39 protein-coding genes (1 of these 39 running past the window's edge) are annotated in these 57671 nt (G+C 64.9%); 10 read left to right on the top strand and 29 right to left on the bottom strand.

What is annotated here, in order from left to right; all coding sequences use genetic code 11:
* Both CCOS865_RS17250 and CCOS865_RS17245 read left to right on the top strand, forming a co-directional pair.
* Positions 1-632: the 3' portion of a magnesium chelatase ATPase subunit I gene (locus CCOS865_RS17250; RefSeq protein ID WP_119142997.1), read on the top strand. The gene continues 382 nt to the left of window position 1, outside the view; the window shows 632 of its 1014 coding nt (coding positions 383-1014); its start codon lies beyond the left edge, outside the window; its stop codon occupies positions 630-632.
* A 110-nt stretch (positions 633-742) separates the two neighbouring features.
* Positions 743-1300, top strand: coding sequence for a vWA domain-containing protein (locus CCOS865_RS17245; RefSeq protein ID WP_244216137.1), 558 nt, complete (start codon positions 743-745; stop codon positions 1298-1300).
* A gap of 126 nt (positions 1301-1426) precedes the next feature.
* Here CCOS865_RS17245 and CCOS865_RS17240 read toward each other — a convergent pair whose 3' ends face one another.
* Positions 1427-1693, bottom strand: coding sequence for a hypothetical protein (locus CCOS865_RS17240; protein ID WP_013972506.1), 267 nt, complete (start codon positions 1691-1693; stop codon positions 1427-1429).
* A 331-nt stretch (positions 1694-2024) separates the two neighbouring features.
* On the opposite strand from CCOS865_RS17240, the gene CCOS865_RS17235 reads away from it, so the two are divergent.
* A complete protein-coding gene (locus CCOS865_RS17235) occupies positions 2025-3350 on the top strand; it encodes a sigma-54 dependent transcriptional regulator (RefSeq protein WP_119142993.1) in 1326 nt (441 codons plus the stop codon).
* Positions 3351-4347: 997 nt separating this feature from the next.
* Here CCOS865_RS17235 and brnQ read toward each other — a convergent pair.
* From brnQ to sdhC, 10 genes are all read right to left on the bottom strand, one after another.
* Entirely contained in the window at positions 4348-5661 is a 1314-nt protein-coding gene (gene brnQ / locus CCOS865_RS17230; RefSeq protein WP_119142991.1) for a branched-chain amino acid transport system II carrier protein, read from the bottom strand.
* Positions 5662-6034: 373 nt separating this feature from the next.
* On the bottom strand, positions 6035-6919 hold the full coding sequence (gene sucD / locus CCOS865_RS17225) for a succinate--CoA ligase subunit alpha (RefSeq protein WP_119142989.1): 885 nt from the start codon (positions 6917-6919) through the stop codon (positions 6035-6037).
* On the bottom strand, positions 6919-8085 hold the full coding sequence (sucC, locus tag CCOS865_RS17220) for an ADP-forming succinate--CoA ligase subunit beta (RefSeq protein ID WP_119142987.1): 1167 nt from the start codon (positions 8083-8085) through the stop codon (positions 6919-6921). The genes sucD and sucC overlap by 1 nt, the downstream gene beginning before the upstream one ends.
* A gap of 172 nt (positions 8086-8257) precedes the next feature.
* On the bottom strand, positions 8258-9694 hold the full coding sequence (gene lpdA, locus CCOS865_RS17215; protein ID WP_119142985.1) for a dihydrolipoyl dehydrogenase: 1437 nt from the start codon (positions 9692-9694) through the stop codon (positions 8258-8260).
* Between the two features lie 92 nt (positions 9695-9786).
* Positions 9787-11010 (bottom strand): 2-oxoglutarate dehydrogenase complex dihydrolipoyllysine-residue succinyltransferase, encoded by a 1224-nt coding sequence (gene odhB, locus CCOS865_RS17210; protein WP_119142983.1) that lies wholly within the window; start codon positions 11008-11010, stop codon positions 9787-9789.
* A 42-nt stretch (positions 11011-11052) separates the two neighbouring features.
* Complete coding sequence (locus CCOS865_RS17205; RefSeq protein WP_119142981.1) at positions 11053-13884, bottom strand: 2-oxoglutarate dehydrogenase E1 component; 2832 nt, start codon at positions 13882-13884, stop codon at positions 11053-11055.
* A gap of 246 nt (positions 13885-14130) precedes the next feature.
* On the bottom strand, positions 14131-14835 hold the full coding sequence (locus CCOS865_RS17200; RefSeq protein WP_119142979.1) for a succinate dehydrogenase iron-sulfur subunit: 705 nt from the start codon (positions 14833-14835) through the stop codon (positions 14131-14133).
* Positions 14836-14846: 11 nt separating this feature from the next.
* Positions 14847-16619 carry a succinate dehydrogenase flavoprotein subunit gene (gene sdhA, locus CCOS865_RS17195; RefSeq protein WP_119142977.1) on the bottom strand — a complete coding sequence of 591 codons (1773 nt, stop codon included), beginning with the start codon at positions 16617-16619 and terminating at the stop codon, positions 14847-14849.
* 3 nt (positions 16620-16622) lie between these two features.
* Complete coding sequence (gene sdhD / locus CCOS865_RS17190) at positions 16623-16991, bottom strand: succinate dehydrogenase, hydrophobic membrane anchor protein (protein WP_119142975.1); 369 nt, start codon at positions 16989-16991, stop codon at positions 16623-16625.
* On the bottom strand, positions 16985-17371 hold the full coding sequence (gene sdhC, locus CCOS865_RS17185) for a succinate dehydrogenase, cytochrome b556 subunit (RefSeq protein WP_119142973.1): 387 nt from the start codon (positions 17369-17371) through the stop codon (positions 16985-16987). Before sdhC ends, sdhD begins: the two co-directional genes overlap by 7 nt.
* A gap of 351 nt (positions 17372-17722) precedes the next feature.
* On the opposite strand from sdhC, the gene gltA reads away from it, so the two are divergent.
* Entirely contained in the window at positions 17723-19012 is a 1290-nt protein-coding gene (gltA, locus tag CCOS865_RS17180) for a citrate synthase (protein WP_119142971.1), read from the top strand.
* An 82-nt stretch (positions 19013-19094) separates the two neighbouring features.
* Here the strand turns inward: gltA and CCOS865_RS17175 are convergent, their stop codons facing one another.
* The 9 genes from CCOS865_RS17175 to CCOS865_RS17135 all read right to left on the bottom strand — a co-directional run bounded on the left by CCOS865_RS17175 (position 19095) and on the right by CCOS865_RS17135 (position 26034).
* Entirely contained in the window at positions 19095-19700 is a 606-nt protein-coding gene (locus tag CCOS865_RS17175; RefSeq protein ID WP_119142969.1) for an START domain-containing protein, read from the bottom strand.
* A 33-nt stretch (positions 19701-19733) separates the two neighbouring features.
* On the bottom strand, positions 19734-19988 hold the full coding sequence (locus CCOS865_RS17170; RefSeq protein WP_119142967.1) for a YkgJ family cysteine cluster protein: 255 nt from the start codon (positions 19986-19988) through the stop codon (positions 19734-19736).
* Between the two features lie 126 nt (positions 19989-20114).
* Positions 20115-20606: a hypothetical protein gene (locus CCOS865_RS17165; protein ID WP_119142965.1), complete on the bottom strand. Its 492-nt coding sequence runs from the start codon at positions 20604-20606 to the stop codon at positions 20115-20117.
* A 61-nt stretch (positions 20607-20667) separates the two neighbouring features.
* Positions 20668-22110, bottom strand: a complete 1443-nt coding sequence (locus CCOS865_RS17160) for an aminotransferase-like domain-containing protein (RefSeq protein ID WP_119142963.1) — start codon at positions 22108-22110, stop codon at positions 20668-20670.
* A gap of 174 nt (positions 22111-22284) precedes the next feature.
* Positions 22285-23094, bottom strand: a complete 810-nt coding sequence (locus tag CCOS865_RS17155; protein ID WP_119142961.1) for an OmpA family protein — start codon at positions 23092-23094, stop codon at positions 22285-22287.
* Positions 23091-23444 carry a DUF4398 domain-containing protein gene (locus tag CCOS865_RS17150; RefSeq protein ID WP_119142959.1) on the bottom strand — a complete coding sequence of 118 codons (354 nt, stop codon included), beginning with the start codon at positions 23442-23444 and terminating at the stop codon, positions 23091-23093. Before CCOS865_RS17150 ends, CCOS865_RS17155 begins: the two co-directional genes overlap by 4 nt.
* Before the next feature lie 10 nt (positions 23445-23454).
* The gene (locus tag CCOS865_RS17145; protein WP_119142957.1) at positions 23455-24276 is read right to left on the bottom strand and encodes a substrate-binding periplasmic protein; all 822 of its coding nucleotides are present in this window, start codon (positions 24274-24276) and stop codon (positions 23455-23457) included.
* 78 nt (positions 24277-24354) lie between these two features.
* Positions 24355-25284, bottom strand: coding sequence for an electron transfer flavoprotein subunit alpha/FixB family protein (locus tag CCOS865_RS17140; protein ID WP_119142955.1), 930 nt, complete (start codon positions 25282-25284; stop codon positions 24355-24357).
* The gene (locus tag CCOS865_RS17135) at positions 25285-26034 is read right to left on the bottom strand and encodes an electron transfer flavoprotein subunit beta/FixA family protein (RefSeq protein WP_119142953.1); all 750 of its coding nucleotides are present in this window, start codon (positions 26032-26034) and stop codon (positions 25285-25287) included.
* Positions 26035-26578: 544 nt separating this feature from the next.
* Here CCOS865_RS17135 and CCOS865_RS17130 point away from each other — a divergent pair.
* Positions 26579-28243 carry an electron transfer flavoprotein-ubiquinone oxidoreductase gene (locus CCOS865_RS17130; RefSeq protein ID WP_119142951.1) on the top strand — a complete coding sequence of 555 codons (1665 nt, stop codon included), beginning with the start codon at positions 26579-26581 and terminating at the stop codon, positions 28241-28243.
* A gap of 69 nt (positions 28244-28312) precedes the next feature.
* Here CCOS865_RS17130 and CCOS865_RS17125 read toward each other — a convergent pair whose 3' ends face one another.
* The 4 genes from CCOS865_RS17125 to CCOS865_RS17110 all read right to left on the bottom strand — a co-directional run bounded on the left by CCOS865_RS17125 (position 28313) and on the right by CCOS865_RS17110 (position 31378).
* Positions 28313-28714 carry a type II toxin-antitoxin system MqsA family antitoxin gene (locus tag CCOS865_RS17125; protein WP_119142949.1) on the bottom strand — a complete coding sequence of 134 codons (402 nt, stop codon included), beginning with the start codon at positions 28712-28714 and terminating at the stop codon, positions 28313-28315.
* Between the two features lie 162 nt (positions 28715-28876).
* Entirely contained in the window at positions 28877-30202 is a 1326-nt protein-coding gene (locus tag CCOS865_RS17120; RefSeq protein WP_119142947.1) for an MFS transporter, read from the bottom strand.
* 51 nt (positions 30203-30253) lie between these two features.
* Positions 30254-30733 carry a histidine kinase gene (locus CCOS865_RS17115; RefSeq protein WP_119142945.1) on the bottom strand — a complete coding sequence of 160 codons (480 nt, stop codon included), beginning with the start codon at positions 30731-30733 and terminating at the stop codon, positions 30254-30256.
* A 168-nt stretch (positions 30734-30901) separates the two neighbouring features.
* Entirely contained in the window at positions 30902-31378 is a 477-nt protein-coding gene (locus tag CCOS865_RS17110; protein ID WP_119142943.1) for a sigma-70 family RNA polymerase sigma factor, read from the bottom strand.
* A 218-nt stretch (positions 31379-31596) separates the two neighbouring features.
* On the opposite strand from CCOS865_RS17110, the gene CCOS865_RS17105 reads away from it, so the two are divergent.
* From CCOS865_RS17105 to CCOS865_RS17095, 3 genes are read left to right on the top strand one after another with little or no spacing between them, the layout of a single operon-like run.
* A complete protein-coding gene (locus CCOS865_RS17105) occupies positions 31597-32769 on the top strand; it encodes an efflux RND transporter periplasmic adaptor subunit (RefSeq protein ID WP_119142941.1) in 1173 nt (390 codons plus the stop codon).
* Positions 32770-34734, top strand: a complete 1965-nt coding sequence (locus CCOS865_RS17100) for a MacB family efflux pump subunit (RefSeq protein ID WP_119142939.1) — start codon at positions 32770-32772, stop codon at positions 34732-34734.
* Between the two features lie 3 nt (positions 34735-34737).
* Positions 34738-36147 (top strand): efflux transporter outer membrane subunit, encoded by a 1410-nt coding sequence (locus CCOS865_RS17095; RefSeq protein ID WP_119142937.1) that lies wholly within the window; start codon positions 34738-34740, stop codon positions 36145-36147.
* A 150-nt stretch (positions 36148-36297) separates the two neighbouring features.
* Here the strand turns inward: CCOS865_RS17095 and pvdP are convergent, their stop codons facing one another.
* Positions 36298-37926, bottom strand: coding sequence for a pyoverdine maturation tyrosinase PvdP (gene pvdP / locus CCOS865_RS17090; RefSeq protein WP_119142936.1), 1629 nt, complete (start codon positions 37924-37926; stop codon positions 36298-36300).
* A 196-nt stretch (positions 37927-38122) separates the two neighbouring features.
* Between pvdP and pvdM the strand changes: the two genes are divergently transcribed.
* Positions 38123-39466, top strand: a complete 1344-nt coding sequence (pvdM, locus tag CCOS865_RS17085) for a pyoverdine-tailoring dipeptidase-like protein PvdM (RefSeq protein ID WP_119142934.1) — start codon at positions 38123-38125, stop codon at positions 39464-39466.
* Between the two features lie 65 nt (positions 39467-39531).
* Here pvdM and CCOS865_RS17080 read toward each other — a convergent pair whose 3' ends face one another.
* From CCOS865_RS17080 to CCOS865_RS17065, 4 genes are all read right to left on the bottom strand, one after another.
* A complete protein-coding gene (locus tag CCOS865_RS17080; RefSeq protein ID WP_119142932.1) occupies positions 39532-40491 on the bottom strand; it encodes an alpha/beta hydrolase in 960 nt (319 codons plus the stop codon).
* A 74-nt stretch (positions 40492-40565) separates the two neighbouring features.
* On the bottom strand, positions 40566-41549 hold the full coding sequence (locus tag CCOS865_RS17075) for a TauD/TfdA family dioxygenase (RefSeq protein WP_119142930.1): 984 nt from the start codon (positions 41547-41549) through the stop codon (positions 40566-40568).
* Positions 41542-42951 (bottom strand): aspartate aminotransferase family protein, encoded by a 1410-nt coding sequence (locus CCOS865_RS17070; protein ID WP_119142928.1) that lies wholly within the window; start codon positions 42949-42951, stop codon positions 41542-41544. Before CCOS865_RS17070 ends, CCOS865_RS17075 begins: the two co-directional genes overlap by 8 nt.
* Positions 42952-43207: 256 nt before the next feature.
* Positions 43208-56161: a non-ribosomal peptide synthetase gene (locus CCOS865_RS17065; RefSeq protein WP_119142926.1), complete on the bottom strand. Its 12954-nt coding sequence runs from the start codon at positions 56159-56161 to the stop codon at positions 43208-43210.
* Between the two features lie 318 nt (positions 56162-56479).
* Between CCOS865_RS17065 and CCOS865_RS17060 the strand changes: the two genes are divergently transcribed.
* Positions 56480-57010, top strand: coding sequence for an RNA polymerase factor sigma-70 (locus CCOS865_RS17060; protein ID WP_119142924.1), 531 nt, complete (start codon positions 56480-56482; stop codon positions 57008-57010).
* Positions 57011-57671 lie beyond the last annotated feature (661 nt).

The following is a 57671-nucleotide window of genomic DNA, read 5'->3' as shown; positions in this document are numbered from 1 at the left end:
GCGGCACCAACCGCATCGAGCGCGATGGCATCTCCCACCGGCATGACGCGCGGTTCGTCCTGATCGGCACGATGAACCCGGAAGAAGGCGAGCTGCGCCCGCAGTTGCTCGACCGCTTCGGCCTCAACGTCTCGCTCGACGGCCTGCCAGAACCTGCTGCGCGGCAACAGATCATTCGCCGGCGCCTGGCCTTTGACAGCGACCCGCAGGCGTTCTGTGTGCAGTGGGCTGGCGCCCAGCAGGTGCTGGCTGAACGTTGCCAGGCCGCGCGTCAGCGCCTGGAGCGGATCGCCCTGGATGACCAGGCCTTGGCCTGGATCACCGAGCGCTGCTTCGCGGCCGGGGTAGACGGCCTGCGTGCCGACCTGGTGTGGCTGCGCGCCGCCCGCGCGCATGCCGCCTGGCGCGGCAGCGAGCAGATCGAGGAAGAGGACGTGCAGGCGGTTGCCGAGTTCGCCCTGCGCCACCGGCGCCGCGAGGCCCCGCCCAGCCAACAGCCCAGCGCCGCGCCAAGCGCAACCGGCGCCAGTGCCGAGCCGCAAGGCGGGCAGGGCGACTGGGGCGCATTGCCGCCACAGGCGGTGGCGGGCGGCCCGCGGCGTGAGGTACCGAACTGGGCAAAAAAGCCCTGAGCATCCGCCAGCGGGGCAGTCTCGCGGCGGATGCCAAGCCCCGCGTCGGCAAGCTCAGGGGCGCTGCGCGTGGCCGCAGCCGGGCTGCAGCGCAGGGGCGCGTCGCCTGGTTGGCGACCTTGCTCAATGGCCGGCCCCGCCAGTTGGACGACCTGCGTTGGCAGCAGCGTCAGGCACAACCCGCCGAGCTGTGGCTGGTCATCGTCGATGCCTCGGCGTCGACCCGTCGCCACCAGGCACTGGCCCAGACCAAGGGGTTACTCGCCGAGCTGTTCGATCAGGCCTATCGCCAGCGCGCGCGTCTGGCGCTGCTGACTGCCAGCGGGCGCGGCCCGCAATGGCAGCGCCACGGCCTGAAGGCCTCGGCCGCCCTGCAGCCCTGGCTGCAGGCGCTGGGGGCCGGTGGCGGTACACCGCTGATTGCGGCCCTGGAGCAGGCCCGCGACTGGTTGCAGGCGCGGCGCAAGCGTCACCCGCAAGAGGCTCAGCGCTGCCTGGTGTTTACCGACGGTCGCCTGCAGCGTTGGTCGGCGCTGGCGCCGATGCCGTGCGACAGTTGGGTAATAGACATGGAATTGGCGCCAGTGCGCGTAGGGCGGGCGCACTTGCTGGCAGAGCAACTGCAGGCCGAGTATCAGCATATCGAGCAGTTCAAGCGGCTGCGCTGATATATATAAAGGCGGTGGCCGTGCTATCTGCGACCGAATGTCGCAATAAACAAAAGGTACCGTGACGGGCACCGGGGAAGTTAGGGAAGTGCGCGGCGGGTGCGCACTTCCCAATGCCGCTACTGATTACTTGGGCATCGACCAGGGTTGCAGGTCATAGCCTTTTTCACACAGTTCGGCACGCACTTCCTCGATCAGGCTGGCCCATTGGGCAGGGTCGGAATAGATGCGCGAAGAGACTTGCTTGCTGCCGATACGCGTGCTGGTCCGGTCGATCACTGCCAGGCTCAGCTCACCAGTACCGTTGGGTGCATCCCAGGCGACGCACTGGAACGGTTCGAAGGCGTGGTCGGCGATCAGCAGTGCTTCGTTGACACGGAGCGGGGCATTCATGGTTCGGTCTCTCTATGGTCCCAAACAGCGAAAGTAAGTCCGCGCTGCGTAAAGATTCAAAAGTGTGCAGTGCGGGGTTATTTGTACTGATGCTCCAAGGTTGGGGTGGAGTCACACATCGCGTGATTTTTTTTGCCGGGTAGATGTTTCCAACTATTACCCCGGCCCGCGTGCGACGGCAACTTTGTACAGTTTCAGGGCAATCGCGCCGCGTCAGGATTTGACAGACCAACGGTAGTGGGGAGCCGCAGGTTCGTTGCTACTGTTAATTCGGGCGCTGCAACGTGCTGTTTCTATTTGAAAAACCAACAATTGGCGCCAAGGAACGGTCATGCTCGATCCTGCACCGCAACGCCGCTTGTTGATCGTCGACCCGTGCGACGACTGCCACCGCCTCTTGCCGGGCTTGCAAAGCGCCGGTTGGGATGTGCGCAGCTGTCACCTGGGCATGGCCCTGGAGCATCCCTGCGATGTCGGCGTCCTGCGCCTGCAGGCCTCGCACCTGCAATACCCGGACGCGGTCAAGGACATGATCAAACGCAGCAATACCGAATGGATTGCCGTGCTCAGTGCCGAAGAACTGCGCACGCAAAACGTCGGCGACTTCGTGTGCGAATGGTTTTTCGATTTCCACACCTTGCCGTTCGACGTCTCGCGGGTGCAGGTCACCCTGGGCCGCGCCTTCGGCATGGCGCGCCTGCGCGGCAAGGGCACGGTACGGGTGGATGAACCCGAGCACGAGCTGCTCGGCGAGAGCCGGCCGATCCGCGAACTGCGCAAGCTGCTGAGCAAGTTGGCGCCTACCGAGTCGCCGGTGCTGATCCGCGGCGAGAGCGGCACGGGCAAGGAACTGGTGGCGCGTACCCTGCACCGCCAGTCGCAACGGCGCGAACGGCCGTTCGTGGCGATCAATTGCGGCGCCATCCCCGAACACCTGATCCAGTCCGAGCTGTTTGGCCACGAGAAGGGCGCCTTCACCGGCGCCCACCAGCGCAAGGTCGGGCGCATCGAGGCGGCGAACGGCGGCACCTTGTTCCTCGATGAAATTGGCGACCTGCCGCTCGAGTTGCAGGCCAACCTGTTGCGTTTCTTGCAGGAGAAACACATCGAGCGGGTCGGCGGCGAGCAGCCCATCCCGGTCGATGTACGGGTGCTTGCCGCGACCCACGTGGACCTGGAGCAGGCCATCGAGCGCGGCAAGTTCCGCGAAGACCTGTATTACCGCCTGAACGTGCTGCAGGTGGTCACGGCGCCCTTGCGCGACCGGCATGGCGACCTGTCGATGCTGGCCAGCCACTTTTCCCAGTTCTACAGCCTGGAAACCGGGCGTCGGCCGCGTTCGTTCAGTGACAATGCGCTGTCGGCGATGGGCCGCCATGAGTGGCCGGGCAATGTTCGCGAGCTGGCCAACCGGGTGCGGCGCGGGCTGGTCCTGGCCGAAGGCCGGCAGATCGAGGCCCAGGACCTGGGGTTGCAGGTGATCGAGTTGGGCGACCAGCCGCTGGGCACACTGGAGGACTACAAGACCCGCGCCGAGCGCCAGGCCTTGTGTGATGTGCTCAACCGCCATTCGGACAACATGAGCATTGCGGCGAAGGTGTTGGGCGTGTCGCGGCCGACGTTCTATCGGTTGTTGCACAAGCATCAGATTCGCTGACAGCGTCGGCTCGATGGGGGGCTAGCCACAGGGCTCTTCACGGATTATTGGGATAGTTGCTGGTGGTGCCGGGGTTCGATTGGTGAGCTTATCCGGTGGGGGTGGTGCTGCTGCTGGCCCCTTCCGCCCTTACGGCGGGTCACTTTTTTTCTTGGATGGAAAAAAGTAACCAAAAACCGCTTGCTCCTGCATCCGGCCCTCCGCTGCGCTGCGGGTCCCCTCACTCCGGTCTTGCTCCCGTGAGGACCGCGCCGGACGGGCCTTCCTGGCCCGCGGCGCTTGCCGGCCATCCATGGCCGTCACCTCACTCCGCAAGACCTCCGTTCGGCCTCCTGAAGTCGCAGTAGATCAAGATCACAAGCCAGATCAAGATCAAGGGCCAGATCAAGGGCCAGGGCGACGGCTGGCGAATCGCTGCGCTCTCGCGGGTTTATAAGGGCGGTACAGCGCGGCAGCGCCAGAATGTGCATTGACCTTCCGGCCATCGCGGGCCCGCTCCTACAGGTCGGCGCGGTCCTTGTAGGAGCGGGCTTGCCCGCGATGATCAGATATCCACCAAAAATGTCACTATCGAAGATAACGCCAGCCCAGGCGCCACCCCTAACTTGGCGACCTCAGGAGGCCGAACGGAGGTCTTGCGGAGCGAGGTGACGGCCATGGATGGCCGGCAAGGGCTGCGGGCCAGGAAGGCCCGTACAGCCCGGTCCTCGCGGGAGCAAGGCCGGAGTGAGGGAACCCGCAGCGCAGCGGAGGGCCGTATGTGGGAGCCAGCGGTTTTTGGTTACTTTTTTCCAAGAAAAAAAGTGACCCGCCGTAAGGGCGGAAGGGGTCATAAGCGCCACCACATCAAATGGATAAGCCCCAAAAAGCCCAACGCATCTACACCGAACACACGCAATAAAAAACCCCGCCTCCTCACGGAAACGGGGTTTCGCTCTCCACCAATGGCAGGCGCCCTTCGGCTTGTGGCCGGCGCCCTCCTCTCGGTTTCAAGCCATCAAGCCAACGCCTCGCGCGGCTTGCCCAGCATGCGGTCACAGACCACCGCCACACCCAGGGTAATCACCGAAGGCACCAGCCAGGCCAGGCCCTGCTCGCTAAGCGGCAAGTGCGCCACCGCGTCCGGCAGGAAGTGCCCGATGCTCGAGCCCTTGATCGCGTCGATGACGCCGAACACCAGCGACACCAGCATCACCGGGCCCATGATCCGCACCGGCGAATTCCACACGTCCTTGAGGAAGCTCAACGCCACCAGGACGATGCACGGCGGGTAGATCGCCGTCAGCACCGGGATCGAGAACATGATCAGCTTGGTCAGGCCCAGGTTGGACACCAGCAGCGAGAAGCCCGCCAGGATCACCACCAGGGCACGGTACGACAGCGGCAGGATCTGGCTGAAGTACTCGGCGCACGCGCAGGTCAGGCCAACCGCGGTCACCAGGCAGGCCAGCGCGATCAACACCGCCAGGAAGCCACTGCCGAGCGAGCCGAAGGTGTGCTGCACGTAGGCATGCAGTACCGCTGCGCCGTTGGTGGCATCAGCCGCGATATCGTGGCTGCCGGCACCCAGGCGGAACAGGCTGATGTACACCAGCGCCAGGCCGACACCGGCGATCAGGCCGGCAATGATCGCATAGCGGGTAATCAGCTTCGGCGACTCGACGCCGCGCGAACGGATGGCGTTGACGATGACGATACCGAAGACCAGCGCACCCAAGGTGTCCATGGTCAGGTAGCCATTGATGAAGCCCTGCGAGAACGGCGCAGCGACATAGGCAGGCTGAGCCTCACCGATGGTCCCGGCCGGCAGCGCAAAGGCGGCAATGCCCAACGCCGCCAGGGCGATGATCTTCAACGGCGCCAGGAAGCGACCCACGGTATCGAGCAGTTTGCCCGGGTACATGGACACCGCCAATACCACCGCGAAGTACACCAGGCTGTAGATGAACAGCGCCAACGGGCTTTCACCGGTCAACGGCGCCACACCCACTTCGAACGACACCGTCGCGGTACGCGGGGTGGCGAACAACGGGCCGACCGACAGGTAGCAGACCGCCGCCAGCAGGCCGCCGAAGAACTTGCCGATCGGGCTGCTCAACGCGTCCATGCCGCCGCCGACCTTGGCCAGGGCAACCACGGTGATGACCGGCAGGCCAACCGCGGTAACCAGGAAGCCCAGGGCTGCCATCCACACGTGCGGGCCTGATTGCAGGCCGACGATAGGCGGGAAGATGATATTGCCAGCGCCTACAAAAAGCGCAAACGTCATAAAGCCAAGTGCCAGGATATCCTGGCCTTTTAACACTTTCATTTGAGGAAGTACCACACTGCTGAAATCGGGGTTCGAGAAGGGATTGCCCTATGGGTGAGGGAAATGCTGCCCGGCTTGATAGGCCAGACCCGTTTAGCGTGTCGTTCCCTTTTGGGGTACGGGCACAAAGTGGCGCGTAGATTAAACGTTTTGCCTGAAAAACGCACTGCGACAGTGCGGCTTGTCCGATGTGCGTAGATGTTTGTCGTCTGGATGACCGACAACGGTGGGAATTATCGCAAAATCCGCCGTTTCTTCCGTCTGAAAATTCTTATCAAACCGATCGAAAATTCCGAAAGCCGGCGTTTGCAAACGCTGAAAACACAAAGGCCACCCGAAGGTGGCCTTTGTGTTGCGTGGGGGGTAAAGCGTATTACTTCTTGGCTTCCCAGCCGGTCAGCTCGGCCAGGGCCTTGCCGATGTCAGCCAGGGAACGCACGGTTTTCACACCGGCGTCCTGCAGGGCGGCGAACTTCTCGTCCGCAGTGCCCTTGCCGCCGGAGATGATCGCGCCGGCGTGGCCCATGCGCTTACCAGCAGGTGCGGTAACACCGGCAATGTAAGAAACCACAGGCTTGGTGACGTTGGCCTTGATGTAGGCAGCAGCCTCTTCTTCAGCCGAACCGCCGATCTCACCGATCATGACGATCGCTTCGGTCTGCGGGTCTTCCTGGAACAGCTTCAGGATGTCGATGAAGTTCGAGCCTGGGATCGGGTCACCGCCGATGCCGACGCAGGTCGACTGGCCGAAGCCGGCGTCGGTGGTCTGCTTGACAGCTTCGTAGGTCAGGGTGCCGGAACGCGACACGATACCGACCTTGCCTGGCAAGTGGATGTGACCTGGCATGATGCCGATCTTGCACTCGCCCGGCGTGATCACGCCTGGGCAGTTAGGGCCGATCAGGGTAACACCCAGTTCGTCGCACTTGACCTTGGCGTCCAGCATGTCCAGGGTAGGAATGCCTTCGGTGATGCAGACGATCAGCTTGATGCCGCCGAATGCTGCTTCCAGGATCGAGTCCTTGCAGAAAGGAGCCGGAACGTAGATGACCGAAGCGTCAGCGCCGGTGGCTTCTACCGCTTCTTTCACAGTGTTGAACACTGGCAGGCCGAGGTGCGTGCTGCCGCCTTTGCCTGGGGTCACGCCGCCAACCATCTTGGTGCCGTAGGCGATGGCTTGTTCGGAGTGGAAAGTACCCTGCGAGCCGGTGAAGCCCTGGCAGATGACTTTGGTGTCTTTATTGATCAGGACGCTCATTACTTGCCCTCCGCAGCTTTGACAACTTGTTGAGCAGCGTCGGTCAGGCTGGTTGCAGCAATGATGTTCAAACCGCTTTCTGCCAGTACTTTAGCGCCGAGTTCGGCATTGTTGCCTTCCAGACGGACGACAACCGGTACTTTGACGCCGACTTCTTTCACGGCGCCAATGATGCCTTCGGCAATCATGTCGCAGCGAACGATGCCGCCGAAGATGTTGACCAGTACGGCCGCGACATTGCTGTCGGACAGGATGATCTTGAAGGCTTCGGTCACGCGCTCTTTGGTAGCACCACCACCTACGTCGAGGAAGTTGGCTGGCTTGCCGCCGTGCAGGTTGACGATGTCCATGGTACCCATGGCCAGGCCGGCACCGTTGACCATGCAGCCAATGTTGCCTTCCAGGGCTACGTAGTTCAGTTCGAACTTGGCAGCGTGGGCTTCACGGGCGTCGTCTTGCGACGGGTCGTGGAAGGTTTTCAGCTTAGGCTGACGGTACATGGCGTTGGCGTCGATGTTCAGCTTGGCATCGAGGCAGTGCAGGTCGCCATCGGCCTTGATCACCAGCGGGTTCACTTCCAGCAGGGCCAGGTCGTGATCCTTGAACAGCTTGGCCAGACCGACGAAGATCTTGGCGAACTGAGTGACTTGCTTGCCTTCCAGGCCCAGCTGGAATGCCAGCTCGCGACCCTGGAACGGCTGAGCGCCGACCAGTGGATCGATGGTGGCCTTGATGATCTTCTCAGGAGTTTCGTGAGCGACTTTCTCGATGTCCACGCCACCTTCGGTGGACGCCATGAACACGATACGGCGGCTCGAGCGGTCGACTACAGCGCCCAAGTACAGCTCTTTGGCGATGTCAGTGCAGGACTCGACCAGGATCTTGGAGACTGGCTGACCGTTGGCGTCGGTCTGGTAGGTAACCAGATTCTTGCCCAACCATTGCGCAGCGAACGCCTTGGCGTCTTCCTTGCTGCGAACCAGCTTGACGCCGCCCGCTTTACCGCGACCACCTGCGTGAACCTGGGCTTTTACAACCCACTCGGAACCGCCGATCTTGTCGCAGGCTTCTGCTGCTGCTTCTGGGGTGTCGACTGCGAAACCCTTGGAAACTGGCAGGCCGTATTCAGCGAACAGCTGCTTACCCTGATACTCGTGAAGATTCATGCTTTTTACCGTCTTCGTTAGGTACTGCGCTTCGGCGCTGCGCCAGTGATGGCGCCGCACCACCTGTGACCTTTAACCTTCGGGTGGTCCCGAAGGCCCGGTCCGGCGGACGTTCCGCGGTGAGTCATGCACGCAAGACTCACGACGGGCAGCCCGCCGTGGTTTCTTATAATTAACGCTTCTTACGGTTGGCTACGTGAATGGCACCGCCATTCACGGCCAGAGCGGCTTCATGCAGCGCTTCGGACAGGGTCGGATGGCTGAACACCATCATGCCGATGTCTTCGGCGCTGGTGCCGAATTCCATTGCGATTGCGCCCTGCTGAACCAGTTCAGCGGCCGATGGGCCAATCACGTGTACACCCAGAACGCGGTCGGTCTTGGCATCGGCGATGACCTTGACGAAACCACCGGTGTCGTTGGCCGCCATCGCACGGCCGCTGGCCGCGAACGGGAAGGTGCCCACGTTAACCTCAACGCCTTCAGCCTTCAAGGCCTGTTCGGTCTTGCCGACCCATGCGATTTCCGGGTGGGTGTAGATGACCGAAGGGATCAGGTCGTAGTTCATCTGGGCCTTGTGGCCCTTGATGCGCTCGACAACCATGATGCCCTCTTCCGAGGCCTTGTGGGCCAGCATCATGCCGCGTACCACGTCACCGATGGCGAACACGCCCGGTACGCTGGTGGCGCAGTAGTCGTCGACGAAGATGTAGCCACGCTCGTCGATGGTGACGCCGCTGTCGGCCGCCAGCAGTTCGGTGGTGACCGGACGACGGCCGACCGCAACGATCAGCTTGTCGAAGGTGATCTTCTGTTCGCCGTTGGCATCGGTGTAGGTCACTTCGACTTCGTTGCCGTTGACCTGCGAGCCGGTCACGCGAGCGCCCAGCTTGATGTCCAGACCCTGTTTGGTCAGGGTTTTCTGCGCTTCCTTGGCAACCGCGGTGTCAGCGGCCATGAGGAAGGTGTCGAGGGCTTCGAGCACGGTCACCTGGGCACCCAGGCGCGACCATACCGAACCCAGCTCCAGGCCGATCACGCCAGCGCCGATGACGCCCAGGCGTTGCGGAACGGTCTGGAATTCCAGGGCGCCGGTGGAGTCGACGATGACGTTCTGGTCGACCGGGGCCGGCGGAATGTCGATCGGACGCGAGCCGGAAGCCAGGATCACGTTTTCGGCTTCGATGATTTCGGTGGTGCCGTCAGCCTTGGTGACTTCGACTTTCTTGCCGGCCAGCAGTTTGCCGTGGCCCTGGATCGAAGTAACGCCGTTGGCCTTGAACAGGGTGGCAACGCCGCCCGTCAGGTTCTTGACGATGCCAGCCTTGCGGCCAACCATCGCAGCCACGTCCATCTTCACTTCGCCCGTGGAGATGCCGTGAACGTTGAAGCTCTCTTTGGCTTCCTTGTATTTCCAGGAGCTGTCCAGCAGCGCCTTGGAAGGAATGCAACCGACGTTCAGGCAGGTACCGCCCAATGCCAGCTTGCCTTCGGCGTCGGTGTACTTCTCGATGCAGGCGGTGCTCAGGCCAAGCTGAGCGGCCTTGATCGCGGCAACATAGCCGCCAGGGCCCGCACCAATCACTACCACGTCGAATTTCTGGGTCATAAAAGATTCCTTTTCAGCTACAAGCTGCAAGCCTCAAGCGGCAAGCGACGGGCTCGCACGGGAGCGCGCCGCTTGCCGCTTGCAGCTGCGTGTTAGATGTCCAGCAGCAGACGAGCCGGGTCTTCCAGCAGGTTCTTGATGGTGACCAGGAAGGTTACCGCTTCCTTGCCATCGATCAGGCGGTGATCGTAGGACAGCGCCAGGTACATCATCGGGCGAATGGCCACTTGGCCGTTGACCGCCATAGGACGCTGGAGGATGTTGTGCATGCCGAGAATCGCCGCCTGTGGCGGGTTGACGATCGGGGTCGACATCATCGAGCCGAATGTACCACCGTTGGTGATGGTGAAGGTACCACCGGTCATGTCTTCGATGCCCAGCTTGCCGTCACGCGCCTTCTTGCCGAAGGTGGCGATGCCGTTCTCGATTTCCGCCAGGCTCATCTGCTCGGCGTTGCGCAGTACCGGAACCACCAGGCCACGGTCGCTGGAGACGGCGACGCCGACGTCAGCGAAGCCGTGGTAGACGATGTCGTTGCCGTCGATCGAGGCGTTGACAGCCGGGAAGCGCTTCAGCGCTTCGGTGGCAGCCTTGACGAAGAACGACATGAAGCCCAGGCGTACGCCGTTGTGGGACTTCTCGAACAGGTCCTTGTACTTCGAACGCAGGGCCATGACTTCGGTCATGTCGACTTCGTTGAAGGTGGTCAGCATGGCCATGTTCGACTGGGCTTCGACCAGACGCTCGGCGATCTTGGCGCGCAGGCGGGTCATCGGCACGCGCTTCTCGGTGCGATCGCCAGCGGCGGTCAGTACCGGGGCAGCGGCAGCGGCAGGCTTGGCAGCAGGAGCCGCGGCAGGCGCGGACTTCTTGTTGGCCACGGCAGCCACCACGTCTTCCTTGGTGATACGACCGCCTTTGCCGGTGCCAGCAACGGTCGCCAGGTCGATACCGCTCTCTTCAGCCAGCTTGCGGGCAGCTGGCGCCGCGATCGGGTCATCTTCGCCAGCGTCGCCAGCAGCGGCCGGAGCAGCAGCGCCAGCAGCCGGAGCGGCGGCCGGTGCGGCAGCGGCAGCGCCGCCTTCCACGATCGAACCGAGGACTTCGTCGGAGAGGACGGTTTCGCCCTCGCCCTTGACGATTGCGCCCAGCACGCCATCAGCGGTGGCCAGGACTTCCAGGACGACCTTGTCGGTCTCGATGTCGACGATCAGCTCGTCACGTTTGACGGCTTCGCCTGGCTGCTTGTGCCAGGTGGCAACGGTGCCGTCGGCAACCGATTCCGGGAAGGTTGGGGCTTTGATCTCGATAGCCATTAGCAGTGTTTCCTTAAATTCGGTTTCAGGTGCGCGAAAGCATTAAACGGTGAAGGCATCTTGCAGCAGTTTTTCCTGCTGCTCGGCGTGCTTCGATGCGTAACCACAAGCGGGCGCGGCAGACGCGTCGCGGCCGGCGTACTCGAGGACCAGTGCCTTGTTGTGGCGGCCCAGGATACGGCGCATGTGGTGCTGGCTGCTGTACCAGGCGCCCTGGTTCATCGGCTCTTCCTGGCACCACACCGCAGCCTTGAGGTTGCTGTACGGGGCGAGGATTTCGACCAGGTCGTCCTCAGGGAACGGATACAGCTGCTCGATACGCACGATGGCGATGTCTTCGCGGCCTTCGGTACGGCGTTTTTCCAGCAGATCGTAGTAGACCTTGCCGCTGCACAGGACCAGGCGTTCGACCTTGGCCGGATCGAGCGTGTCGATTTCCGGGATCACGGTCTGGAACGAGCCTTCTGCCAGGTCTTCCAAGGTCGAGATGGCCAGCTTGTGGCGCAGCAGCGACTTCGGCGTCAGGACCACCAGCGGCTTGCGCAGCGGACGGATCACCTGGCGACGCAGCAGGTGGTAGATCTGGGCCGGGGTGGTCGGTACGCAGACCTGGATGTTGTGCTCGGCGCACAGCTGCAGGTAACGCTCCAGACGCGCCGAGGAGTGCTCGGGGCCTTGGCCTTCGTAGCCGTGCGGCAGCAGCATGGTCAGACCGCAGAGACGGCCCCACTTGTGCTCGCCACTGGTGATGAACTGGTCGATCACCACCTGGGCGCCGTTGGCGAAGTCACCGAACTGGGCTTCCCAGATCACCAGCGCGTTCGGCGTGGTGGTCGAGTAACCGTATTCGAAGGCCAGTACGGCTTCTTCCGACAGGAAGGAGTCATACAGGTCGAAGCGCGGCTGGCCCGGGTACAGGTTCTGCAGCGGCACGTAGGTGCTGGCGTCCTTCTGGTTGTGCAACACCGCATGGCGGTGCGAGAAGGTGCCACGGCCGATGTCCTGGCCGGTCATGCGGATCGGGTGACCTTCGAACTGCAGGGTGGCGTAGGCCATGGTCTCTGCGTAACCCCAGTTGATCGGCAAGCCACCGGCCTGCATCTTCTGGCGATCTTCGTAGATCTTCGCGACCTGACGCTGAACCACGAAGCCTTCTGGCAGTTCCAGCAGCTTGGCGGACAGGTCTTGCAGGGTCTTGAGGTCGAAGCGCGTGTCGTGGCGCGCAGTCCAGGCATGGCCCAGGTACGGACGCCAGTCGACGAACAGCTCGCGGTTCGGCTCCTTGACCAGGCTCTTGACCACGTGCAGACCGTTGTCCAGGGCGTTGCGGTAGTCGTCGATCTTGGCCTGAGCACGCTCGGCGTCGATGCGACCTGCCTGGATCAGCGCTTCGGCATACAGCTCACGGGTGGTGCGCTGCTTGCTGATCTGCTGGTACATCAGAGGCTGGGTGCCGTTTGGCTCGTCGGCCTCGTTGTGGCCGCGACGGCGGTAGCAGACCAGGTCGACGACCACGTCACGCTTGAACTGCATGCGGTAGTCGATGGCCAGCTGGGTGACGAACAGCACCGCTTCCGGGTCATCGCCGTTCACGTGCAGGATCGGCGCCTGAATCATCTTGGCAACGTCGGTCGCGTACTCGGTGGAGCGCGCGTCCAGCGGGTTGCTGATGGTGAAACCGACCTGGTTGTTGATCACGATGTGCACGGTACCGCCGGTCTTGAAACCGCGGGTCTGCGACATCTGGAAGGTTTCCAGGACCACGCCCTGGCCGGCGAATGCAGCGTCGCCGTGGATCGAGATCGGCAGTACCTTGTCGCCAACGGTGTCGTTGCGGCGGTCCTGACGGGCGCGCACCGAACCCTCGACCACTGGCGAGACGATCTCCAGGTGGGACGGGTTGAACGCCATGGCCAGGTGGACTTCGCCACCGGTGGTCATCACGTTCGAGGAGAAGCCCTGGTGATATTTCACGTCACCCGAGCCCAGCTCGTTCATCTTCTTGCCTTCGAACTCGTCGAACAGCTCGCGCGGGTTCTTGCCGAAGGTGTTGACCAGCACGTTCAGACGGCCACGGTGGGCCATGCCGATGACGACTTCCTTGGTGCCGTAGGAGCCGGAACGCTGGATCATTTCATCCAGCATCGGGATCAGGCTTTCGCCACCTTCGAGACCGAAGCGCTTGGTGCCTGGGTACTTGGTGCCCAGGTATTTCTCCAAGCCTTCACCTGCGGTCACGCGCTCGAGCAGGTGCGACTGCACATCGGCGGAGAACTCAGGACGACCCCGCACGCTTTCCAGGCGCTGCTGGAACCAGCTGCGCTGCTCGGAATCGACGATGTGGGTGAACTCGGCGCCAATGGTGCGACAATATGTCTTCTCCAGCGCATCGAAGATTTCGCGTAGGCTCGCTTCCTCTTTGCCGATGAACAGGTCGCCGGCACGGAAGGTCGTATCAAGATCGGCATTGGTCAAGCCGTAGTGATTGATCGACAGGTCTACGGGCGCAGGGCGCTGCCACAACCCCAAGGGGTCGAGCTTGGCAGCCTGATGACCGCGCATACGATAGGCCTGGATCAGTCGCAGAACTTCAACCTGCTTCTTCTCGTGTTCACTGCTCACGCTCCCGGCGGACACCGGTTGGGCGCGGCGCTGGTTCTTTGCCAGCAGTACGAAATGGTCGCGGATTGTCGAGTGCGATACATCGGTAGCGGTGCTGCCGTCGGCGGGCAACTTCTGGAAGTAGGTGCGCCACTCTTCTGGCACAGCGTTAGGGTCGTGCAGGTAGAGCTCGTAGAGCTCTTCCACATATGCAGCGTTACCACCTGAAAGGTGGGCGCTTTCCCACATGCGCTGCATCACGCTTTCTTGCATGCTTGGTCACCCTCGTTCGGGGACGAATCGGCAAGCGCCTCAGCACAACATGAGAAAGCCCGAGAACAGCGACTAACCACGCCACCGAGGATCCTGCAGATTTTCCGGGTACCAGCCCGGAAGCCCCTGCTGGTCTCATATCTTCATAGGTAATGAGCGCAGGCCTTGTGGGCCCTGGCTCGGGTTTCACCTCAATGCGGGCTCACCACCCGCATCTCGGTGTCTTGCACTTGCAACAGCGTTGAATCAGGTGCCGCTTTGCAGCAGCATGTTACGTACATGGCCGATTGCCTTGGTCGGATTCAGACCTTTAGGGCAAACGTTCACGCAGTTCATGATCCCGCGGCAGCGGAATACGCTGAACGGGTCATCCAGGGACGCCAGGCGCTCCTGGGTCTTGGTATCACGGCTGTCGGCCAGGAAGCGGTAGGCCTGCAGCAAAGCGGCTGGACCGAGGAACTTGTCCGGGTTCCACCAGAACGACGGGCAGGACGTCGAGCAGCAAGCGCACAGGATGCACTCGTACAGACCGTCCAGCTTGGCGCGCTCGTCCGGCGACTGCAGACGCTCGATGGCCGGAGCCGGCGTGTCGTTCTGCAGGAATGGCTTCACCTTCTCGTACTGCTTGTAGAAGATGCTCATATCGACGACCAGGTCACGGATTACCGGCAAACCTGGCAGCGGACGCACGACCAACTTGTTACGTTTTACGACAGCGGACAGCGGCGTGATGCACGCCAGGCCGTTCTTGCCGTTGATGTTCATGCCGTCGGAACCGCAAACACCTTCGCGGCAGGAGCGACGGTAGGAGAAACCCTCGTCCTGCTCTTTGATCAGTGCCAGTACGTCCAGCACCATCAGGTCCTTGCCACCGGTGTCGACCTGGAACACCTGGGTTTTAGGTGCCGAGTCGGTATCCGGGTTGTAACGATAAACTTCGACTTGCAACATAGCGGCCACCCTTAGTAAGTCCGGACTTTTGGTTCGAACGCCGGCACGGTCTTCGGCGCGAAGTTGACTGCACGCTTGGCAACCCGCTTCTCACCTGGGAAGTACAGGGTGTGGCACAGCCAGTTTTCATCGTCACGATCTTCGAAGTCTTCACGGGCGTGAGCACCGCGCGACTCTTTACGCACTTCTGCAGCGATCGCCGTGGCTTCAGCAACTTCCAGCAGGTTCTGCAGCTCCAGCGCTTCGATACGCGCGGTGTTGAAGGCCTGGGACTTGTCGCTGATCTTGACGTTGGCGATACGCTCGCGCAGCTGGGCCAGCTGCTCGATACCCTTCTGCATGTATTCGCCGGTACGGAATACACCGAAGTAGTTCTGCATGCAGCTTTGCAGCTCGCGACGCAGGGTGGCGACGTCTTCACCGTCAGTGCGCTCGTTGAGCTTGTTCAGACGGCTCAGGGCGACTTCGATGTCGGTGTCGCTGGCGTCGAGGTACTCGATGCCGTCGGACAGCGCTTTTTCCAGGTGCAGGCCAGCAGCGCGACCGAAGACCACCAGGTCGAGCAGCGAGTTGCCGCCCAGGCGGTTGGCGCCGTGAACCGATACGCACGCCACTTCACCCACGGCGAACAGACCCGGGATGATGTGGTCGACGCCTTCGGCGTCCTGGGTCATGGCCTGGCCATGAATGTTGGTGGCAACGCCGCCCATCATGTAGTGGCAGGTCGGTACGACCGGCACCGGCGCGACCACTGGGTCGACGTGGGCGAAGGTCTTGGACAGCTCGCAGATACCTGGCAGGCGGCTGTGCAGCACTTCTTCGCCGAGGTGGTCGAGCTTGAGCATCACGTGGTCGCCATTCGGGCCACAGCCGTTACCGGCAATGATCTCTTTGACCATCGAGCGGGCCACCACGTCACGACCGGCAAGGTCCTTGGCGTTTGGCGCGTAACGCTCCATGAAGCGCTCGCCGTGCTTGTTGATCAGGTAACCACCTTCACCACGGCAACCTTCAGTGACCAGTACACCAGCGCCGGCGATGCCGGTCGGGTGGAACTGCCACATCTCGATGTCCTGCACCGGTACACCGGCACGCAGGGCCATGCCGATACCGTCGCCGGTATTGATCAGGGCGTTGGTGGTCGACGAGTAGATACGGCCTGCACCGCCAGTGGCCAGTACGGTGGCCTTGGCTTTGATGTACAGGGTTTCGCCGGTTTCGATGCAGATCGCGATCACACCGACGAACGCGCCGTCCTGGTTCTTCACCAGGTCAACCGCGTAGTACTCGTTGAGGAAGGTGGTACCGGCTTTCAGGTTGCCCTGATAGAGGGTGTGCAGCAGTGCGTGACCGGTACGGTCGGAGGCTGCGCAGGTACGCGCGGCCTGGCCGCCCTTGCCGAAGTCCTTGGACTGGCCACCGAACGGACGCTGGTAGATACGGCCGGTTTCGGTACGCGAGAACGGCAGGCCCATGTGGTCCAGCTCGAACACCGCAGCTGGGCCTTCCTGGCACATGTATTCGATCGCGTCCTGGTCACCGATGTAGTCCGACCCCTTGACGGTGTCGTACATGTGCCAGCGCCAGTCGTCGTTCGGGTCAGCCGAAGCGATGGCGCAGGTGATGCCGCCCTGGGCGGATACAGTGTGCGAACGGGTCGGGAAGACCTTGGTGATCACGGCAGTCTTGTGACCGCCCTGTGCCAGCTGCAGCGCAGCGCGCATGCCGGCTCCGCCGCCGCCAACAATGATGGCGTCGAAAGAAATCGTTGGAATCATAGCCATGAATCAGATACCCCAGAGAATCTGCACACCCCAGACGAAGTAGGCGAACATCGCAACGCCACACACCGCCTGGAACAGGAAACGAACAGCAGTCGCCGACTTGCCGAGCGCCATCGGCGTCAGGTAGTCGGTGGCAATGGTCCACATGCCGACCCAGGCGTGAGCGCCGAGGGCAACAAGGGCCAGCAGACTGAAGATCCGCATCGCATTGTGGGAGAACAGAGCGTGCCACTGGACATAATCGATGCCAGGGTGCGCCACCAGGTAGCCGATCAGGAAGATGAAATAAGCCGCGAGAACGACCGCAGATACGCGCTGCGCCATCCAGTCATAGAGGCCCGAACGCGACAGGTTCGTGACGTTGGTTACCATATCCAAACTCCCGCAAGAACGATCACCACCACGGAAATGACGATGACAATTTTCGAGCCCAGCTTGCCGCCTTCCAGCGTCTCACCGATACCCATGTCCATGATCAGGTGGCGCACGCCCGCCACCAGGTGATACAGCAATGCGGACAGCAGGCCCCACGCTACGAACTTGGCCAGCGGACTGGTCAAGCATGCCTTCACCTCGGCGAAACCTTCTTCGGAGCTCAGCGACTGACTCAATGCGTAGAGCATGATGCCAAGGCCGAGGAAGAGGATGATGCCGGATACACGGTGGAGGAACGACGTAACGCCGGTAATGGGGAGTTTTATGGTCCTTAGGTCTAGGTTTACAGGTCGTTGGCTTTTCACGGCTTTTTTCACACTGAAGAGCCCCTAGCTAACAGGGCAAAGTTGTTGGTAAGTGTACTGGTCAGGTACCCACCACCCAGGGAACGGCGACCCCCAGCAGTTCGGGCTTGCAAGCCCCTGGCGGTCGGCTGCCGAGTATAGACAGTTAGGCTGCTTATGACAACGTGACGGGCTAGCCCAAATAGCGCATTGCCTTTAGCCGGCAAAAGGCGTAAATGGGCGACAATTTCGAGAAAAATCAGGCCTTAGAGGGCCTTTCAACCAGCCTTTAGGCAAATTGACATCTGAATTTATCCCTCTATAGTGGTGCGGGCCCTGCGTGGGGGGTCTGTCTGATGATTTCTAGCATTAATAGGAGGCCACATGGCTGACAAAAAAGCGCAGTTGGTCATCGAGGGCGCTGCCCCCGTCGAGCTGCCCATTTTAACCGGCACCGTTGGTCCCGATGTAATCGACGTCCGCGGGTTGGGGGCTACTGGTCACTTCACCTTCGACCCAGGTTTCATGGCGACCGCCTCGTGCGAGTCGAAGATCACCTACATCGATGGTGACAAAGGTGTGCTGCTGCACCGCGGCTACCCGATCGAGCAACTGGCCGAGCAATCGGACTACCTCGAGACCTGCTACCTGCTGCTCAACGGCGAACTGCCGAATGCCGAGCAGAAGGCACAGTTCGTCAGCACCGTGAAGAACCACACCATGGTCCACGAGCAGCTGAAGTCGTTCTTCAACGGCTTCCGCCGCGACGCTCACCCGATGGCGGTGATGTGCGGTGTGGTCGGCGCCCTGTCGGCGTTCTACCACGACTCCCTGGATATCAATAACCCGCAACACCGCGAAATCTCCGCGGTGCGCCTGGTCGCTAAAATGCCGACCCTGGCCGCGATGGTTTACAAGTACTCCATGGGCCAGCCGATGATGTATCCGCGCAACGACCTGTCGTACGCGGAAAACTTCCTGCACATGATGTTCAACACCCCGTGCGAGATCAAACCGATCAGCCCGGTGTTGGCCAAGGCCATGGACAAGATCTTCATCCTCCATGCCGACCACGAGCAGAACGCCTCCACCTCGACCGTGCGCCTGGCCGGTTCGTCGGGTGCCAACCCGTTCGCCTGTATCGCAGCCGGCATCGCCGCACTGTGGGGCCCGGCACACGGCGGCGCCAACGAAGCCGTACTGACCATGCTGGATGAAATTGGCGATGTCTCGAACATCGACGCCTTCATCGCCAAGGCCAAGGACAAGAACGATCCGTTCAAGTTGATGGGCTTCGGTCACCGGGTCTACAAGAACCGCGACCCGCGCGCCACCGTGATGAAGCAGACCTGCGACGAAGTCCTGCGCGAGCTGGGCATCAAGAACGACCCGCAGCTGCAGCTGGCCATGCGTCTCGAAGAGATCGCCCTGACCGACCCGTACTTCATCGAGCGCTCGCTGTACCCGAACGTCGACTTCTACTCGGGGATCATCCTCAAGGCGATCGGCATTCCGACCAGCATGTTCACCGTGATCTTCGCCCTGGCGCGGACCGTCGGCTGGATCTCGCACTGGAAAGAAATGCTCTCCAGCCCGTACAAGATTGGCCGTCCGCGCCAGCTGTACACCGGCGAAGCGCAGCGCGATATCGTCAACCTGACGGATCGCACCTAAGCATTGATTCACCGATGCTGAATGCGCAAAAAGGCTGCCCTCGGGCAGCCTTTTTCGTTACAGCACCGGCCAGCCGGATGAATCAGGGCTTCTCAGCGCGCTCGCGCAACGCCTGCAAGGTATTGAACGGCGCATCGACCACGAACTTGTTGGCCACGAACGACGGCACGCTGCCGCCCGGCTCGGTGTGCACCTGGTAGGTCACTTCTGTGGTGTCCCCCTTGGGCACCAGCTTCCAGAAGCCCTGTACCTGCGCCACGCGAACAAAGCCCTTTTCTTCCGGCAGGTACTTGGGCTGCCCTTCGAGCGTACGCGTCAGGCTGCCGTCGGCGCCCTCGACCGTGGTGACATGCAGGACCGAATCACGCGGCGTGACCGGCCACGGGGTATTGAACTGGGTGTAGGTCCAGCTCTGGTCACCCTCGTGCTTGAGCAGCTTCTGCGACTTGCACTCATGGACCCAGGCACAGGCGCCCGCCACATCCTCCTGCAGCGCCCGGACCTTGGCCAATGGCGCCTTGATCACAGTCACGCCCTTGTAGGCCTTGTACTTGGAGCCCGCCACTTCGCTGAGGGAGATCTTGATCCCCTGCTCGTCCTTGGCCACCTCCCAGGCCTCGGCCCAGGCCGCCGGGGCCAGCACGACACCCAGACCACACAGCAGTGCAATACGCTTGAACGATCTCATCATCTTTATCCTTATTGTCGAAGATCCAACGTGTCACGCCGCCGTCATCTGCTCCAGCCAGCCAAGAAGCCTGATCGCCTCGTCACTGTCACTACCGCACACTTCCACATCCGCCATGAAGCCACCGCACACCGGCGGGCGCTCGGGCTTGCCGAACAACTCGCACAGGTTGGCCGCAGTCAGGTGCAGGCAACGCTCACCCGCCGGCTTGCCTTGAGGCATACGCGGCATCGGCGAGCTGATGGAAGGGGCAATGCAGCAGGCACCGCAGCCCTCACGGCATTTCATCAAGTAGGACTCCCTGGAGCGAAACGGGACGAACGTCCCTGGATAGTAACCGCTCAAACATTTGTTTGAAATTGCTGGCCGGATGAAATCCGCCGTGACCCTGCAGTCAGTTATGACTGCGTGTGATCACTGGCGGAATTCGAAGTCGATCGCCGCGCCTTCGACATCGCGGCGGCTGTCGTTGCGCAGCTGCAGCTGCATCTCGTTGCTGATCAGCCGCCCATTGAGCTGGAACGGGCTGTCATCGGGCGGTGGCGTCTGCGGGAACATCGACGGCAGCAACGGCTTGCGACGTGGCGACAAGACGTCCACTTCTGGCTCGAGATTGTCGACCATGCCCACCGGCAGGCTCAGGTCCAGCTTGGCCTTGGGCAGCGGCTTGGCCACCGCCTTGCTCACCGCCTTGCGCTTGGCCTTGGCCTTGGCAGTGGCCTTGGCCTTGCTACGTGCAGCGGGCTTGGCGGCGGGCTTTTTCGCCGCCGCAGGGGCAGGCTTGGCAGCCGCCTTGGCAGGCGCACTCTTGACCGGCTCAGCCGGCTGGGCAGCCTGCAGCATGCCGCTGGACAGGGCCAGCGGCGCGAGGCAGAGCAGCAAGGCAAGCACGCGCAACGGTTTCATGGACTTCAGGAACACGGCAGAAAGAGGCGTATGCTCTCTGTTCCGCCGCCATTAGGCAAGACTAGAACAGTGAACCGCTAGTCTCTTTGCACAATTGCTGCGCCAACAGGCCGAGGGTGATCACTGCGCGCTCGGCCTCTTTGTTCCAGGGGATGCCGCAGTTCAGGCGGATGCAATGGTTGAACTGCTCGGTGTTGCTGAAGATCAGACCGGGCGCGATGCTGATGCCCTGCTCCAGTGCCCGCACGTGCAGGTCCTGGGTATTGACCCGCCCCGGCAGGCTCACCCAAAGGATGAAGCCGCCTGTGGGCCGGGTCATCTGGGTGCCCTCGGGGAAGTGCTGCTGCACCGCCAACTGATAGGCACTGAGGTTCTTGCGGTACTCCTGGCGAATGAAACGCAAGTGGCGGTCATAGCCACCGTTCTCCAGGTAAGCCGCCACCCCCATCTGCGTCACACTGCACGCCGAGTGCGTGGTGAAGGTCTGCAGGCGCTGGATCTCGGCCTGGTACCGCCCCGCGATCATCCAGCCGACCCGTACGCCGGGCGACAGGGTCTTGGAGAAGCTCGAGCAATAGATCACCCGATCCAGCCGGTCAAAGGCCTTGAGGGCCTTGGTACGGCCCTGCTCGAACATCAGCTCGCCATAGATATCGTCTTCGACGATCTGGATGTCGAAATCCGAGGCCAGGCGCAGCAGCTGTTTCTGGCGCTCTTCAGGGATGGTCCCGCCCAGCGGATTGCTCAACCGCGAGGTCAGCACCAGGGCCTTGATCGACCACTGGTTAGCCGCCAGCTGCAGGGCTTCGAGGCTGATCCCGGTGGAGGGGTCACTGGGGATCTCGATGACTTTCAAGCCCAGCAGGTCAGCCAACTGCAGCAAGCCGTAATAGGTCGGCGACTCGGCTGCGATCAGGTCACCGGGCCTTGTCAGTACGCGCAGTGACATTTGCAGCGCATCGACACAGCCATGGGTGACGATCACTTCACGCGGATCGACCAGCACCCCGGCATCACGCATGCGGATGGCGATCTGCCGGCGCAGTGGCTCGAAACCGGGGCTGAACATGTAACTGAATGCCCGCGGGCTATGGAACCGGGTGACCTTGGCCAACTGCTGATGCAGGGCCCGGACCGGCAGGTAGTCCACGTGCGGCACGGCCGCGCCAAACGGAAACACGCCATCGCGACGCGCCTCGGTCAGGACCTGCTGGATGATGGTCGCACGGGTGACCAATCCCGGGCGCTCGACCCGGGCGATGTCCGGGGTCTGCGCGGTCAGCGCCGGCGTCTGGTGGACGTAGTAGCCCGACTGCGGGCGCGCGCGGATCAAGCCCTGGTCTTCGAGGTTGGCGTAGGCCTGCAGCACCGTGGCGTGGCTGACGTTGAGCTGGGCGCTCATCTTGCGCACCGACGGCACGCGCTCGCCTGGCTGGTAGACACCCCGACGGATGTCATCGGCCAGTTGCTGGGCGATGCGCTGGTACAGCAGCAGGTTGGTCATGGCGGATTCTCGAAGCGCGGACGGGTCGTTGTTATTGTGCGACTCACTGCCAGGCAGGATACCGGAACAGTTGCAAAGTGTACGGGGACAGATTGCAGAATAGTCGACATTACAGTGGCATGACCAGCGTCGAGAGAGCACGGGGCCGCGGTGCGGCCCCGGTTGTTCAGCGACTCACCGCGGTGCGGCGAGCTTGCCCTTGTCGTCCGAGAAGACGATCTCGACTCGACGGTTCTGCGCCCTGCCCCGCTCCGAAGCATTCGCCTCGATCGGGTACTGGTCACCGTACCCTTCGACTTCAATGCGCTTCTCGTCGACCCCAAGGTCGACCAGCATGTCAGCGACGGCCTGGGCGCGATCACGCGAGAGTTTGAGGTTGTCTTCCGGCGCACCGGTGCTGTCGGTGTAGCCTTCGATACGCACCACACGACGCGGATTGAGCTGGAGGAACTGGACCAGCTTGAGCACCGTGCGGCTGGCAGAGTTCTTCAGGTCGGCACGACCCGTGTCGAACAGCACGTCACCCAGGGTCATCACCAGGCCCCGATCGCTTTGCTCGGACGCCAAGGCATTGATCTGCGCCTCGACCCACTTGCCTTGCTGCTGCACGCTGACCAACTTGGCCTCACGCAGGGCCAATTGCAGCCGCTGACGCTCCAGGTCGAGCTTGGCGATACGCTCCTGGTTCAGCGCCAGCTTGGCGTGCTGACCGGCGATCTCGCTGTAGCGCTGACTGAGGTAGGCGTAGTGGCGCACGTCGGCACCGGTGCCGATGTAGCTGGACAAGCGCTCGGCGCGGGCCAGCGACTCGCCGGCACGGATCACGTCGCGCGGCGCACTGCGCAGCACGTCGGAGTCGTCCTTGACCTTCTGGAACGCCGCCGCGGCGTCGTCCAGTGCCGATTCACTGCGCTGGCTGGCGCAGCCCTGCAAGCCGACCAGCGCCAGCAGCGCCATGGCGGCGATAGGTTTGGCGCGGATCATGGCTGCACCTCCAGCTGCTTGCGCAAGCGCTTGACGCGCGACTGCAGCAGGGTGAGCTGCTCTTCACTCTTGTGGTTCAGCACCTGCGCCTCGGCCAGCCGGGCATCGAGCTCGGCCTGCTCGGCGCGCATGCGCGCATCGCGGTAGTCTTCGGTGACCAGGTTGCTTTTCGCCCGGGCCAGCTTGTCTTCAGCCAGTTTCAGCGCTTCGACCTGGTCGGTGGCACCGACGGCCTTGGCCTGTTCCAGCGCCTGCTCGGACAAGCGCAGCTGTTCATTGGGCGCCGGGTCATTGGCACAGCCGGCCAGGCCGATAACGGCCAGGGCCAGGATCAAGGGTTGGATTCTCAACACAATCTTCCTACTGTTTGGGGGCGTCCAGCGGTGCCTGCATCTGCGCCTTCCAGCGCTCGACATTACGTTGCAGGACAGCCTCGGACGCACCGGAGATCGGCAATTCTGTCAGCTTTTGGGCCAGTTGTCCGCGTAACCAGGCGTCGTTGCAGGCCGAATTGTGCGACACGGCCAGGTACAAGCCCGGGCGGTCGACCGGCAGGCCGCGGGCAACCAGGTCATTGGCCATGCCCAGGCCCTGCACCATGGCCATGCCCGAGTAGCGCCCGGCAAGCACATAGTCGACCTGACCGAGCACCAGTTTCTGGAACGCCTGGGTCAGGTTCTGCGCCGGCTGCAGCTTGAGCTGGCCCTTGGCGAAGGCCTCGAAGGCCGGGGTCAGGCGGGCTTTTTCAGAGAGGCTGCCCTGGTACTGCGCAAGGTCGGCCGGCCCCTCGAACAGCACATTGCCGTCGTGCCGGGTCCACACCAGGTACTCGTTCAACTGCAGGGCCGGGTGGATATAGTCGAAGGCGGTCAACTGGCCGACTTGCAGGGGCGTATCGAGCAGCAGGTCCATGCGCCCGCTGCGCACCTCTTCCAGGGCCTGCTCGCGCTTGCCGGCGTGCAGCACCTCGACCTTCACCCCCAGCTCGGCCGCCACCTGGCGCAGCAGGTCGACGTTGGCACCGATCAGGTGCCGAGGGTCTTGCGGGTCCTGCCAGGAATACGGTGGCGCATCCGGGCTGCCGGTGGCCACCAGGCGCTCGCACTTGCCCGCCGCCACTGCCAGCGGCGACAGCAACACTGCCAGGCAGGCCAATGCCGTGGCCGTTCCGCGATACTTCATGCGCTACTCCTTGCAGCCATAAAAAAAGCCCGGCCCTCGCGATGAGGGCCGGGCTTCTTTATAAGTGAAGCAGCCGGATCAGACCAGCTTTTCCAGCTCTGGAACCGCTTCGAACAGGTCCGCCACGAGGCCGTAATCGGCCACCTGGAAGATCGGTGCCTCTTCGTCCTTGTTGATCGCGACGATCACCTTGGAGTCTTTCATGCCAGCCAGGTGCTGGATCGCACCGGAGATGCCGACCGCGATGTACAGCTGCGGGGCGACGATCTTGCCGGTCTGGCCAACCTGCATGTCGTTCGGCACGAAGCCTGCGTCGACTGCGGCGCGCGAGGCACCGACGGCGGCGCCGAGCTTGTCGGCCAGGGCGTACAGGTGCTTGAAGTTGTCACCGTTGCCCATGCCGCGGCCGCCGGAAACGACGATCTTGGCAGCGGTCAGCTCAGGGCGATCGGACTTGGCCAGCTCTTCGCCGACGAACTTCGATTTGCCGGCATCGTGCGCGGAGGCGACGGTTTCAACCGAAGCAGAGCCACCTTCAGCGGCCACCGGGTCGAAACCGGTGGTACGCACGGTGATCACCTTGATGGCAGCGCTGGACTGCACGGTAGCGATGGCGTTACCGGCATAGATCGGGCGCTTGAAGGTGTCGGCCGACTCGACCGAGATGATCTCGGAGATCTGGTCGACGTCGAGCAGCGCAGCAACGCGCGGCAGGATGTTCTTGCCATTGGTGGTGGCTGGAGCCAGCACGTGGCTGTAACCCTTGGCCAGCTCGACGATCAGCGGCGCGACGTTCTCGGGCAGCTGGTGAGCGTATGCGGCATTGTCCGCGACCAGCACCTTGGCCACGCCAGCGATCTTGGCGGCAGCTTCAGCAACGCCACCAACACCTTGGCCAGAGACCAGTACGTGGACGTCACCACCGACCTTGGCGGCCGCGGCAACGGTGTTCAGGGTAGCCGGGGCAACGGCACCGTTCTCGTGTTCAGCGATAACCAGGATAGTCATTTAGATTACCTTCGCCTCGTTCTTCAGTTTCTCGACCAGTTCAGCCACCGACTTGACCTTGATACCTGCGCTGCGAGCAGCCGGCGCTTCTACTTTCAGGGTCTTGGTGGTGGAGGCGGTGGAAACGCCCAGCGCGTCTGGCGTCACGGTCTCCAGCGGCTTCTTCTTGGCCTTCATGATGTTCGGCAGCGACGCGTAGCGCGGCTCGTTCAGGCGCAGGTCGGTGGTGACGATCGCCGGCAGGTTGAGCGCGACGGTCTGCAGGCCGCCATCGATTTCGCGGGTGACATTCAGCGTGTCGCCAGCCACTTCCACCTTGGAGGCGAAGGTACCTTGGGCGAAGCCGGTCAGCGCGGCGAGCATCTGGCCGGTCTGATTGTTGTCACTGTCGATGGCTTGCTTGCCAAGGATCACCAGCTGCGGCTGCTCCTTGTCGACAATGGCCTTGAGCGCCTTGGCCACGGCCAGCGAGTTCAGCTCGTCGCTGGTCTCGACCAGGATCGCGCGGTCGGCGCCGAGGGCCAGCGCAGTGCGCAGTTGCTCCTGGGCGGCAGTCGGGCCAACGGCCACGGCGATGATCTCGGTGGCAATGCCCTTCTCTTTCAGGCGGATGGCCTCTTCGACGGCGATTTCGCAGAAGGGGTTGAGGGACATCTTGACGTTAGCAAGGTCGACGCCGGAGTTGTCCGCCTTGACGCGAACCTTGACGTTGTAGTCGACCACTCGTTTGACAGCTACAAGAACCTTCATGGATTCCTCGTTACTCTCCGGTGAAAAGAATGTCGCCTGGGGGCAAAAGCCCGGCGATTGCGCGTGGGTACAAGGGCACCTCTAAAAACGTTCCAGGGCGGGCGATCTTCACAATGACCAATCAGTCTTGTTACGACCCCGCGCGGCAAAACCCGCGAGTCATTTTCTGTGGTGGCGTGTAAACTCCACTACATAACGGGTTTCAGCCTGAAAACCCTGCTCTACGCCTGGTCTTTAGGGGTGCTCCTGCGCCCGACGGTCAGCCTACGGCGAGCGTAAAACCGCTCGTATCTTGACCGTAACACCCATCCCGGTCAATACGGCAAATCGGCCAGCGTCCAGCCGCGTCCCTGTGATTTTACTGGGCTCCGGCAAATTCAAACAAACGTTTGTATTGGACCCGCCGAGTGGTGTAGATATAATGCGCGCCAAGACAAAACGGTGTAGTCGGTTTTTCGCAAAGCTACAGCATAGATAGCGGCGAGTGGCTACCCGTCACCCACAAGACAAGCAACAGCGATGAGCCTTGAGTAGGAGAGAACCTGTGGAACGCGAATACATGGAATTCGACGTGGTCATTGTCGGCGCTGGGCCGGCAGGCCTGTCCGCCGCCTGCCGCCTGAAGCAGAAGGCCGCCGAAGCCGGTAGCGAGATCAGCGTCTGCGTGGTCGAGAAAGGCTCCGAAGTGGGCGCCCACATCCTCTCCGGCGCGGTGTTCGAGCCGCGCGCGCTGAATGAACTGTTCCCCGACTGGAAGGAACTCGGCGCGCCGCTCAACACCGAGGTCAAGCGCGACGACATCTATGTGCTCAAGGACCCGGGCAGCGCCGTCAAGGTGCCGGACCTGTTCGTGCCCAAGACCATGCACAACCACGGCAACTACATCATCTCGCTGGGCAACCTGTGCCGCTGGCTGGCCCAGCAGGCAGAAAACCTCGGCGTCGAGATCTACCCGGGCTTCGCTGCCCAGGAAGCGCTGTTCGACGACAACGGCGTGGTCCGCGGGATCGTCACCGGCGACCTCGGTGTCGACCGCGAAGGCAATCCGAAAGACGGCCTGTACACCCCGGGCATGGAGCTGCGCGCCAAGTACACCCTGTTCGCCGAAGGCTGCCGTGGCCACATCGGCAAGCAGCTGATCAAGCGCTTCGACCTCGACAGCGAGTCCGACGTCCAGCACTACGGTATCGGCCTCAAGGAAATCTGGGAAATCGACCCGGCCAAGCATGAGCAAGGCCTGGTGGTGCACACCGCCGGCTGGCCGCTAGACGTGGTCAGCAGCGAGAACACCGGTGGCTCGTTCCTCTATCACCTGGAAAACAACCAGGTAGTGGTCGGCCTGATCGTCGACCTGTCCTACTCCAACACCTACCTGTCGCCGTTCGACGAATTCCAGCGGCTCAAGCACCACCCGGTGATGAGCCAGTACCTCGAAGGCGGCAAGCGCATCAGCTACGGCGCCCGGGCCATCAGCAAGGGCGGCTACAACTCACTGCCGAAGATGGTCTTCAATGGCGGCGCACTGATCGGTTGCGACCTGGGCACCTTGAACTTCTCCAAGATCAAGGGCAGCCACACGGCGATGAAGTCCGGCATGCTCGCGGCCGACGCCGTGGCCGATGCGCTGATCGCCGGCAGCGAGGGCGGTGATGCGCTCAACAGCTACGTCGAGGCGTTCAAGGCCAGCTGGTTGCACGACGAACTGTTCGCCAGCCGCAACTTCGGCCCGGCCCTGCACAAGTTCGGCCCACTGTTCGGCGGTGCATTCAACTACATCGACCAGAACTGGTTCGCCGGCAAGCTGCCGTTCACCTTGCGCGACACCAAGCCGGACTACGCCTGCCTCAAGCTGGCCGCCGACTCGAAGAAGATCGACTACCCCAAGCCAGACGGCAAGTTGAGCTTCGACAAGTTGAGCTCGGTGTTCCTCTCCAGCACCAACCATGAAGAGGAACAACCCTGCCACCTGAAGCTGACCGACCCGAACATCCCGATCGCCAGCAACCTGCCGCTCTACGACGAGCCGGCCCAGCGTTACTGCCCGGCCGGGGTTTACGAGGTGGTCACCCAGGACGATGGCGCCAAGCGTTTCCAGATCAACGCGCAGAACTGCGTGCACTGCAAGACCTGCGACATCAAGGACCCGGCCCAGAACATCACCTGGGTCACCCCTGAAGGCGCCGGCGGGCCGACCTACCCGAACATGTAAGCCCTGCCCTGCAGCATGAAAAAAGCCCCCTGGCCGCGAGGTCAGGGGGCTTTTTCGTTCAGGGCCGGGTCAGGCGGTCCTGACTTCTTCGAACAGCTCCGGATGGCGATCGAGGAGTTTGAACAGCTTGACCAAGGCCACCGGTGGCCGGGTCTTGCCATTCTCATAGCGGGAAAATGCGTTCACGCCACCGCCGAAAATCTCTGCGGCTTCACGCTGATCCAGATCGAACTTCTTGCGTACGGAGGTGATGAATGAAGGGTCTACCGCCGCTGCATTGACTTGGCGATTGAAAGCCATCAGCACACCACTGACGCGTGCGGCTTCATCCATCCCAAGGACCGACTCGCCGCATTCTGGGCAGTACTGCGCAAACACATCGGGCACCACCGTTGACTCACCTTTGTAGCGATAGGGCACGTCTCGACTCTGCGCAACCAGCTCCGCCCCTCCACACATAGGACATTTCATTTCACAGCTCCCGCTTCCAGAAATGCGTGCACGCGCGCCAGCGAGCAATGAGGCGTTCTCTTTTCCATGAGAAATTAACCTTCCAGGTTAAATTTGGCAAATAGGTTATTTCAATAACCCTCACCCGGAAGTCTGCCCCATCACCCCAAACGCCCTAGCGCGTCATTTGTCAGCACACATGACCGGCAGTCCCTGCGCTGCATACGCCAACGTCTCGCGCCCCTTGAAATACACCGCCGTGAGCAGGCCGACCATGCCCATGACCAGACAAAAGCCGACACACACCCATGGGCTCCACGGCATCAGGGCGATCAGCGCCAGCGGCGTGGTGCTGGCCCACAGCGCGTAGGCGACGTTGTAGGTGAACGAAATGCCCGAGACGCGGATCTCGGCCGGGAACAGCCCGACCATCACCGACGGCACCACACCCACCACCCCGCAGCACAGCCCGGCCAGCGCATACGCGGGCCACAGCAGGCTCCACTGACCGACCAGGCCGGCGTACAGCGCACCGATCCCTACCGGCAACAACAGGCTGTAGATCTTCAGCGCGCGCCAGGCGCCCAGGCGATCGACCAGCAAGCCCGCCAGCACGCAGCCGATGTTCAGGAACACGATGCCGACGCTGCTCAAGGCAAAGGTATGCCCCGCCGCGATGCCGAAGCGCTGTTGCATGACCGTCGGCGTGATCACCACCAGCACCACCACCGCCGAGGTCAGCACACAGGTCAGCAGCGCGGCCGGTACCAGCGCCCGGCGGTGCTCGCTGAGCACTCGGCGCAGCGGGAATGCCACCGGCTGCTCACGGCGTTCGCGCAAGGCGAGAAACACCGGCGTCTCGCTCAACCAGCGGCGCAGCCACACGCCGATCACGCCGAACACGCCACCCAGCAGGAACGGATAACGCCAGGCGTAGTCGAGGATCTCCTGCGGGGTGAAGACTTTTGCCAGCAGGGTCGCGGTCAGGGCGCCGAGCAGGTAGCCAAAGGTCAGGCCCGCTTGCAGGAAGCCCAAGGCATAGCCACGGCGGCCATCGGGCGCGTGCTCGGCGACAAAGGTCCAGGCACTCGGCACTTCTCCGCCCACCGCCGCGCCCTGCAGGATGCGCAAGGCCAGCAGGATCAGCGGCGCGGCATAGCCGATGTCGGCGTAGGTCGGCATGACCCCGATCAGCAGGCACGGCAGGGCCATCATCAGGATGCTCAGGCTGAACACCCGCTTGCGCCCCAGGTGATCGGCAAAATGCGCCATCAGGATGCCGCCCAGCGGCCGCGCCAGGTAGCCGGTGACGAAGATCCCGAAGCTTTGCAGCAGGCGCAACCATTCCGGCATCTCGGGCGGGAAGAACAGCTGGCTGAGGGTCAGGGCAAAGAACACGAAGATGATGAAATCGTAGATTTCCAGCGCGCCGCCCAGCGCCGCCAGGCCCAGGGTCCGGTGGTCGCCACGGGTAAACCGGGACGGGCGAGCGGTATCGGTGGCAGTCATGACAGGCTTCCGCAGATCGGCAAAGCGCAAGAGGATAGCAAAGCCGGCCGGCTAACGGCTGAACACCGTCTGGGCAAAATTCATCCGTTGCTTGGGATAGCCCGAGGTGGACGACAGCCCGGCGGGCAGTGGCAGCCTGCCGACCACCACCGGCAGGTCGACGATCGCCATGAATGACTCCAGCGCCTCGCTGTCGGGCACCTTGGGCAGGCTGATGCTCACCGCCTTGCGCTCGGTCTGCGGCACGGCGGGCACCTTCAGATGCTGGGAGTGGTACAGCAGCGCATGCTGGATCTGCGAGCTGACCCGGCAGAAGCGCGCCAGATCAACCCCGGCATGGCTGGCCAGTTCGATATTGCCGATCAGCAGGCTGAACGGCTGCAACGCGCTCAGCACCAGGCGCTGCAGGTCCTCGAAGCTGTCCACCGGTGCGATCCGGTAGTAACCCAGGGCATTGAGCATCTTCTCCAGCTGCAAACGCTGGGACGGGTGCTCGTCGGCGATGAGGATGCGCATGGATTTATTTGGCATCGAACGGACCTGGGCAGGAGGCAAGGAAAAGAGTCCATGACCAAACTGCGCCAGTCAAGGCAGGTGCCAGGGCGATACCTGGCGGGGGTCTTGTTTGATAGTCGTCGGGAAAGCGCGAGAAATCAAGTGGCCAGTACGCGGATTTTTCACCCGCCTTTCACCCGGTTTTCAGGATTCCCACTCGCGCATGCGCAGCCGACAGTGCTTCATCGCGTTGACGATGTGCTTTTCCACCATGGCCTTGGAGATCTGCAGGCGCTCGGCGATCTCGGGGTGCGACAGGCCATCGAGCTTGCGCAGCAGGAAGCTCTCGCGGCAAGGGCTGCTGAGTTCGTCCAGCGCGCGCTGCATCAATTCCAGGCGCTGGCCCAGTTGCACCGAGTGCGACGGCGCCGGCGTGTGCCAGCGTTCGTCCGTGTCGAGCACCTCCAGCGGTTCGGCCTGGCGCACCTGGTGCCGGCGATGGCTGTCGACCACCAGGTTCAGCGCGGTGCGGTAGAGAAACGCGCGCGGGTGCTCGATCTGCTCCGCGTCGGTGCGCTCCAGCACACGCAGGTAAGCGTCGTGGGCAACGTCTTCCGCCGCCTGGCGATTGCCCAGACGTGTGCTTAGGAAGCTCACCAACTCGCGATAGTAATGTTCCACGCAGGCCCCTGGGCTGTACCTGCCCAGCGCTACCAAGGTGGCGGGCTGAAAGCAGTGATGTCAGATTGGAATCTTACAAACTATAATGATTCTCAGCAACAGACTATCATCCGCCGCCGCTTTGTCTAAATCCCCTCTGCCACGCTTCGTTTATCTGGGACCTCCGTGCGCGCCCCTGCGGGCAGCGCGTGGCCACACCTCCTGGCTGGGAAGTCCGCATGAGTCGCAAAACCAATACCCGCCGTCGCATCCTCCTCGGTGGCCTGGGCCTGCTCGGCCTGGGCGGCCTGTTGGCGTGGCAGACCCTGCCCTTCGGCGCCCTGCCAGTGAGCACCGTGACCGTCACCCGCGCCGACATCGAGAGCAGTGTCACCGCCCTCGGCACCCTGCAACCCCGGCGGTACGTCGACGTCGGTGCACAGGCCTCGGGGCAGATCCGCAAACTGCATGTGGAAGCCGGCGACGAGGTCCGCCAGGGCCAACTGCTGGTCGAGATCGACCCCTCCACCCAGCAGGCCAAGCTCGACGCCGCGCGCTTCTCGATCGACAACCTCAAGGCTCAGCTGGCCGAGCAGCGAGCGCAGTTCCAGCTGGCCAACCAGCAGTACCGGCGCCAGCGCGAGCTTGCCGCCGCCGGCGCGACCCGCGATGAAGACCTGCAGACTGCCAACGCCCAGCTCAAGGTGACCCAGGCGCGCATCGACATGTTCCAGGCGCAGATCCACCAGGCCCAGGCCAGCTTGCGCAGTGACGAGGCGGAGCTGGGCTACACACGCATCTACGCGCCCATGGACGGCACCGTGGTGGCGGTCGACGCCCGCGAAGGCCAGACCCTCAACGCCCAGCAGCAGACCCCGCTGATCCTGCGCATCGCCAGGCTTTCGCCGATGACCGTCTGGGCCCAGGTGTCCGAAGCCGACATCAGCAAGGTCAAGCCCGGCATGACCGCCTACTTCACCACCCTGGCCGGCGGCAAGCGCCGTTGGACCAGTACCGTGCGGCAAATCCTGCCGATTCCGCCCAAGCCGCTGGAGCAGACCAGCCAGGGCGGCGGCAGCCCGATCAGCGCCGGTGCCGGCGGCAGCCAGGTGGTGCAGTACACGGTGCTGCTCGACGTCGACAACCCCGACGGCGCGCTGATGGCCGACATGACCAGCCAGGTGTTCTTTGTTGCCGGCCAGGCCAGCCACGTGCTCAGCGTGCCGCTGGCGGCCCTGGACGACAGCGATCGCGACGGCCTGCGCCTGGCCCAGGTGCTCAACCGCGAGGGCAAGGTCGAACAGCGCCGGGTGCGTACCGGCCTCAGCGACCGGCTGCGGGTGCAGGTCATCGACGGCCTGCACGAAGGTGAGCAACTGGTCATAGGCGCCCCGCGCGCCAGCGGAGGTTGAATGTCAGCGCCCCTGATCGAGCTGAGCGACATCCGCAAATCCTATGGCGGCGTCGACACGCCCACGGTCGAGGTGCTGCGCGGCGTCAGCCTGAGCATCCACCCCGGCGAGTTCGTGGCCATCGTCGGTGCCTCCGGCTCAGGCAAGTCGACCTTGATGAACATCCTCGGCTGCCTTGATCGGCCAACCTCCGGCCACTACCGCTTCGCCGGCAAGGACGTTGCCGAACTGGACAGCGACGAGCTGGCCTGGCTGCGCCGTGAGGCCTTCGGCTTCGTGTTCCAGGGCTATCACCTGATCCCCGCGGGCTCGGCCCAGGAAAACGTCGAAATGCCCGCCATCTATGCCGGCATCCCCGCGGCCGAGCGGCACACCCGCGCCACCGCCCTGCTCGCCCGGCTGGGCCTGGCCGGGCGCACCGGCAACCGTCCGCACCAGCTGTCCGGTGGCCAGCAACAGCGCGTGTCGATCGCCCGCGCCTTGATGAACGGCGGCCATATCATCCTCGCCGACGAACCCACCGGCGCCCTCGACAGCCACAGCGGCGCCGAAGTGATGGCCCTGCTGGATGAGCTGGCCAGCCAAGGCCACGTGATCATCCTGATCACCCATGACCGCGAGGTGGCGGCGCGCGCACACCGGGTGATCGAGATCCGTGACGGCCTGATGCTCAGCGATTCGGCAGACGCCCAGCCGCCCGCCGAAAACCACCCCGGCTTGCAGGCGCACGACCTGCGCCAACGCCTGGACCGCGGTGCCACCTTGCGCGGCGCCTGGAAAGGCGAGCTGCTCGAGTCGCTGCAAGCGGCCTGGCGGGTGATGTGGATCAACCGTTTCCGTACCGCCCTGACCCTGCTCGGCATCGTCATCGGTGTGGCCTCGGTGGTGGTGATGCTGGCCGTCGGCGAAGGCAGCAAGCGCCAGGTGATGGCGCAGATGGCCGCGTTCGGCTCGAACATCCTCTACCTCAACGGCGCGCCCCGCACGCTCGGCCAGCCGGCAGGGAGGATCACCCTGGACGATGTCGCCGCCATCGGCGACCTGCCCCAGGTCAAGCACATCATGCCGATCACCGGCGAAAAGATGATGGTCCGCCACGGCAACAACAGCCAGCAGTTCTTCGTCGCGGGCAACAACGTCTGGTTCCCCGAGATCTTCAACTGGCCGGTGGTCGAGGGCGCGTTCTTCACCGAAGCCGACGAGGCCAGTGGCGCCGCCGTGGCGGTGATCGGGCCAAAAGTGCGGGAAAAGATGCTCGACCCGCAGCGCGACCCACTCGGCCAGTACCTGCTGATCGGCAACGTGCCGTTCCAGGTGATCGGCATTCTCGCCAGCAAGGGCTCGAGCTCGGGCGACCAGGACAGCGACGGGCGCATCTCGATCCCCTACTCGTCCGCGGCCATGCGCCTGTTCGGCAACCGTGACCCGGACTACGTGACCATCGCCGCAGTCGACTCCAGCCGGGTCAACGAGACCGAGCAGGCCATCGACCACCTGCTCCGCCAGCGCCACCAGGGCAAGCACGACTACGAGCTGACCAACGACGCCGCGCTGATCCAGGCCGAGGCGCGCACGCAGAACAGCCTGTCGCTGATGCTCGGCGCGATCGCCGCGATCTCCCTGCTGGTAGGCGGCATCGGGGTGATGAACATCATGCTCATGACCGTGCGCGAGCGCACCCGCGAGATCGGTATCCGCATGGCCACCGGCGCCCGCCAGCGCGATATCCTGCGCCAGTTCCTCAGCGAGGCGGTGATGCTGTCGATGGTCGGCGGCGTGACCGGCATCGTCCTGGCCCTGAGCGTCGGCGCCGGCCTGATGCTGGCCGGCATCCCGGTGGCGTTCGCCCTGCCCTCGATCCTCGGCGCGTTTGCCTGCGCCGTGGCCACTGGCGTGCTGTTCGGCTTCATGCCGGCCCGCAAGGCCGCCCGCCTCGACCCGGTCAAAGCCCTTACCAGCGAATAACCTATGACATTGCCAAGCCGCATCAGCCTGCTGACCCTGAGCCTGTCCCTGGTCGCCTGTTCCACACCGCCCACCCCAAGTGCCGCGATCGACCCGCCGGCCGCCTGGCAGGGGGCCGGCGCCGACAGCCTGCAGCGCCTGCCCGACGCACAGTGGTGGCACGCCTTTGCCAGCCCTGAGCTGGATGGCCTGATCGAGCAGGCGCGGCGCAACAGCCACGACCTCGGCGCCGCCGCTGCACGGGTGCGCCAGGCCCAGGCTCGGGCGGTGATCGCCGGCGCGCCCTTGCTGCCGGAGCTCAAGCTCGGCCTGGACGCCAGCCGCCAGCGCTTGCTGCATGGCGAGGGTTATGACCAGCTCGACGTCAGCCGCGACACGCCCACCAGTACCTCGTTCGACACGCGCCTGAGCGCCAGCTACGAGCTGGACTTCTGGGGCGGCGTCCGCGCCGCCCGCGACAGCGCCCTGCGCAGCCTCGACGCCAGCCGCTTCGATCGCCAGACGGTCGAGCTGACCCTGTTCAGCGGCGTCGCCGACAGCTACCTGCGTGAGCGGGCGCTGCACGAGCAGTTGCGCATCGCCCGGCTCAACCTGCGCAACGCCGAGGACGTCCTGCGGCTGGTCGAAGCGCGCCACGCTTCTGGCTCGGCGACCCGCCTGGAGCTGGCCCAGCAACGCAGCCTGGTGGCCGCCCAGCAGCGCCAGCTGCCGCTGCTCGAGCAGCAGCGCCAGGACACCCGCATCACCCTGGCCACCTTGCTCGGCGAGCCGGTCCAGCAGTTGCCCGCCAACCACACGGCGTTCGCCGCGTTGCGCTGGCCGCAGATCGGCAGTGGCGTACCCAGCGAGCTGCTCGCCCGGCGCCCGGACATCGCCGCCGCCGAAGCGCGCCTGGCGGCGGCCAGTGCCAACGTGCAGGTGGCCAGGGCGGCCATGTTGCCCAAGCTGACCCTCGGCGCTGACCTTGGCACGGGTGCCCGGACCTTGCCGGATGTGTTCAACAGCTCGTACTACACGCTGACCTCGGGCCTGGTCGCGCCGATCTTCAACAACGGCCGGCTGCGGGCTGCGCGGGACCTGGCCCAGGCTGAGCAGGAGGAGCTGCTGGAGAGTTACCGCACCAGCATCATCGCCGGCTTTGCCGATGTCGAGAAAGCGCTCAACGCCAGCCAGGGGCTGGGGCGTCAGCGGGAGTGGCAGGACCGTGAGGTGGAGCAGTCGCAGATTGCTTTCGACCTGGCGCAGCGGCGCTATGGGGCGGGTGCGGAAACCTTGCTGACGGTGCTGGAAAGCCAACGCACGCTGTACAAGGCACAGGACCAGCTGGCCCAGTTGCAACTGAGTCAGCTGCAGGCCAGCGTGGCGCTGTACAAGGCATTGGGGGGGGGCTGGACGGCCGGCGCAAGCCACTAGTGCGCTGGGGCTGCTTCGCAGCCCTTTCGCGACGCAAGGCCGCTCCCACAGGGACCGCACAGATCGCCAGAGCAGCGCTATACCTGTGGGAGCGGGCTTGCCGGGACGCCGGACCGCCGCGAAGGGCCGCAAAGCGGCCCCAAGGTCACCTCAGAGCGAGCGCTGCCTGACCTTCAGGTGCCGCGCATACCACGGGCGCTGCGGCACCTTGCGCAGCAGGCCATCGAAGCGTTCTTCATCGCTGTAGATGATGCGCAAGGCCAGCTTCATGGTCTCCGGGTCCATCTCCACGCTGCGCCCAGGGCGCAGTCCGGGCACCGTGCTGCAGCCATGGGTGTCCGGCCCCAGCCACGGATCGGCCACCTCGACCCAGCGCCCCGGGGCGAACCACGGCACGCCATTGACCTGAAGCCGCGCGACTTCGCCGGGGTGATAGCGCTCGTGAGCACGGAACCAGTCCTCGATGCGGTCGTCGATCCAGCCGTGGAAGCGCCAGAACACCGGGTTTACATGCGAGGAGAACGGGTCGCCGAGAAAGTCGTTTTCAGCGGCGTACCAGCGCCCGGCGAAGTCGTCCGGGGTGCGCGCGGTCGGCACCGGCATGCCGTTGACCGGGTCCCGCGGGACCGACGCCCAGCGCATGTGCAGCCAGTCGTGCAAGCCCAGCTCGAGCTCCGAGCCGAACTGCCCGAGGGTCAACCGCGACAGGTAAGCCGGATCGCTGTAGCGCGATTCCCAGACCTCGAAATTGCCATGAAACGTCTCGGCGCTCTTGATATCCCGCACCCACTGGGTGTATTCGGCATCGCCGCGGGCCAGCCAGGTCGGCGGCAGGGCATTGCCGTCATGGTTGTCGAAATAGCGTGCGAAACCGGCCCGGTCACGCGCCAGCTCCGGCTGCGGCAGCGGAAAACCAGTCCACGAGGGCAAGTCCTGGATCGCTCGGGCGGCGCCGAGCATGTGCCGGTGCATGAACAGGAAGTCCTCGCCCGAGCCGTTGCGGTCCTTGTGCCGACCGCGCGCATCGCGCTCGTGATCGCGTGGCCCCGGCTGCCAACCGAGGCCGCGCAGGGCCTGGTGCTTGTCCTTGGCCAGCTTGTGCCACTTGTCCCGCGAGGAATGCCAGAGCTGATGGAACAGGCGGTGTTCGGGGGCGATCAACCAGGCGATCAATGGCGCCGACAGCGCCGTGCGCTCGCGGGCCTCGGGAAACGTCAGTTTGTGCGCCAGGAAGCGGTTGTCCTGCTCAGGCGCGGACAGCGGCCGGTCGAGGCGCAGGAGGCGGCCATTGAGGGTCGCCGGGCCGGCATTGCCGAACTCGCCCCAGACCTGGTCCAGGACGATATGGCATTCGTAACGCGGCACATGCCCGCCGTCGGCCAGCGCGAACAGGCGCCAGCGCAGGGTCCCCGGCTTGTCTGCGGGCAGGTCACCGACCACCCGGTAGCGGGGCTCCTGATCACTGCGCAGGCGCTCCGGTGTGTCCAGGTAGCCGCGAATGCCACGACCTCGCTGCGCTACATCGAGAAATAACTCCAGCGGCTGATTCTCCAGGCCATCGAGGCCCGCCTCGCTGCCCTTCAAGGTCCAGCGCCAGACGCCGCGCAGGGTATCGCCCAACTGTTGGCCGGCGGTGTCGGCGAGCTCCACGACGGCCTCGCCGGGGGTTTCGGGAAACGCCTCATCGCGCGTCAGCTGGCGCTGCGCGTACCACGCTGCGGGTGCTGCAACACCGGTCAGCGCCACACCTGCGATGAAGCCTCGTCGAGAAATCGTCATTGAACTACCTGTGCCGTCGTTATGGCCGCAAGCACGGCCCATCCAAGGCTAAAACGTTGTGCACGCGGGAAAATTTAACCCTCGGCGGTGCCTCGCGGGCGCGGGTGGGGGTTAAATTTGCCGGCGCTGTGCTCGTTCTTTTCAGGTAGCCAGGGCCCCGGGCCCGAACCTCTGCGGTGAACCTACTGAGACCGAGATGACCAAACGACGCTGGAAAAAAGCCCTGTCCCTCAGCCTGGCCGCGGCCGTTGCCGCCGGTGCCGGGTTTGCCGCCTGGTCCTACCTGGCAACCGACGGCTACCCCAAGGAGGTGGTGCGCCAGGCCAATGACCTGCAACAGCGGATCATTGCCTTTGACAGCCACATCACCCTGCCGCTGAGCTTCGGTACCGAAGGCCGCGAAGCCGACCAGGACGGGCCTGGACGCTTCGACCTGGTCAAGGCCGCGCGTGGACGCCTGTCAGGCGCGGCGCTGACCATTTTCGCCTGGCCAGAGTCGTGGACCGGCGACAATGGCCCGCACCGCCCCACCGATGGCTTCGTCGACGCCGCACGGCATACCCAGGAGGTGCGCTACAACGCCATCACCGCGATGGTCCGCGACTTCCCCAACCAGGTCGGCATCGCCTATACCCCGCAAGACATGCGCCGCCTGCACGGCGAAGGCAAGTTCGCCGTGTTCATCAGCATGCTCAACGCCTATGCCCTAGGCGATGACCTCGACCTGCTGGACCAATGGGCCGCACGCGGCGTGCGCATGTTCGGCTTCAGCTATGTCGGCAATAACCGCTGGGCCGACTCCTCGCGCCCGCTGCCGTTCTTCAACGACACGGTCGATGCCCTCGGCGGCCTGTCGCCGATTGGCCGCCAGGCGGTACAGCGGCTCAACGACCTGGGGGTGATCATCGACGTTTCGCAGATGTCCAGCCAGGCCCTAGGCCAGGTCGCAGAGCTGAGCCGCGCGCCGCTGGTGGCCTCGCACTCGGCGCCGCGGGCGGCGGTGGACATCCCGCGCAACCTCAGCGACAAGGAGCTGCAGCTGATCAAGGACAGCGGCGGCGTGGTGCAGATCGTCGCCTTCGGCACCTACCTCAAGCCGCTGAGCGCCAAGACCCAGGAGCGGCTCAACAGCCTGCGCGCGCGCTTCGACCTGCCGCCGCTGCCCAACCAGGCCTATGCACTGATGCCGGGCGACCCGATCATCGCCGGCTGGCCGGAGCAGAAGGTCGGTGAATACGCCGAGGGGCTGTACGCCATCCTCGACGAGGAGCCGAAGGCCACGCTGAAGGACTACGGCGACGCCATCGACTACACCGTGCGCAAGATCGGCATCGACCATGTCGGCCTCAGCTCGGACTTCAACGAAGGTGGTGGGGTCACCGGCTGGGACGATGTCAGCGAGGCCCGCAACGTCACCGCCGAGCTGATCGCCCGGGGGTATTCGGAAGCCGATATCACCAAGCTCTGGGGAGGTAACTTCCTGCGGGTCTGGGAACAGGTGCAGCACGCCGCCAAGCCGACTGCGACTTCGTCCCGCTAAAGCCTGGGCCACTAAAAAAAACCGCGCCTTTGCAGGGCGCGGTTTTTTATTGGGCCCATCAATCCTCAAGCCAAGCGCTGCTCCAGCACCGCCACCACTCGGGCCATGCCTTCATCCGCCTCACCGATGATCGCCCCCATGCGCATGAAGTCATGGGTCACACCTTCGAACACCGCCAACTCCACAGACACCCCCGCCGCCTCCAGGTGGCGCGCATACGCCAGCCCCTCGTCGTACAGCGGGTCGCACTCGGCAACGATCAGCAACGCCGGCGGGGTGTTGGCCGCCACGCTGCCCAACAGCGGCGAGAAGCGTGGATCAAGACGATCCGCTGGCGACGTCTGGTACTGCTGGTAGAACCACGCCAAGGTGTCCGCCTCGAGCAAGTGCCCGCGACCATAGCGCTCGACCGAAGCACGCACCTGGCTGGCGTCGGTCACCGGGTAGATCATCACCTGCACGCGTGGCAGCGCCACCGCATCCTGGGCGGCCAGTTCGCTGGCCAGCACCGTCGCCAGGCTGCCACCCACGCTGTCGCCCACCACCGCCAGGCGCTGCGCATCGATGCCCAGCTCAGTGCTCTGGCCGACCAGCCAGCGCCAGGCGTCATGGACGTCGTTTGCCGCGGTGGGGAAGCGCCACTGCGGCGCCAGCCGATAGCCCAGGGAAAACACCGGTACACCCGCGTCCTGGGCCAGCGTCCAGCACAGCGCATCGTGCGAGTCGAGGCTGCCGACCACATAGCCGCCGCCGTGCAGGTAAAGGATCGCCGCACCGCTGAGCGCCGTGTTCGGGCGCGGCGGCTGATAACGCCTGAGTTCCAAGCGGTGGCCATCACGCGCCGCCAGCGACAGCGTCGAGATGTACTCGGGCTCCTCGGCGACCGGCACCATCAACGCCGAGGACTGGTCGAACTGACGCCGCGCCTCGTCCGGGTCCAGCTCATGCATCGGCAGCACCTTGCCGCTGCTGCGACCGCTTTCGACCAACTCAAGGTAAGCGGCAAGGTCAGGGTTCAGGGGCATTTCACGTCTCCAGGCTGGCATCGATCGATGCCAGCCACTCGTTCATCAATCAGGGTTCAGTCGACCCCAGCGGCTCAGCGATGCTTTTCGCTGTAGCCCTGGGCCATGGCCACGACCACTTTGCGCGGGCCGGTAAAGGGTGAGCGGGCGTGCGCCGCGAGCATGTTGTCGAGCATCAGCACATCGCCTTCCTGCCACGCGAAGCTGATCGCACAGTCGTCCAGCACCGCGCGGATACGCTCCAGCACCTCGAACTCGATGGGGGTGCCGTCGCCGTAGTAGACGTTACGCGGCAGGTCCTCCTCATCGACGATCTCGAGCAGGCTTTCGCGCACTTCCTCGGGCAGGTTGGAGACGTGGAACAGGTGCGCCTGGTTGAACCACACCTGATCGCCCGTCCACGGGTGGCTGGCCACCGCCTGGCAGACCTGGCGCGTGCGCAGCTCGCCGTCGTCCTTCCACTCCCACTCGATGTGGTGCGCGCGGCAGTAGGCCTCGACCACACTGCGGTCTTCGGTGTTGAACACCTGCTCCCAGCCCACATCCAGGCCATTGCCATAGTTGCGCACGTACATCAGGCGCTTGCTGGCGAAGCGTTCGCGAATGTCAGCCGGCATCCGCCGGTAGACTTCGCGGCTGTCGGCGATCGGCGTCTCGCCGCCGGTCTGCGCGGCGATCACGCTGTAGAACCAGATGCGCATCGGCCAGTCGAGGCTGTAGGCCTGCTCGTTGTGCAGCGGGATGCTCTGGTGCGCCGGGTACTCGGTCGAGGTGTACACACCCTGGGTGACGTTGCTGCGCGGCGTCGAGCCAAACTCGTAGTTCAGCAGCGGATGCCCGAAGGCATCGGCAAACTGCCGAAACGCGGCCACACCGCCGACGTCGAAGCCGCGGAACAACACCCCGCCACACTGGTCGAGGTGCTGCGCGACAAGGTCCTTGAGCTCATCGAAGTGGTCCAGCAAGCCCATCCCCGGCTCCGCCGCCTCGACCAGCAACGGCAGTGCGCCGCGCTCAGGCAACAGGGGCCGTACCTTGATTTCGGCTAATTCACTCATGCCGGGCTCCCTTGAGCGCCGCGGCAAAGGCATCGGCAAAGCGCCGCGCCACCTCGTCGACCTGCTCGGCACTGATGATCAGCGGCGGCAGGAAGCGCACCACCGCGCCATGGCGGCCGCCCAGCTCGAGGATCAGGCCACGCTTGAGGCACTCACGCTGCACCCTGGGTGCCAGCTCGCGGTTGGCCGGCGGGTGGCCCTGCGCGTCCAGCGCGCCATCGGGATCGACCAGCTCGACCCCGAGCATCAGCCCACGCCCGCGGATATCACCCAACTGCGGGTAGTCGCGCTGCAGGTGCTGCAGGTGCCCACGCAGGCGCAGGCCCATGGCTTCGGCGTGCTGGTCGAGGCGATGGCCGACCAGGTAGTCGATGACGGCAGAACCGGCGGCCATGGCCATCTGGTTGCCACGGAAGGTGCCGGCATGGGTACCCGGGGTCCATTGATCGAGCCAGTCGCGGTACACCACCACCGCCAGCGGCAGGCTGCCGCCGATGGCCTTGGACAGGGTCACCACATCGGGAATGATGCCGGCGTGCTCGAAGGCGAACATCCGCCCGGTGCGGGCAAAGCCGCTCTGGATCTCGTCGACGATCAGCGCCACACCGGCCTGCTCGGTGATGCGCCGCACGCCGCGCAGCCACTCGAGGTCGGCCGGGATCACGCCGCCCTCGCCCTGTACCACTTCGAGGATGACGGCGGCCGGCAGCGGTACGCCGCTTTCCGGGTCGAGCAGGAGGTTTTCCAGGTAATGCAGGTTGGCCCGCACACCCGCCTCGCCGCCCAGGCCGAACGGGCAACGGTAGTCGTAGGGGTACGGCATGAACTGCACGCCGTTGCCCAGCAGCGCGCCGAGCGGTTTCTTCGGCCCGTGGCTGCCCATCAGGCTCAGGGCGCCCTGGGACATGCCATGGTAGGCGCCCTGGAAGGCCAGCACGGTGCTGCGCCCGGTGGCGATGCGCACCAGCTTCAGCGCCGCTTCCACCGCGTCGGTACCGGTCGGCCCGCAGAACTGGATCTTCGCCTCGCGGCGCAGGGCCTCGGGGAGGATGCCGAACAGGTCCTGGACGAAGCGGTCCTTGACCGGTGTGGTCAGGTCGAGGGTGTGCAACGGCAGCTCGTCGGCCAGCACCCGCTGGATCGCTTCGACCACCACCGGGTGGTTGTGGCCCAGGGCCAGGGTGCCGGCGCCGGCCAGGCAGTCGATGAACTGGCGGCCTTCGACGTCCTCGACGTAGATACCGCGGGCGCGCTTGAGCGCCAGCGGGATGCGTCGAGGGTAGCTACGGGCGTTGGACTCCTGTTGCTGCTGGCGCACCAGCAGCGGCGAATCGGCGAATTCGTACAGGGGTTGCGGCGCGGCGGCCGGCAGGATCTGGGCAAGGCTGGAAGCGGTCGACATCGGAGAGTCCCTTGCAAGCGATTGGGTGGGCCCGCCACGATCCTGTAAGCGGATGTGTGGCGGGTGGCATCGTTTGGAAAACGCTTTGGCGGGGCGTGGATTTAGCGGTTTTTATGGGATTTGTGTGTTGGCCGGGCCGGCCTCATCGCGGGCAAGCCCGCTCCTACAAGGACCGCGCCGCCCTGAACAACGGCGCGGTCCTTGTAGGAGCGGGCTTGCCCGCGATGGGGCGCAAAGCGCCCCTGTACCTTGCCGCTCAGAAGCCCTCCAGCTCCGCCATCAGGTCACTCAGCCGATCGACCTTGTCGTCGTCCAGCACACTGCCCTGCAGCCCCTGCACATACACCGCCAGCTCCTCCACGGTGCTGCACTCGAACATGGCCCGCAGCGGCACGCTCAACTGCAGTTGCTTCTGCACCCGCGAGGCGATCTGCGTGGCCAGCAGCGAGTGCCCACCCAACTCGAAGAAGTTGTCGTGCACCCCGACCCGCTCGACCTTGAGCACATCGGCCCAGATCGCCGCCAGGGTCTCTTCCAGCTCGTCACGCGGGGCCAGGTACGCCTGGCTGTGCTGACCACCGATGTCGATGGCCGGCAGCGCCTTGCGGTCGAGCTTGCCGTTGGCGTTGAGCGGCAGGCTGGCGAACCAGCCCCAGTGCAACGGCACCATGTACTCGGGCAAGTCAGCGCGCAGGCGCTGCTTGACCTGCTCGAGCACGCCGGCATCGCCGTCGACACCCTGGTGCGCGACCAGGTAGCCGACCAGGTGCTTGCCGTTGGCGCCGTCCTGCACACCCACGGCAGCATCGCGGATCTCGGCCAGCTCATGCAGGCGCGCTTCGATCTCGCCCAGCTCGATGCGGTAACCGCGGATCTTCACCTGGTGGTCGATGCGCCCGACATACTCGAGCACGCCGTCCGGCCGGCGCCGGGCCAGGTCGCCGCTGCGGTACAGCCGCTCACCCGGCGCGCCATACGGGTGGGGTATGAACGCCAGTGCGGTACGTACCGGGTCGCCCACATAACCGCGACCGACACCAGTGCCCGCGACACACAGCTCGCCCACGGCGCCCAGCGGCACCAGGCGCTGGTCTTCGCCAAGCAGGTACAGGCGGTTGTTGTCGGTCGGCGTGCCGATCGGCAGGTAACTGCCCTCGGTCGAGGCGGCGTCGACCCGGAAGAACGCCACGTCATCCGAGCACTCCGCCGGGCCATAGGCGTTGACCAGGCCGATCGCCGGGTAACGCTGCAGCCACTGCGCAGCCAATTCAGGCGGCATCGCCTCACCGGTCGGCAGCATCCAGCGCAGGCCGTCGAGGGCCTGGTGCTCGCTGGCGAGCATGCCCTGGATCAGCGACGGCACGCTTTCCAGCACGGTGATGCCGGTGGCCTCGACATGCGCCAGCAAGCCTTGCGGGTCGTGTGCGATGGCGTTCGGCACGATCTCCACACGGGCCCCGAACAACGGCGCGGCGAGGAACTGCCAGACCGAGATATCGAAACTCTGCGAGGCGGTCTGGGCGATCACGTCGTGCTCATCCAGTGCCAGGTACGGGACCTTGCTCAGCTGGTTGTTGAGCATGCCGCGCTGCTCGACCATCACCCCTTTGGGCAAGCCGGTGGAGCCGGAGGTGTAGATCACATAGGCGAGGTTGTCCGGCCCGCTGTGGATGCCAAGGTCGTGGCTGGCGACATTGCTGCCCTGGACCTCTTCCCAGACCAGCAGCTTGGGCCGTGCCACGCCTGCCACTTCGTCGAGCAGTTGCCGCGCCTGTTCGGCGTGGGCCGCGCTGCACACCAGCACCGGTGTGCGGCTCAGCTCGACGATGCGCTGCAGGCGCGCCGCCGGCAGGCCCGGGTCCAGCGGCAGGTAACCGGCACCGGCCTTGAAGCTGCCGACGATCATGCCCAACAGCGGCAGGCCACGCTCGGCCAGCAGCGCCACCGGCTGGTCGACGCTGACCCCGGCCGCGACCAGCGCATGGCCCAGGCGGTTGGCCGCGAGGTTCAGCCCGGCGTAGTCGAAACTGGCCGCCTGGCAGCGCGCGACGATGCGCTCGGGGTGCGCCGCGACCCGCGCTTCGAACAGCTGCACATAGCTCTGTTCCAGGCTGTAGGCGTGCTCGCTGCGGTTGCAGTCGTCGAGCAGGAAACGCTGCTCTTCGGCGCCCAGCAACGGCAGCGCATCGACGTCACCCTCGAAGCCCTCGACCAGCGCCAGCAGCAGGCGCTTGAACTCGGCCAGCAGGCGCTCGACGGTCGAATAGTCGAAGTAGCGCTGGTCGAACGACAGGTGCAGGCCCAGGTCATCGCCGGGGTAGCACACTGCGGTCAGCGGGAAGTTGGTGTGGGTCCGGCCCGAGTCGGAGCTGGCGTTGAGGTGCTGGGCATGGTCGAGCACGGCGGTTTCCACCGGCGCGTTCTCGAACACGAACAGGCTGTCGAACAGCGCCTGGCCCTTGGGCAGCTCGCTGCGCTCCTGGATCGCTACCAGCGGCAGGTACTCGTACTCGCGCAGCTCCATGTTGCGCTCCAGCAGGCCTTGCAGCCACTGACGGACGCTCTGTGGTTGGCCGGCAGCCGGCAGTTGCACGCGCAGGGCGACACTGTTGATGAACAGGCCGACGGTGCGCTGCATCTGCGGCAGGCTCACCGGGCGCCCGGCCACGGTGACGCCGAAGACCACGTCGCGTTCGCCGCTGTAGCGCGCCAGGACCAACGCCCAGGCCGCCTGGGCAAAGGTGTTGATGGTCAGCTGGTGCGCTTGCGCCAGCTCGCGCAGACGCGCCCCTTGCTGTACCTCGAGGCGGGTGTAGCAGTCGCCGACGAGCATGCCGTCACCGGCATGGTCATGGCGCAACGGCCGGTCGCTGGGGATCGCCGTGGCCCGCTCGAAGCCGGCCAGGTTGGCCTGCCACCACTGGCGCGCTTCGTCGAGGTCCTGGCGTTGCAGCCAGCCGATGTAGTCACGGTAGCGCGGCGGCACCGGCAACTGCGCCTGGCGGCCTTCGCCAAGGGCCTGGTAGAGCTCGAAGAAGTCGTTCATCAGCAGCGAGCGGCACCAGGCATCGATGAGGATGTGGTGGTTGCTCATCATGAACCAGTAACGCTCATCGGCCACGCGCACCAGGCGCAGGTGGAACGGCGCCTGGCTGAGCAGCGCGAAGCCCGCCTCGCGTTCCTGCTTGTGCAAGGCTTGCAGGCGCTGCTCCTGGGCCTCGTCATCGAGGCCGCGCCAGTCCTGGTAGTCGACCGGCGTGTTGCCCGGCTTGTGGATGATCTGCAGCATCGCTTCGCCGGCACTCCAGCTGAACGAGGCACGCAGCGCCTCATGCCGGGCGACCACGGCCTGCCAGGCCTGGGCGAAGCGCTGCGGGTCGAGCGCGCTGTTGATCCGGTAGCGGTCCTGCATGTAGTAGATGCCGGTGCCCGGCTCCAGCAGGGTATGCAGCAGCATGCCCTCCTGCATCGGCGTCATCGGGTAGACGTCTTCGATCTCGGCGGCCGCGACCGGCAGGCTGTCGATCTGCGCCTGGTCCAGCTGCGCCAGCGGGAAGTCCGACGGCGTGAAGCTGCCGTTGCCGTCAACCAGGCAGTGCGCGACCAGCGCCAGCAACTCCTGGCGATAGGCCTCGGCCAGGGTGGCGATGGTCGCTTCGTCGTAGCGCTCGGTGCTGAAGGTCCAGCGCAGCTGCAAGGCGCCGCCGTACACCTGGCCATCGACGCTGAGCCAGTTCGGCAGCGGCGCGTCCAGGTCATGGGCCAGGCCCGCCGGCGCCTCCAATGGCTGGAACAGCGCATTGGCATCGAACTGCTGGTCGAACTGGCCGAGGTAGTTGAAGGTGATCCGCGCCTGCGGCAGCGCGGCCATGCCTTCGCGACCCGCCTCATCGGCCAGGTAGCGCAGCACGCCGTAGCCAATGCCCTTGTGCGGCACTTGGCGCAGTTGCTCCTTGATGCGCTTGATCGAGCCGGCGCGAGCTGCGTCGTCGTCACCGGGCTGCGGGCTCAGGGCCAGCGGATAGGCATTGGTGAACCAGCCGACGCTGCGGGTCAGGTCGATGTCTTCGAACAGCCCTTCGCGACCGTGGCCCTCGAGCTGCACCAGTACCTCGTCGTCACCACTCCAGCGGCACAGGGTGCGCGCCAGGGCGGTCAACAGCAGGTCATTGACCTGGGTGTGATAAGCGGCCGGAGCCTGTTGCAGCAACTGGCGGGTCTGATCGACGTCGAGGCCGATGGCCAGGGTCTGGGCGTGGCGATGGAGGTTGCCGCCTTGTGGGTGATCGCAGGGCAGTTCGTGGCGGACACTGGCCAGCTGGCCTTGCCACCAATCACGCTCGTCGCGCAGCGAATCGCTGCCGGCATAGCTCGCCAAGCGTGCCGCCCAGTCGCTCATGGCGTGGGTCTTGGCGGCCAGCGTGTCGCCCCGGTAGAGCGCCTGCAGGTCTTCGAGCAGCACCCGCCAGGACACGCCATCGACCACCAGGTGATGGATCGCCAGCAGCAGCCGCTGGGCGCCCGCCGGGTCACTGACCAGCAGCGCACGCAACAGCGGCCCCTGCTCGAGGTCGAGGCTGCGTTGCAGCTCGGTGTACAGCGCCTGGCAGTCATCGAAGCTGACCACGTTGGCGGTGCGCACTAGCGGCTGGTCAACCGGCGCGGCGTACTCGCCCTGCCAGCGCGCGTTCACCTGGGTGAAGCGCAGGCGCAGGCTGTCGTGGTGCTCGAGCAAAGCCGCCAGCGCCTGCTCCAGGGTTTCAGCCTGCAACGGCTGACGCGCTTCGAGGAGCACGGCCTGGTTCCAGTGCTGCGGCGCCACCACGTCACTGTCGAAGAACCAGTGCTGGATCGGCGTCAGCGCGGTGTGCCCCTGGCGTACGCCCTGGTCGATGTCGCTCGGCGCCGCGCTGCGGCTGACAACCCCGGCCAGGGCCTGGATGGTCTGGTGCTGGAACAGGTCACGCGGGGTGAACTGCAGGCCCAGCTGGCGGGCGCGGCTGACCACCTGGATCGACAGGATCGAGTCGCCGCCCAGTTCGAAGAAGTTGTCCTGCACGCCGACCCGGGCCACGTTGAGCACGTCGCGCCAGACCTGCGCCAATTGCGCCTCGAGTTCATTGCTCGGCGCCAGGTAATGCTGTTGTGCCTGCTCCAGGTCCGGTGCCGGCAAGGCGCGGCGGTCGAGCTTGCCGTTGCCCATCAGCGGCAGTTGCGCGAGCAGCACCAGGTGCGCCGGTACCATGTAGTCCGGCAGGTGACGGCGGGCGTGCGTTTTGACCGCTTCGCGCAGGCTGGCCTGGGTGTGCGCATCGGCGTTGGCCTGGGCACAGACCAGGTAGCCGACCAGTTGCTTGCCACCCGGCAGGTCCAGCGCCAGCACCACCGCCTCGTCGACTTCGGGCTGCTCTTGCAGGCGGCTTTCGATCTCGCCCAGTTCGATGCGGAAGCCGCGGATCTTCACCTGCTGGTCGGCGCGGCCGACGTATTCCACCAGGCCATCGGCCCGCAGCCGGACCAGGTCGCCGGTGCGGTACAGGCGACCGCCGTCAAGGCTGAACGGGTCGGCGACAAAGCGCTCGGCGGACAGCCCAGGGCGGTCGTGATAACCCTGCGCCAGGCCCGCACCACCGACGTACAGCTCGCCAATGCCGCCTTGCGGCAGCAGCGCCAGGTCCTCGTCGAGCACATACCCGCTGCGGGCTCCGATCAGGCGGCCGATCGGTACGCTGCCAGCGTCTGCGGGCAGGGTTTCGGGGGCCAGGCAGGCCAGCGGCATGACCACGGTTTCGGTCGGGCCGTAGGCGTTGAAGCACTGCTGCGGGGCGAACGCCTGGCGGATCCGTTGCAGGTGCTCGCCGGTCAGCGCTTCGCCGCCGGTGATCACCAGGCGCACCGGCAGCTGCTCGCCCACGCTGGCCAGGTACTGCGCCAATTGGCTGCCGTAGCTCGGGGTGAAGCCGAGGATGCTCACCTGCTGCTCGCGCACCAGTTGGCAGATCTCCTCGGCGCCCCACTGCCCCTGGGCGCGCAATACCACCCGCGCACCGCACAGCAGCGGCACCAGCAGACGCTCGGTGGCGGCGTCGAAATTGATCGAGTAGAAGTGCAGCTCGCAGTCATCGCTGCGCATGCCGAAGGCGTCGATCACCGCCTGGCAGTGCATGCCGATTTCACCGTGGCTGACCACCACGCCCTTGGGCTTGCCGGTCGAGCCGGAGGTGTAGATCAGGTAGGCCTGATGCTGTGGCAGGTTGAGGTTGTCGAGTGCGGCGTCGCTGTAGGCAGCCAGCGAGCCGGCGTCGTCTTCCAGGCTCCAGCGCGCCACGCCCGCCGGCAACTCACCGAGGGTATCGAACAGCGCTCGCTGGCCCAGCAGCAGGCCGATGCGGCTGTCCTCGATCATGTAGTGCAGGCGGTCGAGCGGGTATTCCGGGTCCAGCGGCACGTAGGCGCCGCCAGCCTTGAGGATCGCCAGCAAGCCGACGACCATCTCCAGCGAGCGCTCCAGCGCCAGGCCCACGCGCACTTGCGGGCCAACCCCGCGTTCGCGCAGGGCCCGCGCCAGGCGGTTGGCCTGCTGGTCCAGTTCGGCGTAAGTCAGGTGCGCACCGGCAAAGGTCAGCGCCCGCGCATCGGGGGTGCGCGCGGCCTGTGCCGCGAACAGACCGTGCAGGGTATGGCCCAGGTCGAAGTCGTGCTCGCCCTGCAGTTGGCCGACCAGCACCTGCTGCTCGGCTGCGCTGAGCATCGGCAGTTCGCACAGACGCTGTTGCGGATTGTCGAGCAGGCCGATCAGCAACTGCTGCCAGTGTTCGGCCATGCGCGCGATGCGCGGCGCGTCGAACAGGTCGCGGCTGTAGGTCAGGCAGCAGCCCAGGCGGCCATCGAGGTCGGTGACTTCGAGGTACAGGTCGAACTTGGTCGCGCTGGCGTCGTTGACCAGGTAGTCGACCTGCATGCCGGCCAGCTCGCGGCTCTGCTGGAAGGCCCAGCGCTGGACGTTGCACATCACCTGGAACAGCGGGTTGTAGGCGGTGCTGCGCGGCGGTTGCAGCGCTTCGACCAGTTGGTCGAACGGCAGGTCCTGGTGCGACTGGCCTTCGACGATGCGCTCACGCAGTTGCTCGAGCAACTGCTCGGCGCTCATCTGCCCGTCGAGCTCGCAGCGCAGCACCTGGGTATTGAGGAAGGCGCCGATCAGGCCTTCGCTTTCCGGGCGGATGCGGTTGGCCACCGGCGCGCCGATGCGCAGGTCGCGCTGGCCGCTGTAGCGGTGCAGCAGGGTCGCCAGGGTGGCGGTCATGGTCATGAACAGGGTCAGGCCACGCTCGCTGTTGAAGCTGCGCACGCGTTCGGCCAGGGCCGGGGCCAGGTCGAAGCGATAGAGCTCGCCCTGATGACTTTGCACCGCAGGCCGCGGGCGGTCGCTGGGCAGTTCGAGGACCGGATGCTGATCGCCCAGACGGGCTTTCCAGTAGGCCAGCTGACGCTGCCCTTCCCCGCCTTCGAGCCACTGGCGCTGCCACACGCTGTAGTCCAGGTACTGCACCGCCAAGGGCGCCAACGGCGACTCGCGCTCGTCGACGAAGGCCTCGTACAGCTCGCCCAGTTCGCGGGCAAAGATGTCCATCGCCCAGCCTTCGGTGACGATGTGGTGCAGGGTCAGCACGAAGTAATGCTCGCGCTCGCCGGCCTTGACCAGGCAGGCACGCAGCAGCGGCCCGCGCTCGAGGTCGAACGGCTGGTGCGCCTGGGCATCGGCCAGCGCTTGCAAGCGCTGCTCGCGGTCTGCGCCCGGCACGCTGGAGAAGTCATGCCACTGCACCTGCAGCGGGCTGTCTGCGGCCACGCACTGGTAGGGCACGCCATCGATGCTCGGGAAGGTCGTGCGCAGGGTCTCGTGGCGCACGATCAGCGCCTGCAGGGCGCGCTCGAACGCGTCCACATGCAAGGTCCCGCGCAGGCGGGCCATGCCGCCAACGTTGTACGCCGGGCTGGCGGGCTCCATCTGCCAGAGGAACCACATGCGCTGCTGGGAGTACGACAGCGGCACCGCCTGGCGACGGTCGACACGGGCGATCTCACCCTGCTGGTTGCGCGCGCCACGCGCTTGCAGGCTGGCGATCTCGCTGCAGAACGCCGCCAGCTCGCTGGCATCGAACAGCACCTTGAGCGGCAGTTCGACATCCAGTGCCTGGCGCGTGCGCGAGACGATCTGGGTCGCCAGCAGCGAGTGGCCGCCAAGGGCGAAGAAGTCGTCGTGCAGGCCGACCCGCGGCAGGTTGAGCACTTCACGCCAGATCGCCGCCACCTGTCGTTGCAGCGCGGTGTGCGGCTCGACGTGTTCACGCTGCTGCCAGACCGGCGCCGGCAGCGCCTTGCGCTCGACCTTACCGCTCGGGCCCAGGGGCATCTGGGCAAGGTGGATCAGTTGCGCCGGCACCATGTAGGCCGGCAGGCGCTCGGCCAGGGCGGCCAGCAACACGTCGGTCTGCTCGAGGCCGCTGTAGTAACCGACCAATTGCGCGGCCACGGCGTCCTGATGGATCAACACCAACGCCTGTTCGACACCCGGTTGGGCCAGCAGGCAGGCCTGGACCTCCTCAGGCTCGACCCGGAAACCGCGCACCTTGACCTGCTGATCGAGGCGTCCGAGGTACTCCAGGGCGCCGTGCTGGACCAGCCAGCGGGCACGGTCGCCACTGCGGTAGAGGCGCTCGCCGTTGCCGTCGGGCTGGGGCACAAAGCGCTCGGCGGTGAGCCCTGGCCGGCCCAGGTAACCCCGTGCCAGGCCCGCGCCACCGAGGCACAGTTCGCCGGCGACACCCGGGGCGCTGAGCTCCAGCTGGTCATCCAGTACACGGCACAGCACGTTGCCCAGTGGGCGACCGATCGGCGAGCGCTCGCCGTCCTCGGCCTGGCAGTGCCAGTGGGTGACGTTGATGGCGGTTTCGGTCGGGCCATAGCGGTTGTGCAGTTGCACCTGCGGCAGCCGTTGCAGGACACGGTCGCGCAGGGCCGCCGACAGCGCCTCGCCGCCCGAGAACAACCGGCGCAGGCTGGTGCAACCAGCAGCCAGCGGCTCCTGGACGAACACCTGCAGCAACGGCGGGACGAAGTGCAGCGTGGTCACGCCGTGTTGCTGCACCAGCTCGGCGATGCGCTGCGGGTCACGGTGCTCGCCGGGGCCGGCGAGTACCAGTTTGCAGCCCGTGATCAGCGGCCAGAAGCACTCCCACACCGACACGTCGAAGCTGATCGGGGCTTTCTGCATCAGCACGTCGCTGTCGTTCAGCGCGTAGGTGGCCTGCATCCATTGCAGGCGCTCGGCCAGGGCTGCGTGGGTGTTGCCCACGCCTTTCGGCTGGCCGGTGGAGCCGGAGGTGTAGATCACGTAGGCGAGGTTGTCGCCGTCCAGGTGCAGGCCCGGGGCATGGCTTGGCCAGCTCTCCAGGTGCAGCTGGTCGAGGGCGATGGCACTCACTCCGCTGACCTGCGGCAGGCGCTCAAGCAGACTGCTGTGGCTCAGCAGCAGGCTCGCACCGCAGTCGCCGAGCATGTAGGCCAGGCGCTCGGCGGGGTAGTCGACGTCGAGCGGCACGTACGCGCCGCCAGCCTTGAGAATCGCCAGCAGGCCAACCAGCAACTGCGGCGAGCGCTCCACGGCGATCGCCACGCAGGTGTCGGGGCCGACACCCTTGTCGCGCAGGTAGTGCGCCAGGCGGTTGGCCTGCTGATGCAAGGTTGTGTAGTCGAGGCTGCCGCCCTGCCACACCAAGGCAGTGCGCTGCGGGGTCAGCCGGGCTTGTTCGTTGAGCTGCTCGACCAGCAGGCGCTGCGCCGCTGGGGCGGGCGCCTGGCCCCAGCTCAGCAACTGGGCACGCGCTTGCTCATCGAGCAGCTGGACCTCGCCCAGGGCGAGCTGCGGTTGCGCACTGACCTGCTCGAGCAAGGCCAGCAGGTGCTGGGCCAGGCGCTTGACGGTGCTCGCCTCGAACAGCTCGGCGGCGTAGTCGAAGGCCAGGGTGATGCGGCCCTGATGGTCCTCTTCACTGTGCAGCTGCAGGTCGAACTTGGCCTCGCGGCTGTGCCACGGCAGCTCTTCGGCGAGCAGCCCAGGCAGCCGCCGCAGGGCCGAAAGGTCGCGTTGCTGGTGGTTGAACATGACCTGGAACAGGCCCTGCTCACGGCCCTGCGGCAGCGCTTCGAGCAGTTGCTCGAAGGGCAGGTCCTGATGCGCCTGGGCCTGCAAGGTCGCCTGGCGCACCTGGGCCAGGAGCGCGGCGAACGGCTGGCGGCCGTCGAACTGGGCGCGCAGCACCTGGGTGTTGATGAAGAAGCCAAGCATGCCCTGGGTTTCCAGGCGCGGGCGGTTGGCGTTGGGCACGCCGACGCGGATCTCGGCTTGCCCGGTATAGCGGTGCAGCAGGCCCTGCCAGGCCGCCAGGAGGACCATGAACAGGCTGGCCTGCTGGTCGCGGGCCAGGCCTCTGACGGCGTCGGCCAGGGCGTTCGGCAGTTTCACACTGAGCCGCGCCGCGCGGTGGTCGCGCTGGCTGGCGCGTGGGTGGTCGGTGCCCAGGTCGAGCACCGGCAGCTCATCGCCCAACTGCTGCTGCCAGTAGGCAAGCTGGCGCGCGGCCTCGCCGTCGGCCAGCCATTGGCGCTGCCAGACGCCGTAGTCGGCGTAGCCCAGCGGCAGTGCCGGCAGGCTGGCCTGCTGGCCTTGGCAGCGGGCGGCGTAGAGCTTGGCGAATTCGCCGAGCAGGATGTTCAGCGACCAGCCGTCGGCAACGATGTGGTGCAGGGTCACCCAGAGCTGATGGTCCTCGTCGTCCAGGCGGGCCAGGGTCACTCGCAGCAACGGCCCCTCGACCAGGTCGAACGGCTGTTGCGCCTCGGCCTCGCGCCGGGCGGTGACGGTGTCGCTGTCGAGGCCTTCGAGGTCGAGGCGACGCAGGCTGAAACGCTGCTCCGGGAGCACCCGTTGCAGCGCCTGGCCATCGGCTTCGCTGAACAGCGTGCGCAGCGCCTCATGTCGGGCCACCAGAGCCTGGAAGCTGTCTTCCAGCGCGGCCACGTCCAGCTCGCCGCGCAGGTGCAGGCCGGCCGGGATGTTGTAGGCGGCCGACTGCGGCTGCAACTGCCAGAGCAGCCACAGGCGGTTCTGCGCCAGCGACTGCGGCAAGGCCTGGCCACGGCCCAACGCGTCGATAGCCGCGCTGGCCTGCCCGCCTGCGGCGACGAGCGCGGCCACGGCAGCGCTGTAGTCGGCCAGTACCGGGGCCTCGAACAGGGTCCGCAGGTTCAGCTCGATGCCCAGCTCGTCGGCCAGGCGCGCGGTGGCCTGGGTAGCGGCGATCGAGTTGCCGCCGAGCAGCAGGAAGTGATCGTCGGGCGCCACCGATTCGACCTTGAGCAGCTCGCGCCAGATCGCGGCGATACGGCCTTGCAGTGCATCGCCGGCCAGCGCTGGCTCGGCGGCCGCTGCTGCTGACGGGAAGCGGGCGTAGCAGTCCAGGCTGCCGTCGCCCATGCGCAGGCGGCAGGCCGAGCGCTGCAGCTTGCCGCTGGAGGTCTTGGGCAAGGCGCCCGGGTTGAGCAGCAGGACCACTGCCGGTGCCTGACGGCACGCGTCGGCGATGACTTGGCGCAGGGTCTTGATCAGCTGTTCGGAGGTGTGCGCCTTCTGTACGTTGCGGCTGATCTCGACCGCGACGCCGATACCCTCCTCGCCCTGATCGTCGACCGCGAACACCGCCACTCGGCCTTTGCGCAGCACCTCGACCTCGCGCTCGAGGGTCTTTTCCAGGTCCTGCGGGTAGAGGTTCTGGCCGCGCACGATGAGCATGTCCTTGAGCCGCCCGGTGACGAACACCTCGCCCTCGCGGATGAAGCCCAGGTCGCCGGTGCGCAGCCAGGTCTGGCCGTCCCTCTCGACAAAGGTCCGCGCGCTGGCTTCAGGGTTACGCCAATAGCCCAGGGCGATGCTCGGGCCCGCCGCCCAGATCTCACCCACCTGATTGTCACCAAGCACCCTCTGTTGCTGCGGCTCGACGATGCACACCGCGTGCTCCGGTTGCGCGTAGCCACAGCTCATCAGCACGCTGCCCTTGCCGGGCTCGGCGCGGTGGTTGGCAAACGCCTCGGCGTCGATCTCCAGGGCGGCGATGCCCTGGCCCCGGCGGCTGCCGCTGACGAACAGGGTGGCCTCGGCCAGGCCGTAGCTGGCGAAGTAGCTGCGCGGGTCGAACCCGCACGCCTGGAACTTGTTGGCAAAGGTCTCGAGGCTGTCCTGGCGGATCGGCTCGGAGCCGGAATAGGCCACACGCCAGCCACTCAGGTCGAGCCCGGCCAGGGCCGCTTCGCTGACCCGCTCGCTGCACAGGCGGTAGGCGAAGTCCGGGCCACCGCTGATGGTCCCGCGGTAATCGCTGATCGCCTGCAACCAGCGTTGCGGGCGGGCGAGGAAGTAGCTCGGTGACATCAGCACGCAGGGCACACCACTGAAGATCGGTTGCAGCAGCCCGCCGATCAGGCCCATGTCGTGGTACAGCGGCAGCCAGCTGACGATCACGTCGTCGGGGTTCAGGTCGATGCCGAAACCGTGGCGGATCAGCTGTTCGTTGGCCACCAGGTTGCCGTGGCTGACCTGCACGCCCTTGGGCAGTGCGGTGGAGCCGGAGGTGTACTGGAGAAAGGCGATGCTGTCGCTGGCCAACTGCGGCGCGCGCCAGTCGCTGGCCAGCGCCGGGTCCAGGCGGTCGACCGCGAGCAGCCCTGGCGCGCCCTGTCCGGCCAGGCCGTCGAGACCCTGCAAGCTGTCACACAGGCTTTCTACGGTCAGCAGCAGGCGTGGCTGGGCGTCGTCGATGATCGACAGCAGGCGCTCCTGGTGATGGCGCCGCGACGACTCGGGCGGATAGGCCGGCACGGCGATGACCCCGGCATACAGGCAGCCGAAAAACGCCGCGACGTAGTCTGCCCCGCTGGGAAACAACAGCACTGCCCGGTCACCGAAGTCGGCGCGCGCCTGCAAGGCGCTGGCGATGGTGCGGGCGCGCAGGTCGAGATCGCGGTAGCTGAGCACGGCCTGCTCGCGGGGATCGTCGGCCAGAAAGCGCAGGGCGATCTGCTCCGGGGTCTGCGCGGCGCGTTGCGCCAGGGCCTGGACCAGCGAGTGCGGGAGTTCGAAGGCGTCCGTCATGGGTGTTCCTGCCAGTGTCTGGGTAAGTCGCGCCGAGCGGCGCCACGCAAGGTCGGTGGGCAACGTTCGGCAGCCGGATGTACACAGAGGAACGGATGGGCGGGCGGAAAATTAAGCCCCGCTGGCGGGCAGCGGCACAGCGGCTTTGTAGCGCGTGAGGTGAACCGGTTCACACGGCTGGCATTAGAACCGATGCGACTAGGGACTGATTAGTTTTCGCATTTGACAATAATTATCATTGCGAATAGTTTGTCGCACGTCGTTGGAAGCATCCCGTAACAGGTGTGCTGCCTCCCCCCCAGAGACAAGGTGATTTCCATGGCGGAACAACTATCCACAAGTAAGTGCGATTCACCACTGCTCCAAGCGTTCGTCGACAATCGCAACATCCTCGTGAAGATCGCCGCACGGATCACCGGCTGCCGCTCACGCGCCGAGGACGTGGTGCAGGATGCGTTCTTCCGGCTCAGCGCCGCGCCGCAGATCACCTCGTCGTTCAAGGCGCAGTTGAGCTACCTGTTCCAGATCGTGCGTAACCTGGCGATCGACCATTACCGCAAGCAGGCGATGGAGCTGAGGTACTCTGGCAGCGAAGAGGAAGGGATGAATGTGGTCATCCAGAACGCTTCGCCGGAGGCCACGCACATCAACCTGGCGACGCTCGAGGACATCGCCGAGGCGCTCAACGAGCTGCCGCAGCGGACACGTTATGCCTTCGAGATGTATCGCTTGCACGGGGTGCCGCAGAAGGACATCGCCAAGGAGCTGGGGGTGTCGCCGACCTTGGTCAATTTCATGATCCGTGATGCGTTGATTCACTGCCGCAAGAACGCTAACCGCTTGGCGTGAGGTTTGCGCTGAAACTTTGGAGTTTTGGCGTGTTGGTTGGGTGTATATCCGTTCGATGTAGTGGCGCTTCTGGCCCCTTCCGCCCTTACGGCGGGTCACTTTTTTTCTTGGAAAAAAGTAACCAAAAACCGCTGGCTCCCACATACGGCCCTCCGCTGCGCTGCGGGTTCCCTCACTCCGGTCTTGCTCCCGCGTGGACCGGGCTGTACGGGCCTTCCTGGCCCGCAGCCCTTGCCGGCCTTCCTGGCCGTCACCTCGCTCCGCAAGACCTCCGTTCGGCCTCCTGAGGTCGCCAAGTTACGGGTGGCGCCTGGGCTGGCGTTATCTTCGATAGTGGCAATGGTGGTGGATAGCCTGGCCTCTTCGCGGGTAAACCCGCTCCCACAGGGACCGCAGTGGCCTTACAGTCAGCAGATAACCTGTGGGAGCGGGTTTACCCGCGAAGAGGCCGGAACTGCCAATGCACATTCTGGCGCTGACGCGCTGTACCGCCCTTATAAACCCGCGAGAGCGCAGCGATTCGCCAGCCGTTGCCCAGGCCCTTGCTCTTGATCTTGCCGTTGATCTGGCTTGTGATCTTGATCTACTGCGACTTCAGGAGGCCGAACGGCGGTCTTGCGGAGCGAGGTGACGGCCAGGAAGGCCGGCAAGGGCTGCGGGC

Source organism: Pseudomonas reidholzensis, from assembly GCF_900536025.1.
In the GTDB taxonomy this organism is placed as follows: Bacteria; Pseudomonadota; Gammaproteobacteria; order Pseudomonadales; family Pseudomonadaceae; genus Aquipseudomonas; species Aquipseudomonas reidholzensis.
The sequence above is the reverse complement of the archived record's forward strand: the minus strand, read 5'-3'. Positions and strand labels throughout refer to the sequence as shown.

What these genes read in the sequence shown, in the direction of transcription:
- lpdA (WP_119142985.1), bottom strand. Translation starts at nt 9,694, where the DNA reads ATGACCCAGAAATTCGACGTGGTAGTGATTGGTGCGGGCCCTGGCGGC.
- CCOS865_RS17235 (WP_119142993.1), top strand. Translation starts at nt 2,025, where the DNA reads ATGCTCGATCCTGCACCGCAACGCCGCTTGTTGATCGTCGACCCGTGC.
- CCOS865_RS17145 (WP_119142957.1), bottom strand. Translation starts at nt 24,276, where the DNA reads ATGAAGTATCGCGGAACGGCCACGGCATTGGCCTGCCTGGCAGTGTTG.
- gltA (WP_119142971.1), top strand. Translation starts at nt 17,723, where the DNA reads ATGGCTGACAAAAAAGCGCAGTTGGTCATCGAGGGCGCTGCCCCCGTC.
- odhB (WP_119142983.1), bottom strand. Translation starts at nt 11,010, where the DNA reads ATGGCTATCGAGATCAAAGCCCCAACCTTCCCGGAATCGGTTGCCGAC.
- pvdP (WP_119142936.1), bottom strand. Translation starts at nt 37,926, where the DNA reads ATGACGATTTCTCGACGAGGCTTCATCGCAGGTGTGGCGCTGACCGGT.
- sucD (WP_119142989.1), bottom strand. Translation starts at nt 6,919, where the DNA reads ATGAGCGTCCTGATCAATAAAGACACCAAAGTCATCTGCCAGGGCTTC.
- CCOS865_RS17105 (WP_119142941.1), top strand. Translation starts at nt 31,597, where the DNA reads ATGAGTCGCAAAACCAATACCCGCCGTCGCATCCTCCTCGGTGGCCTG.
- CCOS865_RS17160 (WP_119142963.1), bottom strand. Translation starts at nt 22,110, where the DNA reads ATGACCAACCTGCTGCTGTACCAGCGCATCGCCCAGCAACTGGCCGAT.
- CCOS865_RS17075 (WP_119142930.1), bottom strand. Translation starts at nt 41,549, where the DNA reads ATGAGTGAATTAGCCGAAATCAAGGTACGGCCCCTGTTGCCTGAGCGC.
- pvdM (WP_119142934.1), top strand. Translation starts at nt 38,123, where the DNA reads ATGACCAAACGACGCTGGAAAAAAGCCCTGTCCCTCAGCCTGGCCGCG.
- CCOS865_RS17165 (WP_119142965.1), bottom strand. Translation starts at nt 20,606, where the DNA reads ATGAAACCGTTGCGCGTGCTTGCCTTGCTGCTCTGCCTCGCGCCGCTG.
- CCOS865_RS17100 (WP_119142939.1), top strand. Translation starts at nt 32,770, where the DNA reads ATGTCAGCGCCCCTGATCGAGCTGAGCGACATCCGCAAATCCTATGGC.
- CCOS865_RS17170 (WP_119142967.1), bottom strand. Translation starts at nt 19,988, where the DNA reads ATGAAATGCCGTGAGGGCTGCGGTGCCTGCTGCATTGCCCCTTCCATC.
- CCOS865_RS17175 (WP_119142969.1), bottom strand. Translation starts at nt 19,700, where the DNA reads ATGAGATCGTTCAAGCGTATTGCACTGCTGTGTGGTCTGGGTGTCGTG.
- CCOS865_RS17125 (WP_119142949.1), bottom strand. Translation starts at nt 28,714, where the DNA reads ATGAAATGTCCTATGTGTGGAGGGGCGGAGCTGGTTGCGCAGAGTCGA.
- CCOS865_RS17080 (WP_119142932.1), bottom strand. Translation starts at nt 40,491, where the DNA reads ATGCCCCTGAACCCTGACCTTGCCGCTTACCTTGAGTTGGTCGAAAGC.
- CCOS865_RS17155 (WP_119142961.1), bottom strand. Translation starts at nt 23,094, where the DNA reads ATGATCCGCGCCAAACCTATCGCCGCCATGGCGCTGCTGGCGCTGGTC.
- CCOS865_RS17240 (WP_013972506.1), bottom strand. Translation starts at nt 1,693, where the DNA reads ATGAATGCCCCGCTCCGTGTCAACGAAGCACTGCTGATCGCCGACCAC.
- sdhA (WP_119142977.1), bottom strand. Translation starts at nt 16,619, where the DNA reads ATGGCTATGATTCCAACGATTTCTTTCGACGCCATCATTGTTGGCGGC.
- CCOS865_RS17200 (WP_119142979.1), bottom strand. Translation starts at nt 14,835, where the DNA reads ATGTTGCAAGTCGAAGTTTATCGTTACAACCCGGATACCGACTCGGCA.
- CCOS865_RS17140 (WP_119142955.1), bottom strand. Translation starts at nt 25,284, where the DNA reads ATGACTATCCTGGTTATCGCTGAACACGAGAACGGTGCCGTTGCCCCG.
- CCOS865_RS17095 (WP_119142937.1), top strand. Translation starts at nt 34,738, where the DNA reads ATGACATTGCCAAGCCGCATCAGCCTGCTGACCCTGAGCCTGTCCCTG.
- CCOS865_RS17135 (WP_119142953.1), bottom strand. Translation starts at nt 26,034, where the DNA reads ATGAAGGTTCTTGTAGCTGTCAAACGAGTGGTCGACTACAACGTCAAG.
- brnQ (WP_119142991.1), bottom strand. Translation starts at nt 5,661, where the DNA reads ATGAAAGTGTTAAAAGGCCAGGATATCCTGGCACTTGGCTTTATGACG.
- CCOS865_RS17070 (WP_119142928.1), bottom strand. Translation starts at nt 42,951, where the DNA reads ATGTCGACCGCTTCCAGCCTTGCCCAGATCCTGCCGGCCGCCGCGCCG.
- CCOS865_RS17205 (WP_119142981.1), bottom strand. Translation starts at nt 13,884, where the DNA reads ATGCAAGAAAGCGTGATGCAGCGCATGTGGGAAAGCGCCCACCTTTCA.
- sdhD (WP_119142975.1), bottom strand. Translation starts at nt 16,991, where the DNA reads ATGGTAACCAACGTCACGAACCTGTCGCGTTCGGGCCTCTATGACTGG.
- CCOS865_RS17120 (WP_119142947.1), bottom strand. Translation starts at nt 30,202, where the DNA reads ATGACTGCCACCGATACCGCTCGCCCGTCCCGGTTTACCCGTGGCGAC.
- sucC (WP_119142987.1), bottom strand. Translation starts at nt 8,085, where the DNA reads ATGAATCTTCACGAGTATCAGGGTAAGCAGCTGTTCGCTGAATACGGC.
- CCOS865_RS17060 (WP_119142924.1), top strand. Translation starts at nt 56,480, where the DNA reads ATGGCGGAACAACTATCCACAAGTAAGTGCGATTCACCACTGCTCCAA.
- CCOS865_RS17115 (WP_119142945.1), bottom strand. Translation starts at nt 30,733, where the DNA reads ATGCCAAATAAATCCATGCGCATCCTCATCGCCGACGAGCACCCGTCC.
- CCOS865_RS17065 (WP_119142926.1), bottom strand. Translation starts at nt 56,161, where the DNA reads ATGACGGACGCCTTCGAACTCCCGCACTCGCTGGTCCAGGCCCTGGCG.